Genomic DNA, 47,783 nt, shown 5'->3' with positions numbered 1-47,783 from the left:
CAATAAAGTCAGCTTTTACATTTTCAGGTAGAAAGCTCGCTTTAAAGCTATTCGCAGCCAGCGTTCTCACCGTGTGTTCATCCAAATTCAGTGACTGATGTAACGCATTAAAATTATCGTTAAGGAAGCCCCCAAAATAAGTCGGGTCGTCCGAGTTCACCGTTACCAGCAACCCCGCATCTAATAGCTCGATGATATTGTGCTCTTTCATATCATCTATCACACAAAGCTTTAGATTACTTAGCGGACAAACAGTAAGCGGTATCTGTTTTTCTTTTAAATGTGCCATCAATGCATCGTCTTCTTGACAACGAACACCATGATCAATGCGGTCAACATCTAGTAGTTCAATGGCTTCCCAGATGTATGATGCAGGTCCTTCCTCACCAGCGTGAGCAACAATTTTAAAACCAAGAGATTTCGCGTGTTTAAACACACGCTCAAATTTTGAAGGTGGGTGACCAAGTTCAGAGCTATCAAGCCCCACGGCTGTTATATGCTCGTAGTATGGTTTTGCCTCTTCCAATGTTTTAAAAGCGTCGTCCTCTGATAGATGGCGCAAGAAAGACATTATAAGATAACTGCTGATACCGTACTCTTCTTTGGCCTTGGTCATTGCGCGCAGAAACCCTGCCATAAACACATCAAAGCTTATTCCCCTCTCCGTGTGGGTTTGCGGGTCAAACATGATTTCAGTATGAACAATATTGTCGTCGAAACACCGTGATAAGTATTCCCACATTAAGGTGAAGAAGTCTTCTTCGTCCCTTAACACTCCTGCTCCTGCGTAATATAAATCTAGAAAACTCTGTAAATCTTCAAAGTTATACGCTGCTTCTATCTCTTCCACGTTAGCATAGGGTAGTGTTACACTATGTTTCTTAGCTAGGCGCCACATGAGTTCAGGCGTTAAGCTTCCCTCTATATGCAGATGCAATTCGGCCTTTGGAATGTTGTTAATTATTGATGACAGCGACATGGCCCCTCACTTAATTGCACTATAACGATGCAATCGCATTAGTTTAGTGCGTATTAGTTTATCTTTAATGCTATCTGTAAACGAGTTCTATTGCTCATTTAGGTTTTGTTTGCGGTTTTTTTAACGTTGTTTTTATTGTTTCTAAACCGCATGGCTGCTCGTAGGCTGCCTGGCTAGTGACGTTGAGTCACACAGTGATTGTTACTTGATCACTGTACTACATTGTAAGTTAGCACAAAACGCACCAACAAGTTGACTAACTGGTCAGTTTATTGCTTTCCATGCACAAAATACTTAGTGAAACACATACAGAGAACTCTTGATGTCTAACAACGTTATTGAGCGGCTTTTTAAGCTGCAGGAACACGGAACCACGGTAAGAACAGAGATTATTGCAGGACTTACCACGTTCGCAGCCATGTCATACATACTTGTTGTAAACCCTGGCATTTTAGGGCTTAGCGGCATGCCCGTTGAGGGGTTAATTACGGTTACAGCACTGGCAGCTTGTATCGGCACGCTGATGATGGCGCTTATGACAAACTACCCTATCGCTCTAGCACCAGGTATGGGGTTAAATGCGTTTTTCGCGTTTACTATTTGCCTTGGTAGAGAGGTTCCTTGGGAAGCCGCGCTGGGCATTGTGTTTTGGAACGGTATTCTTTTTCTACTTCTTTCGCTTACGGGTGTTCGAACTAAAATCGCCGAATCAATTCCGCCATCGTTAAAAATAGGGGTTCAATGCGGAATAGGCTTGTTCATCGCTTTTATCGGTCTTAAAAATGCGGGTCTGATCGTTGATAACCCAGCGACCTTTGTTCAGCTTGGCGACCTTTCAGAACCCGCTGTAATGCTTGCTTTGGTTGGTATTATATTTACCATTGTTTTGATGGTTAAGCGCGTAACTGGCGCTATTTTAATTTCAATTGTAACGCTCACGCTTATTGGCGCCTTTATACCAACAGAAAACGGCACATTAACGGCAACTCCCACAGCCGTTGTGGGCATGCCAGAATCTATTTCAAATACCTTTATGGCAATGGATTTTTGGTATCCTATCGATCATTTAGCAGAGACCTGGGACCTTATTTTCGCACTTATGTTTGTCAATATGTTCGATACTATCGGAACGTTAATTGGTGTTTCTCGCAAAGCGAACCTTTTAACTCCTGAAGGTAAACTGCCTAAAATTGGTGCTGCCATGACAGCCGATGCCTCGGCAAGCGTTGCTGGCGCATTTGTAGGCACATCCCCTGTCACCAGCTACGTTGAATCTGCTACCGGCGTTTCTGCTGGCGGCAGAACAGGTCTGACAGCAGTGGTGGTTTCAGTGTGCTTTTTATTATCACTTTTTTTGACGCCATTGATGAAAGTCATTCCGCTTATGGCTACCACGCCAGCGCTGCTTATGGTTGGGATTTTGATGATGGAGTCTATTCGGCAAGTCGATTTTGATGACTTGGGCGCCTTGGCTACCGCATCAGTGGCACTTATTGCGATGCCGCTCACATTCAGTATCAGCGAAGGTATCGCCCTTGGTTTTATAACGTACGTGGGAATTAAGGTTGGCACAGGAAAATTTAAAGAAGTTACGCCGCTCACCTACGCACTAGCTATTGTTTTCTTACTTAGATATCTACTCGACTTGAAATAAGTCACCTTCGTTTGAAGGGTATAGCGCGCAACACTACCGTCGGATACAAAAAAGGTGGCTTCTAAGCCACCTTTTTTAAGATTGCTATAACGCAGGCTACACGCCTACTTAAGTCCATCGTACGTGAAGGTAACCGCTTTATCGCCCATGAATACAATCTTCACATGCTTGCTGTCTTCGTTACCCCAAGTACATGCCATAGTGCCCATTGTTTTGCCACAGTTGTCGGCAGACCCTAAAATGGCTTCAACTTCGTCTTGAGTCATCCCCATTTCTAACTTATCGTAATTTTCTTTCGTCAGCTTCGAGCACGCTGTCAGGGCTAGTGCACTTAAAGCAATAATGGCTAGTTTTGTTTTCATGTTTTTGTCCTTTGTAAAGCGAATCCGCAAGCGACTTATCAAACTCGCGAACATTTGTTCAATATACTTTGAAGATATCAGCGTACTTTAAACGCTAAATATGCGGCTTGTCATTACCCTCTTTAGGATGATTAGCTAACCAGTGACGTGCAATTTGCTCCCGCGTAGCTATCCACACCTTATCATGAGATTTGATGTATTCGATAAAGCGTTTAAGCGCGGCCATACGCGCAGGTCGACCTACAATGCGATTATGCAAACCGATGGACAACATTTTTGGCGCTTCATTACCCTCTTCATACAAGATGTCAAAGGCATCTTTTAAGTAGGTAAAGAATTGCTCCCCACTATTAAACCCTTGAGGTGTTGCAAACCGCATATCATTTGTATCTAACGTGTACGGTACCATCAACAGTGGCTTACTATAATGACAGTCGTAATAGGGCAAATCATCAGCGTAAGAATCAGCGCAGTATAAAATATCGTCTCTTTCTGCGATTAGTTTAAGCGTATTCGGGCTCGTTCTTCCTGTGTACCAGCCTACAGGCTTCGCACCTGTTAACTGCTCGTGAAGCATAATCGCATCGTCTATTTGTTTACGCTCTTGCTCCTCACTCATGTCTTGGTAATGTATCCAGCGCATGGCATGACTCGCAATTTCCCATCCTGAATCCATCATGGCTTTTACGGCATCTGGGTGACGCTGCATAGCCATGGTTACCCCAAAGACAGTAACAGGAATTTGGTAATTATTGAGCAAGCGATGCAAGCGCCAAAATCCAGCGCGGCTACCATACTCATAAATTGATTCCATACTTAAATGGCGATCTTTGTAAGCTTGTGCGCCAATAATTTCTGACAAGAAAATCTCTGATGCCTCGTCGCCATGAAGTACGCAGTTTTCACCGCCTTCTTCATAGTTTAATACGAACTGAACGGCTATTTTTGCTCCGTCAGGCCAATTTGCATGGGGGACATGTTGGCCATAGCCAACGAGATCACGAGGATATATAGACTCTGTCATACTACACCTCGAAACTTTCAGGCACAGACAACCCACAACCGCCGAGCACTAGCTTTACAACCTGCTTTGTGGCGTCTTCAAAATCCGCTTTTGTCATTTTTTTACCGCGAAGACGAGTGATTTGCGCAGAAAAGTCAGCATAGTGCTGGGTACTTGCCCAGATGGTGTAGAGTAAATATTCACCTTCAATGGGAGGAAGCTTACCCGCGTTAACCCACGCATCAATAACGGCGAGTCGTCCTTTCATCCAAAGTGCGTGCTCTTCGTCAAAGTATCCACTTAGATTTTGCGCACCATTTATTATTTCCATCGCGAAAATTTTTGAAGCCATAGGATGGGTTCGCGATACTTCTATTTTCTCAGCAATGTAATTTGCCAATACCTCTGCCGGATCGTCTTCTACCGTGGCTTTATCAAAACGCGAGTTCCAGAGCGACAGGGTTTCTTCTAGAACTGCAACATAAAGTTCTTGCTTGGTTTTGAAGTAATATAAAACATTGGTTTTTGGCAGCCCTGCTTCGTCGGCAATCTTTTGAACGGCAGTTCCTTTAAAACCAAATTGCGCAAAGCACTTCTCGGCGGCTTGGAGTATCTTTCTTCTATTCATAGCGCCAACGCCAGCGTCGACACTTTTTACCTTCATCATTATTCTTTTAATTCCTTTGCAAATTACCTTGCAAGCACACAGGCCCAACAAATGCTGCATGTATTTCGATAGGTTAGCATTTATTGATAACGCGATGCTACAGAGTATACACCCCACTCAACTAAGGTGTTTATTATACCAAAGCTCGACTTATGCATTTTTTTAAAACCTTGCACGAATCTTGCCTTGTCTTTACTAACTATGCAAAAGTGAGGGTTGCCGAAGCGTTTATTTACCCTCCACTTATTTGTGCAAAATCTTGGCCTTTTATAACCCGGCCTTTTTTTATAAGCAAAAAATTGACCATATGGTCTACTTTTATTGAAAAAATACAGCTATATTAATGGATACAAGAATGAACATAGAAAGAAGGTGTGAGTATGATTCGCTTTCTAATAAATAACGATATCGTTGAGATTAATGAAGCGCGAGCCGACCTCACCCTTCTGCAATTTATACGCGAACATCGCAAACAAACAGGCACTAAAGAAGGCTGTGCGGCAGGTGATTGCGGCGCATGTACTGTCGTACTTACTGAGCCTGTAACTACGAATAGTGGAACCAAGCTTCACTATCGAATGGTGAATAGCTGTATTACGCTAATGAGTGCAGTACACGGTAAACAACTAATATTTGTTGAACATTTAAGCGATGGTAAACACTTGCACCCAGTTCAACAGGCTTTAGTTGAACATCATGGCTCCCAGTGTGGTTTTTGTACCCCTGGTTTCATCATGTCTATGTTTGCGCTGTATCATAGTGATAGTAAGCCCGATAGAGATGATGTACTACATGCATTATCTGGCAACTTGTGTCGATGCACCGGCTATCGCCCTATTATCGATGCCACAATGGCGGTATGTGAAAGCGCGCCAAACGATAAATTTACCGCAGCCCAAGATCAAACCTTGGCTACATTAAAGTCGCTTGAGCGTACTGCCCCAACGGGTACAGGCAACATTCATACACCGTCCTCTCGCGAAGAATTAAAAGCGCTGATTACCGCCTTTCCAGATGCGCAGTTAGTAGCAGGAAGCACTGACCTAAGTTTGCAGTTCACGCAGCAGCTTAAAAAAGTCGATACCTTAATTAGCCTGACACATATTGATGCACTTAAACAGCGCACCAAAAATGAGCATTCTATCGCTTTTGGTGCAGCGCTTCCGCTAAGTGATGTCGCGCCTGACTTGTTAGCAGCGTTTCCACAAGTGGCAGAACTCGTCACTCGCTTTGCATCCTTACCTATTCGTAATCAGGCTACCATTGGTGGAAACGTAGCGAATGCTTCACCTATTGGGGATATGCCGCCGCTTTTACTCGCCCTCAACGCAACGCTGCATTTGGACAATGGCAATGAAATGCGCACCGTTCCTATTAGCGCGTTCTTTACTGGTTATCGCGAAACACAATTAGCGCACGGCGAGTGGATCAGCGCCATAGAAATTCCCTTAAAACAATCTAATCACGTGTTAGCCGCTTATAAAATTTCCAAGCGATTTGAAGATGATATTTCGGCGGTATGTGCCGTGTTTAATGTCACCATTGAGGATGGCAAAATAGAAGCGATTAGCAGTGGTTTTGGTGGCGTAGCGGCAACACCGATAACCTGCAGTGCGCTTGAAAGCGCACTTATTGGTAAACAATTTTCTAGCAAAGAGTGCTTGAACTTAGGTAAGCAAATACTGTTTGATGCCTTCTCGCCCATAGACGATGTGCGCGCCACCGCCGAGTACCGCAAAACAGTTTTAGCCAACTTGTGGCATCGTTTCTGGTTAGAGCATCAGTCGGTAAGCAAAATAGAAACACGAGTGGTGCAACATGCGTAAGTTAATTAACACCCCTTTCTCAGAAGACGAAAACAAAAATCAAAGCGTCGTTCACACGTCAAAAAGACATGAAAGTGCTGAGCGCCAAGTTCAAGGCAGTGCTAACTACGTTGATGATATCGTTGAACCTCAAGGTACGCTCTACGCCGCGGTTGGCTTAAGCCAATGTGCTAAAGGCACAATCAACAGCATAAACCTTAACGCTGTGCGTGAAAGTGAAGGCGTGGTTGACGTGGTAACTATTGAAGATGTTCCCGGGCATAAAGACATCGGCCCCGTTTTTGAAGGCGATCCCTTACTTGCTAATGGCGAAGTTAAGTTTTTCGGCCAGCCGGTATTTGCCGTACTGGCTACGTCAGTCGCGTTAGCGCGCCAAGCAGCATTAAAGGGCGAGATTAATGTCACTGAGGTCGCGCCAGTACTTAGTGCAGATGAAGCACATAGGCAGCAGACGTTTGTGCGCCCATTACATAGATTCGGCCAACACTCTGAGCGTGTTGATGACGCCTTCGCTAACGCTACGCATCAAGCATCAGGTACACTTAGCATTGGCGGCCAAGAACATATGTACTTAGAAGGTCAAGTAAGCCTCGCGATCCCTGATGAAGAAGATCGCATGAAAATCTACACCTCCAGCCAACACCCAAGCGAAGTTCAAAAGCTAGTTGCCGAGGTACTAGACGTAAAGTTGCACCGCGTAATGGTAGACATGCGAAGAATGGGCGGTGGTTTTGGTGGAAAAGAAACGCAGGCGGCACAATGGGCTTGTATTGCAGCGTTGCTAGCGCGCCGCAATAATTGTGCAGTAAAGCTTCGTCTTCCTCGCTTTACCGATATGCATGTAACGGGTAAACGCCACCCCTTTGAAAATTCTTTTGATATAGCGTTCGATAGTACAGGTAAAATTAACGCCACCCGCATGACAATAAATGGGATATGTGGGCACTCTCCTGACTTATCTGATGCGATTGTAGATAGAGCCATGTTCCATGCAGATAACGGCTACTTCCTTGGTGATAGCGACATAACGGGTCACAGGCTGCAAACTAACATGGTGTCACATACCGCTTATCGCGGCTTCGGTGGCCCTCAGGGAATGATCATGGCGGAAGCTATGATGGATAAAATTGCTCGTGCCATCGGTAGCGATCCTCTTTCAGTTAGAAAGCGCAATTTGTATGGACCTACAACGGGTACTACCACGCCCTATGGAATGGAAATTGAGCACAACCTTTTGCCAGAAATGATTAGCGAATTAGAAGAGAGCGCCCATTACTGGCAGCGTCGAGAAGCGATTAGTGCATTTAACAGAGAAAGCCCTGTAATTAAGAAAGGGCTTGCATTAACGCCGGTTAAATTTGGCATTTCCTTTACCGCCAAACACCTTAACCAAGCTGGAGCGCTCGTTCATATCTACACTGACGGAAGCATTCAGGTAAACCATGGCGGCACCGAAATGGGTCAAGGTTTGCACACAAAAATAGGCCAAATCGCGGCGAACGAGTTCGGCGTAGAATTGGACATGATTGAAGTGACCGCTACGCGAACCGACAAAGTACCCAACACATCCCCAACGGCAGCATCGAGCGGAACAGACTTAAACGGTAAAGCCGTCCAAAACGCGTGTATTACGCTTAAAGCACGCTTGGCCGAATGCTTTGCGAAAAGCCTCGATCAAGAAGCGAAGGCGGAATACGTTCAATTCAGCAATGGTTACGTGGTTTTAGGTGAACACCGAATACGTTTTCCAGAGCTTATACAACAGGCGTATTTTGCACGCGTCTCTTTGTCTTCAAGCGGCTTTTACAAGACACCTAAACTTCAGTACAACCGCGATACCGGTGAAGGCCGACCGTTTTTCTACTTTGCTTATGGCGTGTCGATGAGCGAGGTTTCTATCGATACACTCACCGGCGAATACACGGTTGATAAAGTGAACGTGATACACGATGTGGGCAACAGTCTTAACCCTGCCATTGATATTGGTCAAATAGAGGGCGCATTTATTCAAGGAATGGGCTGGCTTACCACAGAAGACTTAAAGTGGAACGAAAACGGCAAATTAATTAGCGAAAACATGGCCACATATAAAATTCCAGCCATTGGCGATACGCCAAAGGAATTTAACGTGAAGCTATTTGGTAGAAAAAATGCTGAAGACAGTATCTATCACTCAAAGGCCGTGGGTGAACCACCATTCATGCTAGCGATATCGGTTTGGTGTGCGCTAAAGGACGCGATTTCAAGCTTGTCAGGCTACACCATCGATCCGCAGCTAGATACTCCAGCTACACCTGAACGCGTTTTAAACGCCGTGGCTGCAATTCAGCAGGCTGATAGCCGAGGCGGTGGTGCATGACGAGAGCGGCTACCTCTTTTCGCGCTAGACACTGGCACGAGGCAATTGCCGAATGCCAAGATCGCAACGAAGGCTACGTATTGGTTACCGTTGTAAATACGGCTGGCTCGACACCCCGTGAACCGGGAAGCAAAATGGTGGTTACCGCTTCAACCAGCATTGACACTATAGGCGGCGGGCATCTTGAATTTGATGCAATTGCAAGAGCACGGGAATTTCTGGCCAAAGGCGAGCCATGCACGGAACTGCACAGCTATCCACTAAGCAGTGCGTTAGGTCAGTGCTGCGGGGGTGCAGTAAAAGTACTGTTTGACGTTTGCAATGTGCATCAGCAGCATATCGCCATTTTTGGCGCTGGCCATGTAGCAAAAGCTCTAGTGCCTATTTTGGCACAACTTCCTGTGCGCCTATCTTGGATAGACAGTCGTGATGATTTGTTCCCCCCGTTGCTACCCGCTAATGTTCAAAAAGTGGTAGAGGAAATACCAGAAAGCGAAGTGAGGCACCTTGATGAAAACAGCTGGCTTGTCATATTAACCCATGATCACCAGCTTGATTATCGCATTACGGAACAGGCATTGAAGCTTCCGTCTTTGCCATTTGTAGGTTTAATAGGCTCAGACACGAAAGCTAAACGCTTTATCACAAAGCTTATCCAGCGAGGGTTTGACGAACGTGCACTATCGCGATTTGTCACGCCTATTGGTAATCGCGACATTCCGGGCAAACAACCTATTGAAGTTGCCGTTTCTATTGCAGCCCAATTAATTGCAAGGCTTCACGATGATAAGTCGGTAGCAGTGGATGACTCAAAAGACGCTGATAGCGCGCCATCCGACGTCAGGGCCACGTCTGCAAACGCTAACGAAGCAGGTCAAAGAAAAGAACAAGCCTTAAGCAATAGCAAAAAGAGGAGCACAATCAGTGACGTTAAATGATGTAAACGAACTAAACGCTGACGACGCGTCTTCATGGTTTGAACAGTGCTGCGCGTCAAAAGTGTGGATTTACCACATGGTTAACGCCCGCCCTTATCAAAATGTTGAGGCGCTGACTGAGCAGGCAAAAAAAGCATGGGCAAAATGCAGTTACGATGATTATCTTGAAGCGTTTACCGCACACCCTATGATTGGTGATGTAGATTCTCTTCGCAAAAAATTTGCTAACACTAAAGAAATCGCAGCTGGTGAGCAGTCAGGGGCAGCCAGTGCGTCAGAGTCTGTATTGTATCAACTAAAAGAAGCCAACCACGCTTATCTGGAAAAGCACGGATTTATTTTTATTATTTGCGCAACCGGTCTTTCTGCGCTCACCATGCTAGAAGCATTGCAGGCGCGCCTTCCTAACTCAACTCAAGAAGAGATGAGTAACGCCGCAGCAGAGCAAATTAAAATAACCTTGCTTCGAATTAACAAAGCGCTGGATGAATAGTGATCATCTAAACTCTTTTAGCTATGCGACGAGATTTATAATGCACGCTAGCTAGACGCGCAGAAGAATAGGATTAAGGAATTACGTATGAATACCCTTTCAAGTCACGTACTAGACACAACATTAGGTAAACCGGCGAAAGGCATTGCACTAACATTAACACTGCCTGATGGCAGCACGCTGTCAGGTGAGACGGATAATGATGGCCGTTTTAAAAACTGGGCGCTAGTCGATGATGGCGGCTTCCCTGCAGGCATTTACAACCTGAGATTTCACTGCAAGCCGTATTTAATCGAAACCCACGGCAGCAGTTTTTACCCACATATTGATATCACGTTTGAACTTACTGAGAATGGCGGCCACTATCACGTGCCATTGCTTATTTCTCCCTTTGGGTTCAGCAGCTACAGAGGCAGCTAGTATATATGCAGCTTTTTCGTGCAAGCATTGCGCACTTTCCAAAACAAACTACTCAGTTCGACAATGACATCGCTATTTTCAAAGACGGTGGTTTGTTAGTTAATGACAGCGAAATACAAGACATTGGCGAATTTCACGTAATAGCTGAGCGCTATCCAGCCGCCACTGTGACCGACTTTTCGGGCAAATGGATATTACCGGGTTTAATAGACAGTCACCTGCATTATCCTCAAACCCAGAGCATTGCTCACTATGGAGAACAGCTGTTGAGCTGGCTCGAAAACTACACGTTTCCCACAGAGATACAGTTTGCAGATAGTGCACACGCCACAACAATAGCCAAAGTTTTCTTAAACCAGTTATTGAGAAATGGCACCACCACTGGTTTTGTTTTTACCACCGTACATAAGGAAAGCTGCCATGCACTATTTAGCGCAGCGAGTGAGATTGATATGGCGATTGTGGCAGGCAAAGTGTGTATGGACAGAAACTGCCCTAGCGAGCTTCGCGACAACGCTGAAACTGCCCAAGCAGATAGTGCACAGCTCATAGAAACTTGGCACAACAAAGGCCGTAGCCGTTATGCACTAACCCCTCGTTTCGCCCCCACCAGCACAGAAGCCCAACTTGCTGCGCTAGGTGAACTTGCCGAGCAGTATTCCGACGTTTTTATTCAAACGCATTTATCTGAAAATTTAGATGAAATTGCGTGGGTAAAAAGCTTGTTCCCTCAAGCTGATGGTTATTTAGATGTCTATGACAAATATAACTTAGTGCGGGAGCGTTCCGTTTTCGGACACGGTATTCACCTTACGCCAACTGAATGGGCGCGATTAGGTGAAAGTGGTGCAACTATTGCCTTTTGCCCAACATCGAACTTATTTTTAGGCAGCGGCCTTTTTGATATGACCGCGGCACGGGCCAATAATGTTCATGTTGCTATGGCTACCGATGTAGGCGCGGGTACTACATTTAATATGTTTAAAACCTATGGCGACGCCTATAAGGTTAGTCAATTACGTAATGAGCCCATCAGCCCGTTAGAAGGATTTTACCTGATGACTCAAGGTGCCGCCGTGGCTCATGCCCTTGATCATGAAATAGGCAATTTAAACCCTGGGTCTACGGCCGATTTTATTGTTGTTGAGCCGAGGTTCGATGAATTGACGCGCTTAAGAATAAAAGAAGACGCTGAGTTTGATGACGTGTTTTTTGCGTTGAGTATTTTAGGTGACGACCGTGCTATCGACCAAACGTGGTTAAACGGTACCTGCCGCTATAAAAAAGAAGATTAAAGTAACAGGCTACAGTAGGGCTTTATACCCTAAATAAGGAGAATAATAATGCCGTGGCTAGATTGGATTAGTTTATTTGTACGTTGGTTTCACGTCATCGCAGGTGTGGCGTGGATTGGCGCGTCGTTTTACTTTATTTGGCTAGACAATAACTTACGTACGCCACCAAAGTGGAAGCAAGACAAGGGGATTAAAGGCGATTTATGGGCTATTCATGGCGGAGGATTTTACGAAGTTGCTAAATACGCTTATGGCCCAGAGAAAATGCCCGAGACCCTGCATTGGTTTAAATGGGAAGCCTATACGACTTGGCTATCGGGCTTCGCCCTTCTCATTATCGTTTACTACTTTGGAGCCAGCGCCTATCTTATCGACCCATCGGTCAACGCCATGTCGCCAGCCACGGCAATATCTTTGGGGTTAGGGTTAATCTTTGGTGGTCTAGCCTTGTACGAGCTTGCCTGTCGTAGTCCATTGGCAAAATATCCACTCGCCTTCGGCATTGGATTAGTTGCGCTTATTTGCGTTGTTAGCTACCTGTCTACTCAGTGGTTTAGCGGTCGCGGCGCCTATATCCACGTGGGTGCACTTATCGGCACTATTATGGCTGGTAACGTGTTTTTTAATATTATGCCGAACCAGCGCAAGATGGTGGCAGCGGTAGCAGATAAAAAAGACATTGACCCAAGCTGGGGAGCAAGCGCTAAATTGCGCTCGGTGCATAATAACTATTTCACCTTACCCCTGCTTTTTATCATGATTTCCAATCACTATCCCATGACTTACCAGCACCCACAAAATTGGCTGGTACTTATTGCCATCATGGCGACAGCTGCGTGGATAAGACATTTCTTTAATTTGCGTCACGTGGGCACCACTAAACCAAGTATTTTAGTTTCTGGTGCAGCAGCGATGCTCGCGATAGCACTGTGGGTGTCTTGGCCGCAATCATCTTTAGAGACAACGTTTAGTCATGAAACTGCCCATTCGCCGAATAGTGCTGAGGTCGATGCAATGCATACCTCATCTAATCGAGATGGAATGAGCAATGAAAGCGGTGACTCACACACTAGTATGGTGATTAGTGATGAGAGGGTGGCAAGTTTGGTAGCAACGCATTGTGTGAGCTGCCATTCACGAACGCCAACGGATGATATCTTCAAAGTTGCACCATTGGGCGTGGTGCTAGATACATGGGAAGACATTGAGCGGTTTGCACCGCAGCTGGTTCGCAGAACCACAGTGACCAAGGATATGCCGTTTTTAAACAAAACCCAGATGACTGATGCCGAGCGTCAGGACATCGCTACATGGTTTGCACAGAAACGATAGGCTCACCGAAAAGCGGTATAGGCACGCTCTACTTACCTATACCGCTTTATCAATTATTGCTTCGGCTTGCCGACAGTGCTTTTTTCCATACATTTCCTCGTCAGCTCGGTCCAACCACTCCTGAACCGAAGTTATATCTTCGTGCCACTCGACCCAACCCACGCTATATTCGATAGGGACAACTTCGCTTTCGCTTACCTTTATTTGAAACTTGCACTGTGCAGCTCGTTCAAAAAATGCTTCTGCTTCCTTCCCACTTGTTCCATAGAGCAAAATAACGAACTCATCGCCACCAATACGGCCAAACCGATCACTATCCCTCAGTAGCTGGCTCATTGACTCTGAGAATGTGACTAAGGCCTTATCTCCAAGTTTGTGACCGTACTTATCGTTTATTTCTTTAAATTTATTAAGGTCTATATACACAAGGGTGGAGGTTTGTTGACCTCTATCCATTCGCGCTATCTCATCACTTAACTGACTAAAAATTTCTCGTCTGTTGGCCAGCCCTGTGAGGGAGTCAGTTTTTGAAAGGTGCTCTAGCTTGGTTACAGCACTCATTAGCGCTTGCTGTTGAACTTTTTCTCTCGTTATATCATCTGCCGTACCCAGAATACGGGATTCTCTTTCTCTATCATCGAATAAAAGACTTCCTCTATCATGAAGGTATTTTATTTCACCTTTCGAGTCATAGATCCGGTATTGAATATCCCAATTTTGAAGTGGTCGACGGTTGAATACGTTTAACACCCTGGCTTTGTCATCTTCGTGAACATAATCGAGAAACCGCATTGGATTACAGTATAGTTCGTACTCATTGCGACCAAAAATGTTCTCATAGCCATCATTGACGTACTGCATTTTGCCAAGGTCGGGCGTGGCCACCCATATGAAGGTTCTATCTGAAAAGGCGCTGACTATTTTGCTAAATAATGCATCGATTTGAAAAAGCTCTGACTGGATACGCTTTTTATCGTCGATATCTTCAACCACTGAAATGAAATAATCGGGGTTGTTGCTTTTATCTCTGACAAGAGAAACTGTCAGTTGCGCCCACACATACTCGCCGTCTCGCCTTATGTAACGTTTTTCTAGCGAATATTTGTCAATTTTACCTTTCAACAAATTTTCAAGGTAATCGAGATCTTCATCTAAATATTCTGGTGCGGTTAACTTTTGAAAAGTAAGTTGTGTAAGCTCTTTTTCAGCGTACCCCAAGAAATCACAAAGTTTCTTGTTAACACGTATAAAGCTTCCGTCAATACTTACGTGGGCTAACCCCACAGGACAGGAGTGAAAAGTCTTTTCAAACATGGGGCTTAGCCCCCTTACGTGACTGCATTCCATCGCCTCTTAAGTGAGTAATCACACAATATGATCACAGCTTATACTTTCGTATAACTAATTATAGATTAGTTTTATTTTTCCGCTAAAAAATGTCCCTAAGAAAAAGGATTAGATACGTTCTGTAGAATCTGACCTTTCAAGCACGCCGAAGAGAAGCGGTGCATCACGAACGCACCGCATAGGCACTCGTTTTAATTATCTGAGTGACTTTCAGACCACACGCGAAGCTGTTCGAGTATGTCTAACGCAGAGCGACCAAATTCAGTAAGACTATAAGTGACAGCAATGGGTCGGGTATCAATAACGCTGCGCAAAACCATCCCATTGTTTTCAAGTTCTTTTAGGCGCTGATCGATCATTTTACGGCTTGCGCCACCAAGCATTCTGCACAAGTCGTTAAAGCGAACCGGTTCATCTTTAAGATGATAGATGATTGAGCCTGTCCACTTTCCACCTATTAACCGCATTCCACGCTCAATAGCACAGGGTTCAGTACACGTATTTAGTACCGTTTTTTTACCCTTGGCATCTGTTTTAATCTCAGTTTTCATTCATGTCCTTTAAAAGAGCGACCAGTAACCAAAAGTATACTAATTGCTAAATTAAACAAGGTTACTAAACTATACCATGCTTAGAAGCTAACCCAAAGGCTAGCTCCTTTCGCATTTTAGCCTTGTGTTTTTTAAAAGGTTCATGCCTGACGCGCAACTTAAAACCCTATTACACATATTTTTTTTGAGCTTTGAAACCCTCGCAAGCATCGAAAAATAGATCTTTTCAGAAGCTTTGCGAGTAAGGGTTTCCAATACACCAACTTAATGTTGAAGCTTAGCTTTGCCCTAAAACGGCGTTGTTTGTGAATAAACACAGGTAAAGACGAAAAATTTAGCATTAAGCACTATAGTAATTCGGTATGCCAAGCGGGCTAATCAAACCTTTCTTGGTGAGACTGTCTGTAACTCTAACTACTCGGTAATAACGACCATGATTGAATTTATATTGAATGGAAATAAAGTGCAGACGGATGCTGCCGCAGATACCCCACTTGTATGGGTAATACGAGACGAATTTGGGCTTAAAGGAACGAAGTTTGGGTGTGGTGTTGCCATGTGCGGAGTTTGCACTGTTCATATTGATGGTAACGCAATTCGTTCATGCTCATATCCGGTTTCCGCGGCCAATGGCAAAGAAGTCAGTACCATAGAAAGCTTGAATGGCGAGCACCCACTTCAGTCTGCTTGGGTCGAAGAGCAGGTTCCCCAATGTGGCTACTGTCAATCTGGTCAAATTATGCAGGCTGCAACCCTTCTTAAAAGCAACCCTAACCCGACAGACGAAGAAATTGTCAACCATATGAATTCAAATTACTGTCGCTGCATGGCCTATACGCGGATTAAAAAAGCAATTAAACGCGCCGCAACCTCTTCTGTAGAATATTTTGACCCAAACGCATCGAAAAAAGGTGAAAACGAATGAGCATAAAAGATATTTCTAAAGAAAAGAAAGACATGGTTAGCCTTTCTCGCCGCTCTTTTATGGTAGGGTCGGTGAAAACTTCATTACTCATGGCTTTTGGTGCTTCAGCCCTCCCTTCCTTGTTATCTGCAAAAGAAGCGCTAGCATCAAAAACCTTTGCGCCTAATATATGGTTTGAAATGGACACCACCGGCAAGGTAATAGTGAACATTGCTAAAGCAGAAATGGGTCAGCATGTTGGCACAGCCATCGCTCGAATCTTAGCTGACGAACTGGAATGCGACTGGAATAAAGTTGCTATTGTTCACGTTGATACAGATCCGAAGTGGGGCTATATGGTCACAGGCGGCTCTTGGTCAGTTTTTCAAACCTATAAACCCATGTCTCAAGCTGGCGCTGCCGGCCGGCAAGTGTTAGTTCGCGCGGGTGCTGAACTGCTTGGAGTTTCAGAGTCTAGCTGTGAAGCAAAGTCAGGGTTTATCGTATCTGGGAGCAAGAAGATAAGCTACGGCGATATTGTTGCCAAAGGAAATATTGACAAGACATTTTCAGCGGATGAGTTGTCGGCGTTACCAATCAAGCCTGGCAATAAGAAGCACCTTATTGGCATAGGTAACGATTATAAAGCGCTGGATATCCCACCTAAAACCGATGGAACTGCAGTGTATGGTATTGATGTTGAAGTCGACAATATGCTTTACGCTCGCCCTATCCTTCCGCCTACGCGATATGGAAGCACGGTAACGAATGTAGACGACAGCCAAGCTAAATCACTGCCTGGCTACAAAGGCTATAAAGTGTTGTCTGACCCATCGAATACTGTTGAGGGGTGGGTAGCTATTCTCGCCAGCGATTACCCTACTGCTATCAAAGCCGTGGACATGGTTAAGGTGACATACAACGCCGGTAAAACGGTTAATGTAAATGAAGCTGATATTCAAAAAGAAGGCGAGCGAATTTGTAGAGACCGTAATGAAGGTACACTTTTCGTCGATGAGGGTAATATTGTAGAAGCGCAACAAAAAGCGGCGAATACTATCGAGGCTATGTACACCACCTCTACTGCTAGTCACTTTCAACTTGAACCCGTAAACGCCGTTGCCGAGTTTAAAGACGGAAAGTGGCATATTCACACGGGAAATCAGTGGCAGGGCCTTACGCTACCGGCCGTTGCCAAGGCGGCAGGTGTCTCTGATTCTGAGGTTGTGATTCATCAATATTACTTGGGGGGTGGCTTTGGTCGCCGTCTTTTTGGCGACTGGATTATTCCTACAGTACTTACAGCGAAAGCGGTAGGTCAACCTGTGAAAATGTTGTTTATGCGGCCTGACGACGCAATGTTCGACCAACCGAGGTCTGCGTCTACATCGCTCTTTAACGCTGCTTTTGATGAATCTGGCAAGTTTTTAGGAATGGAGCATGCGCTAGCCGCTGGCTGGCCGACTCTCGCTATGGCACCGAGCTTCATGCCCGACGGTGTGGATGGAAAAGGTAAAGTAGACCCGTTTTCAGCTTCCGGCGCAGACCACTGGTATACCATGGAGCATCACAGAGCACGGGTTATTAATAACAAAGTAGCGCAAGACACCTTTACTCCCGGCTGGCTGCGTTCAGTGGGCCAAGGGTGGATAGTGTGGGGACTGGAAAGCTTTATCGATGAGGTTGCTCACGAAGCTAAGCAAAACCCTGTCGATTTCAGACTTGCCATGCTTGATGGTAAAGGCAAACAAGCGGGCAAAGCGCCTGAAAGTGTTGGCGGAGCTAAACGGTTAGCCAACACCCTTGAAATCCTTAAGAGCAAGACCGCAAATGTAAAGCTAGCTGAGAACGAAGGCATTGGCTATAGCGTCACCGCAGGGCAAGAGCGCACTATGCCTGCTTGGTTAGCTACCGCTGCCCACGTCCATGTTGATAAGGCGTCAGGCAAAATCACACTTAAAAAACTTTGGGTTGTGGCTGATGCTGGTATCGTGGTTCATCCAGATGGTGCTATGGCACAAATGGAAGGCTCTTTACTATGGGGCACTAGCCTAGCACTGTTCGAGCATAACGAAATAAAGAACGGTTATGTTGCGAAGAAAAACCTTACCACCTATCAACCGCTGCGAATGAAAGATGTACCTGAAATGGATATCGAATTCGTTGAAAGCGACGAATTCCCGGTGGGCTTAGGTGAGCCTGGTGTTATCGGTGTCGCACCTGCTGTGGGTAACGCGGTTTATCAGGCTGCGGGGGTGCGTTTGCGTCACCTTCCTATGTTATCTTCCCATGTTACTGAGGCGCTTAGTGCCTGAGATAGAATGTAAATCAAACAACCCGCGAAATCGCGGGTTGTTTTTTTGTTAGCTACGCAAAGCGAGAAGATCAGTTTAGAAATGATAGTGCGCGCTTAAAACGAAAGATTCAGAACCTGGGTTTCTATCCCCTAAGCCACCGTTTGAAATATGCCCAATCTCAGCTTCAAATGACAATAATTCAGAAACGTTATACAGCCCGGCAATTGAAGAATAAAACTCGACGGTATCACCTAAGTTTTCAGCTTCATCAACGATACCTGCGTGAAACGCAGCGCGTATTGAAAACCCCTTGTATCGGTAAATATCTTTGGCAATGCCCGCTGCAAAATAGTGCTGACCTTGATCTGCATTAATTAAAAGTACCGTCGGTCTTAAATCATAAAATTGCGCTATGGGCTTATGAATATAAGCGACATGCATGGCATAGCGGTCGGCATCGTCGAATAGGTTCCAAACTGCCGCACCGGCTTTTAACTCGCTTCCTTGCGGTAAAGCGTAACTTTTAGGCGCGAAAAGTGAAAGAATTGCAGATGAAAAGATTAAAGGTAATGTAAGTGTGAGTGTTTTACGTGTCATTTTCATGGTTATACTGTTCTCAGAGATTGTTTCGTTTTAATGTTTAAGAAAAACTAACAGTCCTCATAAAGGTGAAAAAATACCGTTCTGTCGAAGACGTCAATGTATCGCTAACAGAATAATGGATACTAGGTTACTTTTTTCAACCTGATTACTTTTAGTAATCTTATAACTTTGTAGAAAAAGACATTCACTATTGCTCTAAATATTTTGTTGCATGTGGATAATAGTATTAAGACACCAAAAGGTTTCGTTCTTTGGCGTACGTACAAGGCCGGTAAACCAGGCCATTTAAGTTGGATAATATCGAGTGCAGTGTATGAGTGACAAAAGTACTATTGAAGAGACAAAGCGCAGTAAAAAGGTCCTCGTGCTTTTTGCCCACCCTGCACAGACTGAATCTGAGGTGAATGTTCCCCTTTTTCACGAGGCCAATTTAAACAGGCACGTCACTGCCGTCGATTTATATGCAGAATATCCCGACTTTAATATTGATATTGAGCGAGAACAGCAGCGCTTAATCGATCACGATGTGATCGTATTTCTTTTTCCCCTTTACTGGTACTCAACGCCATCCATTTTGAAAGAGTGGCAGGATTTGGTGTTAGAATATGGTTTTGCCTACGGCCATGAAGGCACTGCACTTAAAGACAAAATCTTTCTCTGCGCGCTTAGCGCTGGCGGAAAAGAAGAAGCCTATCAAACCGATGGTTTTAATCACTACACGATTAGGCAATTGCTTCAACCCCTCGAACAAATGGCTCAGATCACGCAAATGACTTATGTTGCTCCGTTTGCCCTTTTCGGTTCTAGAACCGCTCAAGAAGAGGCGCGAGTTTATGAGCATAGGGGCAAGTGGACCACCCTATTGAATAAACTGACAACCAATAGCCTTGATATAGAAAAAGCACAGCATATCGAAAATCTTGCTGACCTTTGTACTTCGCAGGGAGAATAACGTGACGGGCTATTTTTTATACGCATTTATCTATCTGGTTGCCGCTGTAATAGCCGTACCCATTGCGAAACGCCTTGGATTAGGTTCTGTATTAGGTTATCTCATTGCAGGGCTGGTTATAGGCCCAATATTCGGCCTTGTTGGCGATGAAACGGTTGCCATTCAACACTTTGCTGAATTTGGTGTTGTGATGATGCTTTTTCTAGTGGGTCTTGAGCTTGAACCGCGCTCTCTCTGGGCGATGAAGTCTAAGTTGGTTGGCTTAGGTGGCCTGCAATTAGGTTTAACAACGGCCCTCATCACAGCAACAGCCATGTGGCTAAGCCAGCCATTCGGTATTTCGCTCACCATTGGCCTTATCTTTGCCCTTTCTTCAACCGCTATTGTCTTACAAACACTTCAAGAAAAAGGTCTTCAAAAGACTGAAGGGGGTAAAAGCGCCTTCTCCGTCTTATTGTTTCAAGATATTGCGGTTATTCCCATGCTCGCGTTTATTCCGCTCCTTGCCATTCCCGAACTGATAAACGCAGGCACTGAACATGGAGGTAACTCAAGCTCCCACGACAGTTTTAATCTGGTTGAAGGGCTTGCCCCGTGGGCCTCGGGGCTTGTTATTATCGGGTCTGTCGCATTTCTAACTATTGGCGCTCATTACTTAAGCCGCCCACTTTTCAAGTATGTTGCGGCTTCGGGCTTACGGGAAATATTTACGGCCACGGCGCTTATGCTCATTATCGGCATTGCCGCGTTAATGGGGCTTGTTGGCTTATCACCTGCCCTTGGGGCTTTTTTAGCGGGTGTGGTACTCGCTAACAGTGAGTTCCGACATGAACTGGAAGCCAATATAGAGCCATTCAAAGGATTATTACTGGGGCTTTTCTTCATAACCGTTGGAGCCGGCATTAATTTTTCTGTGCTTTCTGAAAACCCCATGTTGATAGCGGGGCTAACAATAGCGGTAATGTTATCTAAAGCCATTGTACTTTTTGTCGTTGCTCTAATCTTTAAGATTAAAGGCACCAACAAATGGCTGTTTACGCTGAGTCTTGCTCAAGCCGGGGAATTTGGCTTTGTTTTACTCAGTTTTGCTTCTCAAAATTACGTGCTGCCCAGTGATATCATTTCGATCCTCTCGTTGGTTGTCGCCATCTCTATGTTCTTAACGCCCGGGCTCTTCATTTTATTTGATAAGGCGATTATTCCCCGCTATAAAAATGCGAAGTCAACGCGCTCTGACGACGAGATTGATGAAAAAGGTACCGTTGTTATTGCTGGGATAGGACGCTTCGGTCAAATAATCAACCGTTTGCTCGTTGCAAACGATGTCAAAACCGTTGTACTCGATATTCGTTCTGAGCAAATAGACCTTATTCGTCGTATTGGTACCAAAGCCTTTTTTGGCGATGCATCTAAACCCGATATCTTACATACCGCAGGGGCGCACGAGTCCGCTTTATTAGTTATCGCTATTGATGACCGGGAAACGGCAGCAGAGATGGTCAAATACGCAAAACATGCTTACCCAAATATAAAAGTCCTTGCCCGCGCTTTCGACCGTGGTCACGGTTATCGGCTGCGTCAACTCGGTGCAGACTATGTGGTATCAGAAACCTATCATAGTGCGCTTGAAATGGGCGCTGAAGCTTTGCGTTCTCTCAACATTCATCCTTTTCATGTTGAGCGTCAAAAAATGGCTTATAAAAATATCGAGTCTCAGCAAAATGACGTGCTTTATCATGCCTGGGCAGACGATGCCAGTGGTGAACGAGTTGATAACAATTACCTTAAGCTCTTTATTGAACTTGAGTCGCTAATTGAAAATGCCCTAAAAGCAGATTTACACGACAAACATTCTAGAATGCGTGGCTGGACACCGCCACCCAAAGGCTATGCTGAAAAGCTTGCACCAGATGAAAAGCCGGATGAAACTGAAGGGCATTAAGAGAGAATCGTTCGAACGTTAGGGCAAATTGAAAATAACGAAAATATCGCAGCTGTGAATAAAAGTTAACTTTCACCTGATCGAATTGGGAAAATAACGCTATAACCTTTATGTACACATAGCGCAGCGTGTATTGCCTTTTACTCGCTTGCGTAGATTGAACAGGGATCGATTGTTCGATACATATAAATATCCCTCCGAGATATGTAGCTGAAGCAAACGTAATTTATTTGAATGGAGAGTACCATGTTGTCTGAAAAAAGCCGTTATCGCAGCCTAGCCACACCCGCTGTGATTGCTTTCATAGCACTTGTCGGGTTAAGCGCCTGTCAGGAAGCGCCAACCCCGCCCAAAGCGGCTTCCTCAACACCGGTAACCCTTTATAATGTTCAACACTCAGACGAAACCATCGCTAAATTTCCCGGACAAGTAGAAGCAGCGGAGTATTCAAATCTTTCATTTCGCATCGGCGGCAAGCTTCAAGAGCTAAACGTAAAAGCGGGCGAAGAAGTAAAAGAAAATCAGCTTATAGCGCGACTTGATGACAGAGATGCAAAAGCCCAGCTTGCTACGGCCCAATCTCAATTTGATGTGTCTTCTGCTATGTTCGAACGCATGGAGGCATCGGTAGAAAAAGGGGCGGTAAGCCGCTCTACGTTTGACGAAGCCAGGGCAAACTTTTTGGCGGCTAAAGCAAGTCTAACTAACGCAAAAGACCAATTGAGCTACACAGAACTTCGCGCTCCATTCGCCGGTCTCATTGCGTCTGTACCGGTTGAAAACTATCAAGTGATCGTGCCTCAGCAAACCATTGCTGAACTTCATTTGCCCGGCGCTATCGACGTGACATTCCAATTGCCAGAGCAAAAAATGCGTATGATTGACCGCTCGCGAGCAAGAGAAAATAGTTCATCTGAAATGGCTTGGGTTACCTTCTCTGGCATGCCAGAAAAGCGCTACCCCGCCATGTATAAGGACCACGAGAGCACCACGCGACAAGGGGAACTTAGCTACGAGGTCACCATTACCCTACCTGAGCCTGACGACATCAACGTGTTATCGGGTATGAGTGCAACCGTATTATTAGACATGTCTAAGCTTATTGAGTCTGATACAAAACTATGGCTGGTACCTTTTGGCGCAGTTGTTACAGATAACGCCGAGCCTGACAAGGCAATAGTGTGGCGTTTTAAACCCGACAACGGTAACGGCAAAAAGGGAACGGTAGAAGCCGTTCAAGTTATGATAACTCGCGGCATTTCTAACGGCTTATTGGTAGAAGGCCCATTAAACGATGACGATAGAATCGTCGCTGCTGGTGCCCACCTTGTCAAAGAGGGCCAAGCTGTTACGGAGTGGACGAAAGAAGGAGGCCTGTAGATCATGGTCGAGTATTTTTTTCGTCAAAAGGTTATTAGCTGGATGGTCGCCATCATTTTGGGTGTGGGCGGCGTAGTTACTTTTTTAGGCTTAGGTCAGCTTGAATTTCCCGAGTTCACCATTCGAAATGCCCTTGTTATTACACAATATCCGGGCGCGACACCAGAACAGGTTGAAGAGGAAGTCACTCTGCAACTTGAAAAGGCTATTCAGCGAATACCCAATGTTAAGCGCATTAGCTCGGTCAACATGGTAGGCCTTTCACAGATCACCGTTGAGCTTAAAAGCGGTGTTCAGGCAAAAGATTTAGAACAGTATTGGGACAATTTGCGCCGCAAAGTAGGAGACGCTCAAGCGTCACTGCCCCCTGGAACAAGTACCTCCATCGTGAACGACGACTTTGGCGATGTATTTGGCTTATTACTTACTTTAAAAAGTGAAGATTATTCGCTTAAGCAAATGGAAGACTTTGCCGACTTGATGCAGCGGGAAATACAGCTGGTTGAAGGGGTTAAAAAGGTTTCTATTGCGGGCACGGTCCGTGAGCAAATCATCGTGTCGTTAGATCACGATAAAATGAAAGCCCTTAACGTTTCGGCTGAGTCGATTGCTGGCCTGTTAACTGCGCAAAATGTTGTGGGCAACGCAGGCTCGATCAAAGTGCAAGGTAAACGCCTGTCCATTCAGCCAACTGGCGAGTTTGACAACTTAGAAGCCCTCGGCCAGGTAGTGATTGGCTCACCTGCAAGTGGCCTTATTCGCCTAACGGATATCGCGACTATTGAGCGAAAACTTAACGACACGCCGTCTATTCTTTATCACAGTTCTGGCACACCTGCCCTTTCCATTGGTGTATCGTTCGCTTCAGCAGTGAATGTGGTGGATGTGGGCAAGCGATTAGATACTAAAATTTCCGAATTAGAACAGCGCATGCCATTAGGGATGACGCTTAACACCGTTTACAACCAGCCAATCGTGGTAGATGATTCTGTTACCGGTTTCCTGATTAATCTTGTTGAAGCGGTAGCCATCGTCATCTTTGTGCTTCTTCTTTTTATGGGCTGGCGCAGTGGCGTATTGATGGGGCTCATTCTTGTACTGACTATTCTTGGCACCTTTATTTTGATGTCGGTAAAAGGCATTGAGTTACAAAAAATCTCTTTGGGCGCCCTTATCATTGCCCTTGGCATGTTGGTCGACAACGCCATTGTGGTAACTGAAGGTATGTTAATTGGTGTTAGAAAAGGGCAGACCAAGCTTCAGGCGGCGAAAGACGTGGTGTCTCAAAACGGTTTACCGCTTCTTGGCGCTACCGTTATCGCCATCACTGCTTTTGCGCCTATTGGTCTATCACCCGATGCCACAGGTGAATTCGTCGGCTCACTTTTCTGGGTGCTTTGCTTCTCGCTTTTCTTAAGCTGGATAACAGCCCTTACTATTACGCCTTTCTTTTTCGACCTGCTGTTTAAAACTGAAAAAGAACGTGGCGCTAATGATGAAGATGACGACCCATACAAGGGCATTATTTTCACGGTATATAAACGCGTGCTTACTGCTGCGATTAATCATCGTTACGCGACAATAGTACTGGTACTCGTTGCACTAGTCGGCAGCATGGCGTCAGGTAAATTTGTGAAAAACGCATTCTTCCCAGATTCGTCTACTCCCCTTTTCTTTGTCGATTTGTGGCTGCCCGAAGGCAGCGATATTTTAACCACCGAGCAGTCGATACGACGCCTAGAGTCCAAGGTGTTGGACATGAAGGACATAGCTAATATTACTAGCGTTATAGGCGGTGGTGCACAGCGGCTTACTCTGACCTATGCGCCAGAAGATAGATATGCCAGTTATGGACAGCTCATTGTTGAGACCAATACGGTTGAGTCGCGCGACGCGCGTATGCGAGAAATCATTGAGTTGGTGCGAGAAGACTTCCCTAATGTGCAATACAAAGTAAAAGCACTTCAAGTAGGCCCTTCTGCAAAAGCGGCAATTGAAGCGAGAATTTACGGGCCAGAGCCTGAAATTTTGCGTGAGATCAGCAGCGATATTGAAGCCATATTTCAAGCAGAGAAAACTATGGACAGCGTTCGCCTGTCGTGGAGCAATAAAGTTCCTTTTGTCGAACCTGTATTTTTGGAAGAACAAGCCCGACGTATCGGCGTAACACGAGATGCCGTTCACACTGCGTTTCTACTTAACAACGAAGGTGAAACAGTTGGGCTTTATCGCGAAGGTAGCGATTTAATCCCCATTATCATGCGCAATGATCCAAACCAACGCTATGATATCGACAACCTTGCCTCTCTTAACGTATGGAGCAAAGAACAAGGTAAGTACATCAGCATGGCCGACGTGATCAGTAACGTTGATGTATCGCTTGATAACCCTATCATCAAACGCCGTAATCGGGTGCGTATGCTGGCAGTTTATGCTGAACCCATGCCTTTATCCGGAGAAACGGCAGCTAGCGTGCAAGCGAAAGTTCGCCCTCTTGTAGAAGAACTTAAACTGCCTGATGGCTATCGCATTGAATGGGGCGGCGAATATGAAACCTCTCGCGATGCGCAGAGCGCCCTCTTCGCGAGTATGCCGATTGGTATTTTGGGTATGTTTATCATTACCGTGCTCCTTTTTGGCAGACTTCGCCAAGCGTTAGCGATATGGGGCGTAATACCGCTTACCACCATCGGCATTATTGGCGGCTTAGTATTAGTGGGTGCACCGTTTACTTTTATGGCACTGCTTGGCAGCTTGAGCCTTATTGGTATGGTGCTTAAAAACGGCATTGTGTTGATGGAAGAGATTAACGTGCAAGCCAAGGGCGATAGCGGCGCATTTGAAGCGGTTGTTACCGCGTCAGTGTCTCGTGTTCGCCCTGTTTCTATGGCGGCTATTACTACTATATTGGGTATGATCCCACTGTTTTCTGACGCGTTCTTCGCATCAATGGCGGTCGTCATTGTATTTGGTCTGACCGTCGCCACCGTGCTAACACTGCTTATTTTACCAGTGCTGCACTGCACGTTCCACGGTATTAAGTCTGAATGACCATTTGCTTATAAGCTTTAACGCGCGTTTAAGGTGGATGCGAAAGCAAAAAACGCAAACTGAAAGCCAGCGTATTGAGTTTACTTAATTACGCTGGCTTTTTTATTACACTACCATCAACACCGCTATTTTAACATCAACCTAAAGCGTAATTTAGATTAGGTAGCTTGAGTCTACAGAGTCATTATCACTCGCTTAACATTTTGTTTTGCTATACATTTGTGGTTACATTGTGTAAATAGCACTCACACATTCTATAAGCTACAATTAGGGCACATGACGTTAATTAAAAAAAGATGTCGCGCCATTTTGCTTTGGTATTAAATAGCTATTCAGGGGTTGTACGTCAGTGCATGCAATCGTTCAAGCAAACGTGAAGTTCTCAGTTAAAGGAGATGACTGCTAATAATGAAGCTATCTAGTCGAATTAATTGGGGCATTATTGCCCTAATGTTTATTGCGTTTATTGCGTTGTCTGTCGCTGAATTACGGCTGCTTCAGTCAAACACGTCAACGTTGATTAGCAATGTAACTGAGAAAGCGCTGGCTAGCTACACGAAAGCCACGAATGCGACGCCCGCTTCTTCGCAAACAAAGTCAATGATGTTAAGTGCTGTGGCGGAAACGTTGGCAGCGAGACCATCCATCGCATCTGCGAATGTTACAGACGAAGAAGGCAATGTGAGCGTTAGTCATGAGAGTGCATCTACAGGCCCTATTCCATCTTGGTTTTCGTTAATCGACCCAGCGCCCGCGTTTAAAAAACGTATTGCATTGCCGAATAACGACAGTTATCTGGTTGTCACATCAGATAAGCACGATACATACAGCAAATTTACTGCGATTGTTATTAAAAATGCCACTATTTTTATGTCGCTTTCTTTTATCGTTTATCTACTCGTTACGGTTTTGACTAAATCGGCGTTACGCCCTATTAATGATGTTATTAGAAAGCTGAGTGACATGGGCGGTCATAACTTCACATCACCTGACGCTAACACGTCAGCTAAAGATTTCGAATCGCTGAGCATCACCGTTAATAACCTGGCAGCCACCCTCGCCTCGAAATTTGATGATTTAACACGCCAAGCTGAGCTCTTTAAAAAAGAAGCGAGTAAAGACGCATTAACCGGGCTTTCAAATAGAGGGGCTTTTGAACGCCATATGCGAGCGCTGCTAAATGAAAACGCAACGTCGCAAGAGAAAGAACTCATTGTTGTTCGGTTAGCACAACTTGCCAACATAAATACCAAGCTAGGTATGGTGCCCGGTGACAACTATGTTAAAGCCATAACCAATATATTGATGGAAGAGACAAAGAATAACAGCAGCATTCGTTTCGTTTTTCGCTTGTCAGGCGGCGATTTTGCGCTAATTAGCGAGCCAATGGAAAAGCCAACAAGAGACTTGGTTCTCACGAACATTTCTACACAATGCGCAAGCGTTACTCCACTTAGAGACGGAACTAAGGCTACGTGGATTGGCGTTACGCGATTTACCGGCTCGATGACTATGCAACAAGTTATGGAAAGCGTAGATAGCGCGCTGCTCGCTTCGATGAAGACCAAAAACGGCTGGCAACTGGCATCTGATATTGCACATGTGCACAGTAACTCACAGTGGCGTGAGCGCCTTAATCACATCGTTTCGCAACAGTATGCTGATATCATGATACAGCCCGTCATGGATATCGAAAAAAACATGCCCGCTTATTACGAAACATCTGGGCGATTTAAAGACAAAAAGACAAACGAAGTTATTCCTATGTCTCAGCTCATTCCTGCGTCTGAGCGATTAGACCTAATACCGGAAGTTGATAAGTTAGTAACAAATATCGTTTTTAAAAAGATGGAAGTAACTTCTCAACAAGTTGCGATAAACCTAAGCATTACGTCCATTGCCAATCGTGAGTTTAGAGAGTGGTTGGTTAAAGAACTAACGCAGCGGGAAAACCTCTGCTCGAAGTTATTCTTTGAGATTGAAGATGCAGCTTTGATACAGCAAAGAGAGTATACAGAACTGCTTTGCCGCCACCTGATGGGACTTGGTTGCAGAATTACCATAGAGCATTTTGGCGATAACTTCGCGTCGCTTTCTGGGTTAAGGGTAATTCAACCTCAATTCGTTAAACTTTCTGGAAGGCTTACGCAGGGCATTCACACTAACAAAGATAATCAGCTCTTTGTTTCTAGCCTTATCAGCATAGCGAAGAACCTCAATATTAAAGTCATTGCGGAGATGGTAGAGACTGAAGCTGAATCGATAGCGCTCACAAAGCTTGGGGTTGAACATCAGCAGGGCTATTACTTTGCTAAACCAGCGCTTTGGAATGTTTATTAGCCTTTAAAACCACCTTCAGGTAGCGAAGATGCCTTGGCACTTTTCATTATCATTGCGACATATGGTGTAGCGAAGAATGTGAGAAGTGCTAGCACTGCCGAAGCGCTAGCACACTAACCTTGCTTTTTAAGTAGCGCCTCCATCGCGTCAGCACTTATGGGTTTTGAATATAAATAGCCTTGAACAAATTCTACATTCAGCGATTTGCAATAGTCGGACTGTTGTTCTGTTTCAACCCCCTCAACAACGATGAACAAATCCAGCTTATGACCAACGTTCACTATTGCTTCCATTAATGCACTATCAAAGGCTTTTTCCGGCGCGCCTTTTAAAAAGGATCGGTCGATTTTTAAATGGCTAACGGGAAAGTGCTTTAAGTAACTAAGCGATGAATAACCTGTACCAAAATCGTCTAGAGAAATCTCAACGCCTAAGTCTCGTTGATGTCGAAGGTTTTCTAGTATTGCATTGTCTGACTTTATAAGGATATTTTCAGTGAGCTCTAAACCAATATCCTTGGGCAATAAATGATATTGATTTCGGCAATCCGCAAGGCGCTCAAAGTACGCCGTTTTTTCTAGTTCTTTACCAGAGACATTTACATCTATACGAACCTCAATCCCCTTTTCTTTCCATAATCTCGCCTGCTGACAAGCGTTTTCTAGCACCCAATTACCAATTTGCACTATTAAATCACTGCGTTCAGCTATAGGAATAAAGACATTCGGTGGAACTGCGAGGCTTTCATTTTGAGGCCGCCATCTAAGTAGCGCTTCGCACGATGCCACCTTTCCTGTTTTCAAATCATACTGAGGCTGGTAAAGCAATTCGAACTCGTTGTTACTTAGCGATGTACGTAGGTTTGCCGCAATATCCCTATGCTGTCGCAACTGCTGACTCAATGCATGGGTGAAGAGGTGATAGCGATTACGCCCTTCAGCCTTGGCTTGGTACATGGCAACATCTGCATTTTTAAGCAGATCATCAATTTCTTGGCCATGTTTAGGATACAAGCTTATGCCGATGCTAGAGGTAATGTGAATATTTTCAGCGCTTAGCTGAAAGCTTTGTTTAAAACAACAGGAAAGGTTTTTTGCGATATCTTCACAATCACTCTCATCACTTATGTTGGTAGCTACATAAACAAATTCATCTCCACCAAAACGAGTAAGCAAGCCATCACTGTCTATACAGTCAGATAAACGCTCAGCAACAGCACGAAGAAGCTCATCGCCCCATGTATGCCCAAGGGTGTCATTGATTTCTTTAAACATGTCTAAATCAATGAAAAATAGCGCAAAGCTTAAGTTATTTGTCGATGCTTCACTTATTGCATTTGCAAGGAATTGCTTGAGTAATCGACGGTTTGGTAATTCTGTCAGCAAATCTGTCGATGCCATGCGCTCTAGCTCTTGACGCACAGCATGCTGCTCACTTAAATCGATATCGACGCAATACATTTCCGGGGAGTCGGTATCTTCTTTTAACATCACGTGAGACGAAAAAACGTGTACAGGCTCCCCTCCCTTTTTTTTCAACACCAACTCTTCAGACGGTATCGCTTCACCGAATTCAATCCAGCGTTGATGCAACTTAATCACATCTGCTTTCATAAAGTCTGGAATAATTAAGTCTTCTAGTTTACGGCCAATGGCTTCACACTCGCTGTAGCCATAAATATCTTCACTTGATTTATTCCAGTAAATAACGTTTCGCGCTTTGTCATAACCTTGAACTGATACTTTAGGAAGGGCACTGATAAGCTGCAAGAACCGCCTTTCGGCTGAATCATGTTCTAAAAATGAAGCGGGTTCTCTGTATTCCGTTAAGCTCATCTAACTCCCTCGCGTGCTAAACTACATAAAAGCATCTTAAGCAAAAATAACTGCCACTGCTAAAGTGTAGTCTAAAATAACTGACTAGCAGAAACTGGTTTTTAAAATGAAAGCCAGGATTCGAGAAATCAGCGCTGCGAAAGTGTTACAAAATATGTGTTAAGGAGGATTAATGTGTTTCGATAGAGGGATTAGATGGTGCGTCTACCCTGATTCGAACAGGGGACCTCTACCATGTCAAGGTAGCGCTCTAACCAACTGAGCTATAGACGCATTACATGTTGCTAAACCAGAAAGGTCTGCGAATGCCTAACAACGCCGCGTATAATACTTAGCGCAGGCACCACCTGCAAGGAAAACTTCACAAAACAACGTTCAAGTGACTAATTTGACAGCAATTCGATTGTTTTTTAGTGGTTTGGGGGGGTTATTTATCTCATCTTAAAAGGTAATGGTTTAATTGAGTCAACCAGCGTGCCGTCATTTACTGCGCGCATAAAGTACTCCCCTAACCTGTCAGTTTCTTGAAGCACTGTTTGCCAGTACTTAATTCGGGTGTCTGCATCAAGAACTTCAAAATCCTTCCGGTCAGGTATTTTACTGTAGGGTAAATTAGCAACAAACGAGGCTGACGGAACTAGCATAACCACGTTGTCGTAGCTAGATTGATGAGGCACTCTGCCTTTTAATCCCTTATCAAACCAACCAGGGATGGGCTTATCGTAAAAGTGAGGATATAAAACTAAGCCTTCATCGGGCCCAAATGACAGATCAAAATGGTAATCGACTATCCCACCATCTCTATACATCCCAGGTGGGGCCCCCTCAATATTTTGAACCCCCTCAATAACAACTGGAATAGAGCCAGATGCCAATAAAGCACTGTGGATATTTCCGTGCGTTAAATCGTGGTACTTCGTGGGCAGCGCGTAAGGGTCTTTTATGGCAAAATTTGTATCGGGTGTAGAGAAAACGTATCGCGTATATAAGCGAGAAAGGTTCTTCCTATTTACCGTATTAGCCGCAGCACTCATTGCAAGCCCTGAAAGCTGTCTGAATTTGCTTTCAAAGCGAGTGGCACCTAGGCACCTTGCTACAATAAGATGAGCTTTGAAGCGAGGATTAGACAAGACCTCTTGCTTACCTTTCTCATCTACCATTTCCTTCAACAGATCTTCTGCTTTAGCAGTAATTTCTCTTGGCGTTGGTTTTTCACTGTACGTGGTGGTTGAATAAGATGATGCAAGGCGGTTAATTGCAGCAAGAGGATCGTTTTGCACCGCGCATATTGCGCGAAACGCGCCAGCAGATGAACCTATAACGTGAATCTGATGTTCGATGTTGGCAAACCACTCAGGAAACAGTACACGGTCTAAACCTGCAAGAGAAAACCATTTTGGTCCACCAGAAGCGCCTAAAAAGTAATTAAATAATTCCGGACGAAAGCCGTTTTTCATAATTACTTCACGTGCTTTTTTGCCTGCATATATGTCTAACGGTGCCACTTAAATTCCTTGCTGCTAACAGGTGAAAACCCGCTGTTTTGTCTATTCCGATGGAATTTAACAGCAAAAAGGGTAAAAGTAACTGTCAAAGCCTTTTCTTATGTGCTGTTCAGACCACACTAGTAACGGCCTATGCTTGATAAACTAAGGGGTAAGCGCTTCTATCACTTTTAGAAATACGCGATACTCATCATCAGTGATATTTTCGAGTCGCTTGTTTTGCCATTCCACTACGCGAGGAATTATCTGCTCATACATTGCTTTTCCCTCTTTTGATAGCGCGATTAGGCTAGACCTTTTGTCCTTTTTACTCAGCCTTTTTTTCACCACGCCATTCTTATTTAACCGTTCTATTGCACGAGAAACCTGCACTTTATCCAAGCGGGTAGCATGGGCTATCTCTTTCGCCGTTTTATACTTACTTTGAGAGCCCTCTAGGCATGCACCGAGCGTTGCCATAACACGCCACTCAGGCATTGTAAGTTGATAGGCCTCATATTCTCTCGCAAGAGAGCCGCTTAGATCGCTAGCCAACATTGCGACTTTGTAGGCAAGCATGTCATTTAACTGCACCTCGTTACTCCTGATTTTTATAAAACGACTAATATTTGCGTATGTTTCGTACACAATAATTAAGCTCTAAAGCCCTACCACTAAAAGGTTAACAGTGTTGCAGTTTTAAAGCGCTTCTATGCCTTTGTTTTTAGCAATGTATTTATTACTAGCGCGCTTATGATTGATACCTTTGTAAACCTTGCTTACCAAAACGTTAAATATACGAAAAAACTGCGCTACCACCTTTATTGATTTACATTTCATTTACCTCTAGCCTAGTTCATATAGTTTCATTTGTAACTAATTTCAGCGCATAGCTGCCTTCGAGACCTAATAGTGGAAAGCTTTATGGAAAACTTATCGTATTTAACCGGGTTTAATAACGAACATGAAACCGAAGCCTTGCCTGGGGCGCTGCCTAAAGGGCAATTCAGCCCACAGAAGGTAAACTATAAGCTTTACGCTGAGCAGTTCAGCAGCACTGCTTTCACTGCACCCAGAGCCGAAAACCGCCGAAGCTGGACATACCGACTTCGACCTTCTATCGCCATGGGAGACTTTACAAAAATAGACAACGGCTTAGTGCGCACAGCACCCGAGACTGACATTCCCTGTCCTCCTAATGTGCTTAGATGGGACCCTATTCCGCTTCCACAGCAAGATACTGATTTCGTTGATTCTCTCGTTACCATTGCCACCAATGGCGATGCCAAAACTCAAGTAGGAATAGGCATTCACTGCTACAGTGCCAACGCCAATATGCAAAATCGCGTGTTTTATTCATCGGACGGTGAAATGCTTTTCGTCCCCCAGCTCGGCAAAATGGAAATTACGACAGAATTTGGAAAGCTACACCTATCGGTAGGTGAAATTGCGGTTATTCCCCGTGGCGTGCGCTTTGCTATCAATCCGCTAGATGGTCCCATACGAGGTTATATTTGTGAAAACTACGGGCACCCTTTTGTTTTACCCGAACGCGGCCCTGTTGGCGCAAATGGCTACGCTAACCAAAGAGATTTTTGCTATCCCACCGCATGGTTTGAGGACAACGATACGCCGCATATTATGATAAATAAATTCTGTGGCAATCTGTTTGAAGCACAGCTCGACCATTCACCTTTCGACGTCGTGGCATGGGTAGGAAATTCTGCGCCTTATAAGTACGATCTTTCGCGGTTTAACGTAGTGAACACCGTAAGTTTTGATCACCCCGACCCCTCTATATTTACCGTACTTACGTCACCTTCAGAACTTGAGGGCACGGCAAACGTAGATTTTGTAATATTTCCGCCTAGGTGGATGGTTGCAGAACATACATTCCGCCCGCCTTACTATCATAGAAATATAATGAGCGAGTTTATGGGGTTAATTGAGGGAATGTATGACGCCAAAGAACACGGTTTTGTACCAGGGGGCATGAGCCTGCACAACTGCATGACTCCTCACGGTCCAGAGGCAGAAGTCTTCGAAAAAGCGTCCAATGCTTCTCTTTCACCTCAGCGTTATGAAAATACATTGGCGTTTATGTTCGAGTCTCGATACGCCATAGCGCCAACCGAGTTCGCCATGAACAGTGATTTACGACAGCGTGATTATCTTGCTTGTTGGAAAGGTCTTAAAAAATACTATAACGGAGAGAAGTAGCGCTTCTCCTTCAATGTATTGTTTTATGGACACATAAGATTGCAAACCAATCTTCATTTTTTTGTTTTTTAACAGTGGCATAGATTGAAAAAAGAGTGGATTATTGCGCTTTAAAGCAGCAACTGAAAACAAAACGTTACAGTCGAGCTTTCCAGCGCACAAACCCGTTGTCATGTCTGCTATTGCTTGCTTTTTCACTGGGCACTTACAATCAGCTAACAATTATAAAATGTGTTTTACGTTGAGGATGTAACGCTATGGCTGATTTATTTGAAAACCCCATTGGTTTAGACGGGTTTGAATTTTTGGAATTCACAGCGCCTAAGAAGGGAATGTTAGAACCAATTTTCGAGGCAATGGGATTTACCCGCGTTGCTCGCCACAAGTCAAAAGACGTAGAGCTATGGCGTCAGGGTGATATCAACTTATTAAGTAACTACGAAAAAAATTGTCATGCAGGGTATTACGCGGAAGAACACGGCCCGTCTGCGTGTGGTATGGCATTTCGCGTAAAAGATTCTCAGCACGCCTATAAAGAAGTCCTTTCACGTGGTGCACAGCCTATGGACACACACACTGGCCCGATGGAGTTAAAACTTCCGGCCATTAAGGGCATTGGCGGCGCTATGCTGTATCTAATCGACAGGTACCAAGGCGAAAATACCATTTATGATATCGATTTTAACTGGATTGAGGGCGTTAACCGTCATCCTGAAGGCTGTGGTTTTCATACGCTAGATCACCTTACTCACAACGTTTATCGCGGGCGCATGGACTTTTGGGCTGGATTCTATGAAAAGTTATTTAACTTCAGAGAAATTCGTTATTTTGATATCAAAGGCGAATATACAGGGCTATTGTCTAAAGCGATGACAGCGCCTGATGGCAAAATCCGCATCCCCTTAAACGAAGAAGCCGTTGGTGGAGGCGGTCAAATCGAAGAGTTTTTGATGAAATACAACGGCGAAGGGATCCAGCACATTGCATTCGCCTGTGACGACCTAGTGGCCTGCTTAGATAAGCTCAGAGCGAAGGGCATGAAATTTATGACGCCCCCGCCAAATACTTACTACGACATGCTTGAAGAGCGCCTTCCAGGACACGGTGAAAATGTCGATGAGTTGCAAAAACGAGGCATCTTATTAGACGGCACTACAGAAAATGGCGAGCCAAGACTATTACTTCAGATTTTTTCTGAGACAGTGTTCGGCCCTGTGTTTTTTGAGTTTATCCAGCGAAAACAAGATGAAGGCTTTGGAGAAGGTAACTTCAAAGCGTTATTTGAATCAATTGAGCGCGACCAGGTAAATCGCGGCGTGTTAAACAAGTAACCTTCATCACAAAGAAAAAGTATTGAAGGCAGGGCACGTCGTTTTTGACTGCGTTGTTCTGCCCTCATCCCTATCCTTTCTCATAAAGCGCGCAAGCCGCCCCGCTGGGATCTGTAATTACACAAAAACTGTCGCTCCCATGATGCCGAATTTTACCCATTTGGGCCCCGCCGTTTTCCACCGCTGCCGCTAAAGCAACCTCTAAACTGTCAACGGTAAAATAATTTATCCACCCGCTAGGATAGTCGGCATTTACGCCCCGCTTATGACAGATGCCCCCTACTGGCGTGCCATCGGGTTTCATTACCACATAATCACTGTAGCCCCCCATATCTATTGCTTCTTTTTTCCAGCCCATAACGGCTTCATAAAAGCGCACAAGTTGGTCTGCATCTTCTGTGGTAATATCGCACCATGCTGAATCGGCCATAATTTCCCTTCCTCACATGAAAGTTGGGTTTCAAACTATAAATATAGCGTAAACGGCAGCAGACGTTTTTGAATTAGTGCTTAACGAGTAGTTGAACCTTTCTTGATGAGAAAGTGCATATGCCAATAAATATTCACTGCATAGTCACTGTTAATCGATCGCACGTCGATATTTTTACTATTGACGGTGGTCCGGAAGTCGATTTGTAGATAGATCAATCAAGCATTCACTCAATTCCCGACGCGGGATTTTTTGAAAAAACCGACTATTGTCAAGGGAAGAAATTGCAAAAAGGCTAAACATTTTCTATTTTAATGGTAGACACAGCCTGTGGAAAATGCTTGTTAAATCGAGAATGTTATCCACTGCACATTGTTTGTACAGTTTAATTAATATATATATTTCAAATACTTAGAATAAGACCCCAAACTACTCAACAAACTTATCCACAGATTAAGTGGATAACACGTAGAAGTTAGCCACAGTTAGTGGTTTAATGTGAACATCTTCGAAGTTTTCATTTTCTTGGTTTCTCATGCCCAAACAAACGCTTTTAGTCAGAGAATCATTATTCACTATTCACAGCTTAGATCCCCAGAGTAATATTCCAGCTTCTGTTCTCAATAGCCCCCTTTTTTTCTTGGGTAAAACAGAGGATGAGCTATCAATTGTGGTTCCCGACTCCGTCGAAGTTGATTCACTTGATAGTGACGAGGGGTGGCGAGCGTTAGAGCTTTTGGGTCCGTTACATCTATCGATGGTAGGCATAATGGCGCAAATTGGTGAGGTACTTGCCTCGGCGAAAGTGGCAATCTTTGTTGTATCAACATTCGAAACTGACTTCTTTCTTGTTAAAGATAAAAAGTTAAGAGTCGCGATAAGAGCTTTAAAAGAAGCGGGCTACTCGGTAAATGAGGACCATTAGACCTGTGAACGCCAAACAACTTCAGAACGCACCAGATAAATTCACTAAAGAATTTACTACGCTAAGCCCATTTTCAGGTCAGGTTATCCCTATTTCACAAGTAGATGAGCCCTTTTTCAAAAAAGGTTACATGGGACCTGGCGCTGCGGTAACGTCTACTTCTAATACCGTAGTATCACCATTTGATGGAAAAGTGCTGAGCGTGGCTCCCCTAGACTATGCTGTTGATATACAGTCAAAAGCGGGTCTTAAATGTAGAGTGAAATACGGGGGTGACACAAGTCATCTTCACGGCGCACAGTTTGGGGGCTCGCTAACACCTGGAGACGCTATATCCACTAAACAGCCCCTATTTACCGTAAATTCTGCGTGGCTTAAACAGCGAGGGGTCAGCAATATCTGTGTGCTAACCGTGCTTAATTCGCAGGCACTTCTTGGCGTGTTGCCTACTCATCAACGATTTCTAGAAGCCGGAACCGACGTCCTTTTCACCCTCTACCTATAGTGCGTGTTGATATTTTCAGTCCATTAAGCCCAAAATTCGTAACGCAAAGTTCAACATGTCTTAATGCCTCTGCGTTAAAAATACATGGTAAGTAAGTTTATCAACGTACTAACAGCTTGTATGATGTAGCAAAAGGTCAACGAATTTTCGGTGCGCTGCTTTAGATGGAGCTTTGTTATCTCTATACAGTATCAGTCATCTTAAGATTAGCGCCCAATATAGGCACTGTTGAAAATAGTGCCTTCTTTGTAAATACAACTAAGTAGTACGGAAGAATTCATCATGAGCACTATCCTTTACGGGATCCCAAACTGCGATACCATAAAAAAAGCTAAAAAATGGTTAACTGACAATGGCATTTCGTTTTCATTTCACGATTATCGCAAAGACGGTATCGATAACGATTTTCTCGTTCGAGCAGAAGCGGAATTAGGCTGGGAAGCTATGGTAAACAAACGCGGCACAACATATCGTCAATTAGACGAACAAGAAAAGGCGTTTTTGGATAAAGATAAAGCCCTGGCGTTGCTTGAACTTCACCCTGCAATGGTGAAGCGCCCTATTCTTTTGCACAACAATACTTTTCACATTGGCTTTAAACCAGCTCAGTATGAGGAAATATTTTGTTAAACGACTCTGTAATTGATATTGCTAAGCAATTAATTAATCGCCGCTCTGTAACACCTGAAGATGCCGGTTGCCAAGACGCTATGCGTGAATTCTTAGGCGCACTGGGTTTTAACAATGAAACTATGGTTTTTGAAGACACCACCAATTTGTGGTCTCGTCGAGGAAAAGAAGGCCCAGTTTTTTGTTTTGCCGGCCATACCGATGTCGTGCCGAGTGGACCTGAAGATTCGTGGAAAACGCCGCCTTTTACCGCAACGGAAATAGATGGTTATTTGCACGGGCGCGGAGCGGCCGATATGAAAGGTAGCCTTGCGGCAATGCTTGTTGCTACACGGGAGTTTGTGAATAAACATCCCGACCACCAAGGTAGTATCGCTTATTTAATTACCAGTGACGAGGAAGGGCCTTTCATTAACGGTACAACCCGCGTTATCGATACCCTTGAAGCTCGCAATGAGAAAATTGACTGGTGTATCGTTGGCGAACCGTCATCTACCAATGAAGTGGGTGATATCGTTAAGAACGGTCGTCGAGGCTCGTTAACCGGAGATCTGGTTGTCAAAGGCATTCAAGGTCACGTCGCCTACCCTCATTTGGCAAAAAACCCAGTGCACAGCGCAATGGCAGCGCTTGATGAGTTGGCTAAATCTCACTGGGATAACGGCAACGATTTTTTCCCACCAACAAGTTTCCAAATTTCTAATATTCACGCAGGGACAGGTGCGGGTAATGTTATACCTGGTGAGCTGCACGTATGTTTTAATTTCCGCTTTTCAACCGAGGTGACTGACCAAATCCTTATTGAACGGGTTACAGCGATTTTAGACGCTCACGAACTAGAATATGAAATTAAATGGACGTTTAACGGCCAACCGTTTTTAACCGATACTGGTGCATTGCTTGAAGCGGCGCAAGGTGCAATTAAAGCCGTGAAAGGGTCTCCGACGGTTCTTTCCACTGCTGGCGGCACTTCAGACGGACGCTTTATTGCTCCAACAGGCGCGCAAGTGATAGAGCTAGGGCCGGTAAATGCCACTATTCACAAGATAGACGAATGCGTGAAAATGTCTGATTTAGAGCAGCTAGCTGATATGTACTTCGGTATCTTAGAACGCTTGCTGGCGAAATAGCCTCTATTGGTAGATATGAACCCGATATCAGAACAATCATGGTTAGGCCAGCAAAACGATGCCCTCGTTGATGCTGGCAATGGCCATCGGCTGCATCGCGACGTAATATCGCCGTTTCTTGCGATGCAGGATGCTGCGCAAAAAGACGGCATAGACTTACAATTAGTCAGTAGTTTTCGCGATTTCGACAGGCAAACTGCCATATTTAACCGCAAATGGACTGGCCAAGCTCAGCTTCTCGATATCAAAGGCGACGAACTGTCTTACGAAGCGCTCAGTGATAACGAAAAGCTACACGCAATTTTGACATGGTCTGCGCTACCGGGCGGCAGTCGCCACCATTGGGGCACTGATATTGACGTGTACGACAGAGCCGCCGTGCGTAACTGGGGCGGTAAGTTTAATCTTGTCGAAAGCGAATATATAAAGGGAGGCCCTTGCCATACGCTTTCCTGTTGGCTCACTGACAATATGGAAACATTTGGCTTTTATCGCCCGTTTTCAGTTAATACTGGCGGTGTGGCGGTGGAGCCTTGGCATTTAAGCTTCGAAAACACCGCACGTGTTTTTGAAAATGCCAGAAACTTAGATGGCTTCACAAAGGCCATTGAGCAAAGCGATATAGAAGGCAAAACTTGTATTTTGCCGCAGTTGCCTACCCTGTATAATCGCTATGTCTTGAACAAAGGGCACGAGCCTACGGAATTTATATGAGTACGACCTGGGTTATTATCATTATTGTTTTGGTATTGGGCGTTGTGATTGGGAATATCACTTTGCTTAAATATAGTGCTAAATTTAAATTTCCCACGCCTTCTAAACCTTTTGATGACGATGAAGACGACAATCAGCCCAAGAGTAATGGCGGCTCGCATGCATCGAGTAATACGCAAAATGAAAATTCAGCATTAGCTCAATCGCAGACTTCTCAGCGGCTTAGCCCAAGTAAAGAAGAGCGAACTTCTCATGGCGAGAATGCCGAAAGTAGTGAAACCAGCCAGAAATCTGGGAAGTAACATCTTTCACGTATAACCACATTAGCGATAGTAGCACTTGACGCTTACGCTTAATTTATTCTCCACCGAAAGAATAAAGCGCATTAAGCAATCATGTATATGAACATTTGCACTGAAGAAAAAGCCTTCGAATTAAACCGTTCACTATCTTCCTATCATCTGTAAACACACTCTAAGAGGTTCTAGACGTGTCTAAAAAGCAATCCTTACTGGGCAACATTGGCGTACAAGTCGTCATTGCCATGATTATTGGTACCGCCGCTGGCGCCTTCATGGGTGAAAGCGCTGAAATGTTCGCACCACTGGGCGCCATTTTTATTAACCTGATAAAAATGCTGGTTATCCCGCTCGTGGCAGTGGCACTTATATCGGGAGCTGCAGGGCTTGGTAACAGCACCAACGCGGGAAAAGTTGGGCTATCTACCCTTGCCTATTTCGCTTTAACTTCAGCTCTAGCCGTGGCGCTCGCACTAATAATGGGTGAAGTTTTTAAGCCAGGTGTGGGTATTGACGTTTCATCTGTACAAGGGATGTTCTCCGGTGAATATGCATCTAAGGGCGAACTACCTTCATTTTGGGCCACCGTTACGGGCATGATACCAACCAACGTCTTTGCATCGTTAACTAATGCCAACATTCTGCAAATTTTGGTGTTCTGCTTATTCTTCGGTATTGCCCTTTCTAAGCAGCCCCAAAAGAACCGTGAGCCTATCTTGAATGGGATAAACACCATTGTCGATGCCATGGTATGGATGATTAACTGTGTGATGAAAATAGCGCCTATCGGCGTATTTGGTTTGATGGCCGAAGCGGTAGGTACGTTTGGCTTTTCGGCACTTATGGTGGTATTCAAACTATTCTTAGTGTTTACAGCAGCTATTTTCGTATTTGGCTTTGTGGTTTATCCGCTGCTTGTTCAAATATTCACAAAGACATCCGCTAAGTCTTTTCTTGTGGCAATGAAAAAGCCCCAAGCGGTAGCGTTATCAACCGCATCATCAATGGCTACACTACCAGTTACCATGAACACAGTAGAAAACGAATTGGGTGTAAGAAATGCCACGGCATCCTTTGTACTTCCGTTAGGCGCCACCATCAACATGAGCGGCAACGCCATCTATTATGGTTTGGTCGCCGTATTTTTCGCGCAGCTTTTTAATATTGAGTTATCTATGGGTGCGTATATTGCCATTATCCTAACCTCCACGCTTGGAGCAGTTGGTCAAGCCGGCGTGCCAGGGCCGTCATTTTTGGTGGTTGCTGTGTTGCTTGCTGCAGGCATTCCTATTGAAGGCTTACCGCTACTATTTGCTTTAGATAGGATTTTCGACATGATTAGAACTGCCCTCAATATCACAGGCGATGCAGCCTGCGCCGTGATCATCGACACTATTGCCATTGATGCGGCTGCAATTGAAGATACAGACATCAACGAGATGCGAGATTGATGAATGGCCAGTGAGCACTGGACGCGCTATGTAAGATTTATTATTACTGTAAAAAAGGTGGCCATAGCCACCTTTTTTAATGTTTCAGCGATAGATATCGCTAAATTATTGCGCGTCTTTGGTGCCTTTGTTTTTCACATACTTTTCAAGCCACTGATCTTGCTCCCAAAGGGTATGTAACACACTTTCTTTTGCGCGATATCCATGGCTTTCTTTTGGCAACATAACTAATCGCGTCACCGCACCTAAGCCTTTGAGCGCGTTAAAATAACGCTCACTTTGCATAGGGTACGTACCTGAGTTATTGTCCGCTTCACCATGAATGAGCAGAAGAGGCGTCTTCATTTTTTCAGCATGCATAAACGGTGACATGGAATAATAAACTTCAGGAGCATCCCAGTAATGGCGCTCTTCCGACTGAAAGCCGAAGGGAGTAAGCGTACGATTGTAGGCGCCAGAACGTGCTATACCTGCCGCAAATAAATCTGAGTGAGACAACAGGTTTGCTACCATAAATGCGCCGTAGCTATGACCGCCAACCGCAACCCGCTCTGGGTCAATCAGCCCTTTTTTGTTCAACGCATCAATTGCTGCTTTTGCATTGGCAACAAGCTGCGTTCTAAAGGTATCGTTTGGCTCTTCATCACCTTCCCCTACAATAGGAAATGATGCATCGTCTAGAACAACGTAACCTTTTGTTACCCAATAAATTGGCGAACCATACCATGGGTAAATAAAACGGTTAGGGTTTTGTGTGTTTTGGCCCGCGCTTGATTTGTCTTTAAATTCTTCAGGATAGGCCCACAGGATCATCGGGTAGCGTTTGCCTTCCTCATAATCTGTTGGCAAATACAGCGTGCCCGTTAGGTCTAAGCCATCATTACGCTGATAAGTAATCACTTCTTTCTTAACGGTTTGAATGCTTTCAAACGGGTTTGAAAAATGTGTTAGTTGAGTCAGCGCGTTGTCTTTTAAGCTTCGGAAATAGTAATTAGGGTAATCTTGTTTCGACTCGATCCTTACCAGCAAGCGATCGTTATTTATGTTGAAATCGCGCAATTCTTCGAATTTGTCCGTGTACTCACTTAGATAAACCCGAGATGTTTCAAGCGTTTCTAAATTAAATTTATCCAAGAACGGAAACTGTCCTTCAGGTGTAAACCCCTCTCCCAATAAAAACGCACTTTCTCCGTCTACAGCAAGAACATCTTTGAAGTATTCATTTTTGCGAGTAACAAAACTACCAGGATCACTGTAACTATCTTGATAGCTTCTGTTTGAGATAATCTGTGCGGTTTTACTTTGGTCAGGGCTAAACAAATACGTTTTAATATTGCGCGTATTCCACCAATAATCCATAGCGACGGCTGTGCTGTCGTCGCTCCAAATAAAGCGATAAAACCTGTCTTCTGTTTTGAGGATTTGCTCGGCGTCGCCATCAAATGGAGGCGCTAACTGCATAAGCCTGTCTCGATGGGTGACCTCTGTTTCCGGGTCGCCACCGTCTAGCGCTTCAGCATACACAATGGTATTGGGCTTATCGTTGCGCCACTGAATATCACGAGGCCCAGTGCGAACCGCCATGAAGCCTTGAGGTAAATCTTCAATAAGCGGAACGTCGACAAGTGCTTTAGCTAGCTTACCTTTTTCATCATAAAGGCTAATGCTGTGAGGAAAACGTCTGTAAGTCACTAAGTAGGAAAAAGGAAGCTTGTATTCCTCTACCATCACATAATCGCCGGCAGGAGAAACACTAACATCTCCATACATTCCGGATGTAAGCCAAAGCGAAGGCTGACCATTAAGAGGAACCTTATAAATTTCAGAACGTGCTAATTGCTCGAAATTAAATTCGTCATTTTTGTTTTTCAGCAAATCTTGATACGTGCGGTTTTGTGCTTTTTTACCGTCGCTTACTGATATTGTTGGCCCGCTTGGAACGGCGATACTTGTGTCGATTAACGCTTTTCTATCTTTTGGCACAACTTTTACAAGAAGAGAAAGGCTATCGGCGTTCCAGTTCAGGGGTTCGCCCATATTCGCATTAATGGGTTTATCAAAAAGCTTTCTCGCTGACGCCGCTTCGATATCAAGCACCCACAGCTCAACACCATTATTTGCGGTGTGGGTAAACGCCATAAACCGTTGATTTGGAGACCAAGTGAAATTAGTTAATCGCGGTGTTTCAGGCATACCTTTGATAGTAAGGCTTTCCTTGCTACCTACTCGCTGAACCTCTAGTTTATTATAGTAAGTTACGCGGCTGCCAATATTAGTGGCTGGGTCAATTCTAAGTCCGGCTAGGCGGAGCTCTTCTTTAGATAAGTCTTCTATCGACTTGTAGTTGTCACGAAATAACAGCACCATATTCTTTTGTGCATCATCGACTAGGGTAGCCGGTGCTAGCGTAACATCTACCAGATCAAGAATTTCTTTAGATGGCTTTTGATATTGCAGTGCATCCTGTGCAAATAGCTGAGAAGAGCATGCGGCAAATAGGACAAACATCCATTTTCTTAGCATTCTATTTCCTTAATGTAGTTATTGAGAATATCTAAAAAAAACGAGGTATCGCCTCTGTAAACAAACAGCTGGCTTAATACCTCGCTCTGATATATTTGATAAGCGCATACTTTAACGTTTACGAGCTTTGACGCTTACGAGCTTTGACGTTTAAAGAGGGCTTGTTTTCACCGCAGTGCCGCTAATGCTTACCATAAGCATGCTGCCTTTATCGCCGATGACTTGATAGTCTAAATCGATACCAACTACCGCATTGGCCCCCATGCTTCTGGCTTCATGCTCTAGCTCTGTAAACGCTAACTTACGTGCAGTAGTAAGTTCTTCTTCATAGGAACCTGAGCGGCCGCCAACGATATCCCGAATAGAGGCAAAAAGATCTTTGAATACGTTTGCGCCCATTACGGCCTCGCCTACAACAATACCGTAATACGCTTCAATCTTGTGCCCTTCTAGTGTTGGGGTAGTTGAAACAATCATGTGTAACTCCTTTTAATATGCACCATATTTTTAGCTTTAAAGGCTTTTGCCGTTTAGCTGTTGTCTTTAAACCATTGCTGAATCGACTCAACAAGCGCCTGCGCTTTACTGCTGTCATATGCCACGGTAGGCTGATTTCCCCAAACAGGTTTTGGCCACGCACAATCAGTATCAAACCGCGCAACATGGTGCACATGAAGCTGTCGCACCACGTTACCTAGTGCAGCCACATTTAACTTAAGCGGTGAAAACAGGGCCTGCAAGGCTTTAGACGCTAGGGCCGACTCTCGCAATAAGGTAACTTGTTCTTCTTCTGACAAGTCGATAATTTCCGCAATATCATTTTTCATAGGCACTAAAATTAGCCACGGAAACTGACTGTCGTTCATTAACAGTACACGACATAGCGAGAGATCACAGACAAAAAATGTATCATTGTGTAAACGGCTATCTAACTTAAACATCAAGATTATCCAATGTAGTAGGCACAACGGTAAGCAGAGCGCGTTGACCTATCGCTACCTTTGCATTAGGAAACACAATAGCCTCACCATCTTGCTCTGCAAGATATTGTTTACCCGGCTCAGAGGCTAATACCGTGCCCTTGGGATAGTCAGTGAAATTTGGCATATCATCATCAAAATGAAGTTCAAACTGCTCTTCATTGCGATTTATAACCTGGTTCACGCGATAGATATCAAGGTCGTTGATATCAACCGTGGGCGCATAATCATCTTGAGTAATAAGCTGCGTTATGGCGTTTTTCGCATCTTCAAAACGTCGCATATCGTTTTGCCCGAATGGACGAACTTTACCAAGCTCGACGGTGAATGCATGGGCATTGTATTGGTATGATGAAAAATAGCTAAAGGTGGTTGTGGGGCTCTCTGATAGCAAAATAGTTTTAACACCGCATGCTGCTAAAAATGCAAGCTGACCTTTGCTATGAACCCTGTCATGTAAGTAAGGATAAACAGCAAATTTTTCGTTTTTGGATGCGCGAATTGCGGTATGCAAATCGTAGTGATAACGAATGCCTTCTTCCGCTTCAAAGAACGATGCTACAGCGTCTTCAAGCTGTTTAGCACGCACACGCTCTGCGTTGACCATGCCCTCGCCCTTTGAATGGGCGCCACTAAATAAACGGTTCATGTTTTCTTCAACAAAGCGCTCTGCAATATCCATCGCCGGCAAATTACCGAACAAGAACAACACATCGTGGGACAGGGTAATTGCGCCTGTAAGAATACCTTTAACCAAATCATCACAAATTTCGATGGGCGCGGTCTCGTTGCCATGTACACCACAGGATAAAACGATGCGCTTTTTTTGATGGGCGGGAGACTTTACAGAAAAGCTAATAATACCCGGTGCGGTGATATCGACCCGCGTCCCGTTTGAAAGCATAAAATGGCTAGGTTGTTCGAATAGTGCGGAGTCGCGGCGAGATAAAGCTAAAAAGTTGCCGCTGTCAATAAGTTCTTGCATGATTTTCTGCTTAACTACTCTGTCTGATCTAAATTGTTATCAGTGTACCGAGTGAGGCCTGTAAAATCACGTAGTCTCAATGTTTTATTGTTGCAACATGTAAGCGGGTGATGACGCCCATATAGTTAATGTAGCGAAGAAATATTGAACGTGATCATTTTGACGCAAATGCTAGCGCCACGGCAACGTTGATGAAAAGAGTAAGGGCGGGATTAACACACTGAAAGAGGGAGAGTATGCACTGTTTTTATGCACATTCTATTTAGGCGTAACCGCTACGCCTTTAACCGAGTGGGCGAATTGCCAATGATTATTTCTTGCTGAGCCAACGTAACAAAGTCATTAAATGGGATGGCCCTTGAAAACAAGTATCCTTGGCCTTGCGATACATTCACTTCTCTTAATATGTGAAGCTGTTCTATTGTCTCAATGCCCTCTGCCACAACACTGCACCCTTTCGCGTGACCGATAATTTTAGCCGCTTCGATAATGGCGCGATTGACTGGATCACCCTCTAGTTCCATTACAAATGACTTGTCAATTTTCAATGCGTCTAGGGTTAAGTCTCTTATGTAGGCAAGATTAGAATACCCCTTACCAAAGTCATCAACGGATATGGATACGCCTAAACTGCGTAGCTCATCTAACTGTTTTTTCACCATAAGTGAGTTTGATAAAGCAACATCCTCAGTCAGCTCCAACTCGATTGATGACAAAGGCATGGAGTAAGTATCACTTAACATAGTTAAAGTGGGCACTAACTGATTGTCATAAAGCTGGGTTGGAGAAATGTTTACCGACAAAACAATGGGCATTTTCAGTTCGTTTAGCTGAACCAAAGCTCGGAATGCTTGTTCAAGTGTCCAATAACCGAGTTCATTCATCATATTATATGATTCAGCCGCTTCAATAAGCGGGCCCGGAAATAACACGCCATCTAATGGGTGATTCCAACGCAACAGACACTCGGCTCCTATTACGCTAAGCGTTTTTAAATCCACTTTAGGTTGGTAGTACAACTCAAGTTCATTTTGAGCAAGCGCGCGTTTAAGGTCCGCTTTAAGCGCCAAGCTTCTTCCTGTGTCAGTTTTATCCGATTTGGTCAGCGCATAATAATTTTCGTACTTGTTCTCTTTCGCCTGCTTTAGGGCGGTTTCTGCACGAGAAACAAAGTGTGTTATATCAAAATCGCACTGTCCGCTGCACACCACGCCAACGTTGAAGTCTGCAATAAAGGCCGTTCCTTCATAGTGCATGGGTGTTTTAAAATGCTCGACTAGCCGTTCAAACATTTGACGCATGAATTGTTCGTTGTTCGTGTTAGGAAAAACGATGCCAAATACATCGCCGCTGATCCTACCTACAAAAGCGGTTTGACCAAAAAGAAGCTGAATACGATTTGCTATCTCGAGTAGAAAGCGGTCGCCAACATGGATACCTAAGCTAGTGGTCACGTCGGAGAAACGCACCACATCCACCAGCATCAAAGAAATAGAAGCACTACTAGATGCTTTTTTTGAAATGCTATCGATAAACGAGAATCGATTAGGAATAGTTGCCAGTGATGTATGTTGGCTCATGATGTTTTCCTTGAGCTTTACGCTTCTAGGTACTAAAAACAACTACTTATACCAGTCCGCATAGAT

Annotated in this window: 40 protein-coding genes and 1 tRNA gene; 24 read left to right on the top strand and 17 right to left on the bottom strand. The window is 44.5% G+C overall.

All coding sequences use genetic code 11. The features are described 5' to 3' along the window. Positions 1–979: adenosine deaminase (locus tag GVO62_RS00365; protein WP_159117258.1), on the bottom strand; the 979-nt coding region annotated here is incomplete at its 3' end. A 322-nt stretch (positions 980–1,301) separates the two neighbouring features. On the opposite strand from GVO62_RS00365, the gene GVO62_RS00360 reads away from it, so the two are divergent. After that, a complete protein-coding gene (locus GVO62_RS00360) occupies positions 1,302–2,633 on the top strand; it encodes an NCS2 family permease (RefSeq protein WP_159117257.1) in 1,332 nt (443 codons plus the stop codon). 104 nt (positions 2,634–2,737) lie between these two features. Here the strand turns inward: GVO62_RS00360 and bamE are convergent, their stop codons facing one another. The 3 genes from bamE to GVO62_RS00345 form a co-directional block, all read right to left on the bottom strand. Further along, positions 2,738–2,995 (bottom strand): outer membrane protein assembly factor BamE domain-containing protein, encoded by a 258-nt coding sequence (gene bamE / locus GVO62_RS00355; protein ID WP_105930933.1) that lies wholly within the window; start codon positions 2,993–2,995, stop codon positions 2,738–2,740. Positions 2,996–3,089: 94 nt separating this feature from the next. After that, a complete protein-coding gene (puuE, locus tag GVO62_RS00350) occupies positions 3,090–4,019 on the bottom strand; it encodes an allantoinase PuuE (RefSeq protein ID WP_159117256.1) in 930 nt (309 codons plus the stop codon). A 1-nt stretch (position 4,020) separates the two neighbouring features. Then, positions 4,021–4,665, bottom strand: coding sequence for a TetR family transcriptional regulator C-terminal domain-containing protein (locus GVO62_RS00345; RefSeq protein WP_159117255.1), 645 nt, complete (start codon positions 4,663–4,665; stop codon positions 4,021–4,023). A 380-nt stretch (positions 4,666–5,045) separates the two neighbouring features. On the opposite strand from GVO62_RS00345, the gene xdhA reads away from it, so the two are divergent. The 7 genes from xdhA (at position 5,046) to GVO62_RS00310 (ending at position 13,328) form a co-directional block, all read left to right on the top strand. Then, positions 5,046–6,491, top strand: a complete 1,446-nt coding sequence (gene xdhA / locus GVO62_RS00340; protein ID WP_159117254.1) for a xanthine dehydrogenase small subunit — start codon at positions 5,046–5,048, stop codon at positions 6,489–6,491. Then, on the top strand, positions 6,484–8,850 hold the full coding sequence (xdhB, locus tag GVO62_RS00335; RefSeq protein WP_159117253.1) for a xanthine dehydrogenase molybdopterin binding subunit: 2,367 nt from the start codon (positions 6,484–6,486) through the stop codon (positions 8,848–8,850). The genes xdhA and xdhB overlap by 8 nt, the downstream gene beginning before the upstream one ends. Next, positions 8,847–9,788, top strand: coding sequence for a xanthine dehydrogenase accessory protein XdhC (xdhC, locus tag GVO62_RS00330; protein ID WP_159117252.1), 942 nt, complete (start codon positions 8,847–8,849; stop codon positions 9,786–9,788). The genes xdhB and xdhC overlap by 4 nt, the downstream gene beginning before the upstream one ends. Next, positions 9,775–10,281, top strand: coding sequence for a 2-oxo-4-hydroxy-4-carboxy-5-ureidoimidazoline decarboxylase (uraD, locus tag GVO62_RS00325; protein ID WP_159117251.1), 507 nt, complete (start codon positions 9,775–9,777; stop codon positions 10,279–10,281). Before xdhC ends, uraD begins: the two co-directional genes overlap by 14 nt. An 87-nt stretch (positions 10,282–10,368) precedes the next feature. Further along, positions 10,369–10,701: a hydroxyisourate hydrolase gene (gene uraH / locus GVO62_RS00320; protein ID WP_159117250.1), complete on the top strand. Its 333-nt coding sequence runs from the start codon at positions 10,369–10,371 to the stop codon at positions 10,699–10,701. A gap of 5 nt (positions 10,702–10,706) precedes the next feature. After that, entirely contained in the window at positions 10,707–11,996 is a 1,290-nt protein-coding gene (gene guaD, locus GVO62_RS00315) for a guanine deaminase (protein WP_159117249.1), read from the top strand. A 48-nt stretch (positions 11,997–12,044) separates the two neighbouring features. Then, positions 12,045–13,328 (top strand): urate hydroxylase PuuD, encoded by a 1,284-nt coding sequence (locus GVO62_RS00310; RefSeq protein WP_159117248.1) that lies wholly within the window; start codon positions 12,045–12,047, stop codon positions 13,326–13,328. Between the two features lie 36 nt (positions 13,329–13,364). Here the strand turns inward: GVO62_RS00310 and GVO62_RS00305 are convergent, their stop codons facing one another. Beyond that, positions 13,365–14,642, bottom strand: coding sequence for a diguanylate cyclase (locus GVO62_RS00305; protein WP_159117247.1), 1,278 nt, complete (start codon positions 14,640–14,642; stop codon positions 13,365–13,367). A 224-nt stretch (positions 14,643–14,866) separates the two neighbouring features. Beyond that, positions 14,867–15,226, bottom strand: coding sequence for a winged helix-turn-helix transcriptional regulator (locus GVO62_RS00300; RefSeq protein WP_105930922.1), 360 nt, complete (start codon positions 15,224–15,226; stop codon positions 14,867–14,869). A 433-nt stretch (positions 15,227–15,659) separates the two neighbouring features. On the opposite strand from GVO62_RS00300, the gene GVO62_RS00295 reads away from it, so the two are divergent. Continuing rightward, on the top strand, positions 15,660–16,151 hold the full coding sequence (locus GVO62_RS00295; protein WP_159117246.1) for a (2Fe-2S)-binding protein: 492 nt from the start codon (positions 15,660–15,662) through the stop codon (positions 16,149–16,151). Continuing rightward, the gene (locus GVO62_RS00290; protein ID WP_159117245.1) at positions 16,148–18,445 is read left to right on the top strand and encodes a xanthine dehydrogenase family protein molybdopterin-binding subunit; all 2,298 of its coding nucleotides are present in this window, start codon (positions 16,148–16,150) and stop codon (positions 18,443–18,445) included. The genes GVO62_RS00295 and GVO62_RS00290 overlap by 4 nt, the downstream gene beginning before the upstream one ends. Positions 18,446–18,520: 75 nt before the next feature. Here the strand turns inward: GVO62_RS00290 and GVO62_RS00285 are convergent, their stop codons facing one another. Beyond that, positions 18,521–19,030, bottom strand: coding sequence for an acyloxyacyl hydrolase (locus tag GVO62_RS00285; RefSeq protein WP_159117244.1), 510 nt, complete (start codon positions 19,028–19,030; stop codon positions 18,521–18,523). A gap of 313 nt (positions 19,031–19,343) precedes the next feature. Here GVO62_RS00285 and GVO62_RS00280 point away from each other — a divergent pair, with 313 nt between their 5' ends. The 5 genes from GVO62_RS00280 (at position 19,344) to GVO62_RS00260 (ending at position 28,695) form a co-directional block, all read left to right on the top strand. Next, on the top strand, positions 19,344–19,982 hold the full coding sequence (locus GVO62_RS00280; protein WP_159117243.1) for an NAD(P)H-dependent oxidoreductase: 639 nt from the start codon (positions 19,344–19,346) through the stop codon (positions 19,980–19,982). A gap of 1 nt (position 19,983) precedes the next feature. Then, positions 19,984–21,924: a monovalent cation:proton antiporter-2 (CPA2) family protein gene (locus GVO62_RS00275; RefSeq protein ID WP_159117242.1), complete on the top strand. Its 1,941-nt coding sequence runs from the start codon at positions 19,984–19,986 to the stop codon at positions 21,922–21,924. A 246-nt stretch (positions 21,925–22,170) separates the two neighbouring features. Next, positions 22,171–23,304 (top strand): efflux RND transporter periplasmic adaptor subunit, encoded by a 1,134-nt coding sequence (locus GVO62_RS00270; RefSeq protein WP_159117241.1) that lies wholly within the window; start codon positions 22,171–22,173, stop codon positions 23,302–23,304. 3 nt (positions 23,305–23,307) lie between these two features. After that, positions 23,308–26,355, top strand: coding sequence for an efflux RND transporter permease subunit (locus GVO62_RS00265; protein ID WP_159117240.1), 3,048 nt, complete (start codon positions 23,308–23,310; stop codon positions 26,353–26,355). 408 nt (positions 26,356–26,763) lie between these two features. Continuing rightward, on the top strand, positions 26,764–28,695 hold the full coding sequence (locus GVO62_RS00260; protein ID WP_159117239.1) for an EAL domain-containing protein: 1,932 nt from the start codon (positions 26,764–26,766) through the stop codon (positions 28,693–28,695). A 113-nt stretch (positions 28,696–28,808) separates the two neighbouring features. Here the strand turns inward: GVO62_RS00260 and GVO62_RS00255 are convergent, their stop codons facing one another. The 4 genes from GVO62_RS00255 to GVO62_RS00240 form a co-directional block, all read right to left on the bottom strand. Next, a complete protein-coding gene (locus tag GVO62_RS00255; protein WP_159117238.1) occupies positions 28,809–30,530 on the bottom strand; it encodes a sensor domain-containing protein in 1,722 nt (573 codons plus the stop codon). Positions 30,531–30,726: 196 nt separating this feature from the next. Then, positions 30,727–30,803: transfer RNA gene (locus tag GVO62_RS00250), tRNA-Val, on the bottom strand. 158 nt (positions 30,804–30,961) lie between these two features. Then, on the bottom strand, positions 30,962–32,035 hold the full coding sequence (locus tag GVO62_RS00245) for a patatin-like phospholipase family protein (RefSeq protein WP_159117237.1): 1,074 nt from the start codon (positions 32,033–32,035) through the stop codon (positions 30,962–30,964). 144 nt (positions 32,036–32,179) lie between these two features. After that, the gene (locus GVO62_RS00240) at positions 32,180–32,608 is read right to left on the bottom strand and encodes a MarR family winged helix-turn-helix transcriptional regulator (RefSeq protein ID WP_159117236.1); all 429 of its coding nucleotides are present in this window, start codon (positions 32,606–32,608) and stop codon (positions 32,180–32,182) included. A gap of 330 nt (positions 32,609–32,938) precedes the next feature. On the opposite strand from GVO62_RS00240, the gene hmgA reads away from it, so the two are divergent. Further along, positions 32,939–34,234 (top strand): homogentisate 1,2-dioxygenase, encoded by a 1,296-nt coding sequence (gene hmgA, locus GVO62_RS00235; protein ID WP_159117235.1) that lies wholly within the window; start codon positions 32,939–32,941, stop codon positions 34,232–34,234. Positions 34,235–34,491: 257 nt separating this feature from the next. Further along, positions 34,492–35,565: a 4-hydroxyphenylpyruvate dioxygenase gene (gene hppD / locus GVO62_RS00230; protein WP_159117234.1), complete on the top strand. Its 1,074-nt coding sequence runs from the start codon at positions 34,492–34,494 to the stop codon at positions 35,563–35,565. A gap of 70 nt (positions 35,566–35,635) precedes the next feature. Here hppD and GVO62_RS00225 read toward each other — a convergent pair whose 3' ends face one another. Beyond that, positions 35,636–35,995, bottom strand: a complete 360-nt coding sequence (locus tag GVO62_RS00225; protein ID WP_159117233.1) for a VOC family protein — start codon at positions 35,993–35,995, stop codon at positions 35,636–35,638. Between the two features lie 535 nt (positions 35,996–36,530). Here GVO62_RS00225 and GVO62_RS00220 point away from each other — a divergent pair. The 7 genes from GVO62_RS00220 (at position 36,531) to GVO62_RS00190 (ending at position 41,649) form a co-directional block, all read left to right on the top strand. After that, entirely contained in the window at positions 36,531–36,920 is a 390-nt protein-coding gene (locus tag GVO62_RS00220) for an ACT domain-containing protein (protein ID WP_159117232.1), read from the top strand. Between the two features lie 4 nt (positions 36,921–36,924). After that, positions 36,925–37,425, top strand: a complete 501-nt coding sequence (locus GVO62_RS00215) for a PTS sugar transporter subunit IIA (protein ID WP_159117231.1) — start codon at positions 36,925–36,927, stop codon at positions 37,423–37,425. Positions 37,426–37,707: 282 nt separating this feature from the next. Next, a complete protein-coding gene (locus tag GVO62_RS00210) occupies positions 37,708–38,055 on the top strand; it encodes an ArsC family reductase (RefSeq protein WP_159117230.1) in 348 nt (115 codons plus the stop codon). Continuing rightward, entirely contained in the window at positions 38,049–39,185 is a 1,137-nt protein-coding gene (dapE, locus tag GVO62_RS00205; RefSeq protein ID WP_159117229.1) for a succinyl-diaminopimelate desuccinylase, read from the top strand. The genes GVO62_RS00210 and dapE overlap by 7 nt, the downstream gene beginning before the upstream one ends. Positions 39,186–39,200: 15 nt before the next feature. Further along, positions 39,201–39,899 (top strand): M15 family metallopeptidase, encoded by a 699-nt coding sequence (locus GVO62_RS00200; protein WP_159117228.1) that lies wholly within the window; start codon positions 39,201–39,203, stop codon positions 39,897–39,899. Continuing rightward, the gene (locus tag GVO62_RS00195) at positions 39,896–40,201 is read left to right on the top strand and encodes a DUF2897 family protein (protein WP_159117227.1); all 306 of its coding nucleotides are present in this window, start codon (positions 39,896–39,898) and stop codon (positions 40,199–40,201) included. Before GVO62_RS00200 ends, GVO62_RS00195 begins: the two co-directional genes overlap by 4 nt. A 188-nt stretch (positions 40,202–40,389) precedes the next feature. Further along, positions 40,390–41,649, top strand: coding sequence for a dicarboxylate/amino acid:cation symporter (locus tag GVO62_RS00190; protein ID WP_159117226.1), 1,260 nt, complete (start codon positions 40,390–40,392; stop codon positions 41,647–41,649). A 105-nt stretch (positions 41,650–41,754) separates the two neighbouring features. Here the strand turns inward: GVO62_RS00190 and GVO62_RS00185 are convergent, their stop codons facing one another. The 5 genes from GVO62_RS00185 to GVO62_RS00165 form a co-directional block, all read right to left on the bottom strand. Continuing rightward, positions 41,755–44,172: an alpha/beta hydrolase family protein gene (locus GVO62_RS00185; RefSeq protein ID WP_159117225.1), complete on the bottom strand. Its 2,418-nt coding sequence runs from the start codon at positions 44,170–44,172 to the stop codon at positions 41,755–41,757. 150 nt (positions 44,173–44,322) lie between these two features. Beyond that, positions 44,323–44,649, bottom strand: a complete 327-nt coding sequence (locus tag GVO62_RS00180; RefSeq protein ID WP_105930899.1) for a heavy metal-binding domain-containing protein — start codon at positions 44,647–44,649, stop codon at positions 44,323–44,325. A 53-nt stretch (positions 44,650–44,702) separates the two neighbouring features. Continuing rightward, on the bottom strand, positions 44,703–45,113 hold the full coding sequence (locus GVO62_RS00175) for an HIT domain-containing protein (protein ID WP_159117224.1): 411 nt from the start codon (positions 45,111–45,113) through the stop codon (positions 44,703–44,705). Then, positions 45,106–46,137, bottom strand: coding sequence for a succinylglutamate desuccinylase (gene astE, locus GVO62_RS00170; RefSeq protein WP_159117223.1), 1,032 nt, complete (start codon positions 46,135–46,137; stop codon positions 45,106–45,108). Before astE ends, GVO62_RS00175 begins: the two co-directional genes overlap by 8 nt. A gap of 275 nt (positions 46,138–46,412) precedes the next feature. Continuing rightward, positions 46,413–47,717, bottom strand: coding sequence for a putative bifunctional diguanylate cyclase/phosphodiesterase (locus GVO62_RS00165; RefSeq protein WP_159117222.1), 1,305 nt, complete (start codon positions 47,715–47,717; stop codon positions 46,413–46,415). Positions 47,718–47,783 lie beyond the last annotated feature (66 nt).

Origin of the sequence: Alteromonas sp. KUL150 (assembly GCF_009811475.1) — a bacterium.
Lineage (GTDB): Bacteria > Pseudomonadota > Gammaproteobacteria > Enterobacterales > Alteromonadaceae > Alteromonas > Alteromonas gracilis.
This window is presented reverse-complemented; position numbering and strand designations above follow the sequence as displayed.

Bases quoted from the DNA above. Each gene is read 5' to 3' on its own strand.
- GVO62_RS00360 (WP_159117257.1), top strand. From the start codon at position 1,302: ATGTCTAACAACGTTATTGAGCGGCTTTTTAAGCTGCAGGAACACGGA.
- GVO62_RS00265 (WP_159117240.1), top strand. From the start codon at position 23,308: ATGGTCGAGTATTTTTTTCGTCAAAAGGTTATTAGCTGGATGGTCGCC.
- GVO62_RS00195 (WP_159117227.1), top strand. From the start codon at position 39,896: ATGAGTACGACCTGGGTTATTATCATTATTGTTTTGGTATTGGGCGTT.
- GVO62_RS00280 (WP_159117243.1), top strand. From the start codon at position 19,344: ATGAGTGACAAAAGTACTATTGAAGAGACAAAGCGCAGTAAAAAGGTC.
- GVO62_RS00285 (WP_159117244.1), bottom strand. From the start codon at position 19,030: ATGAAAATGACACGTAAAACACTCACACTTACATTACCTTTAATCTTT.
- GVO62_RS00255 (WP_159117238.1), bottom strand. From the start codon at position 30,530: ATGAGCTTAACGGAATACAGAGAACCCGCTTCATTTTTAGAACATGAT.
- GVO62_RS00220 (WP_159117232.1), top strand. From the start codon at position 36,531: ATGCCCAAACAAACGCTTTTAGTCAGAGAATCATTATTCACTATTCAC.
- hmgA (WP_159117235.1), top strand. From the start codon at position 32,939: ATGGAAAACTTATCGTATTTAACCGGGTTTAATAACGAACATGAAACC.
- GVO62_RS00295 (WP_159117246.1), top strand. From the start codon at position 15,660: ATGATTGAATTTATATTGAATGGAAATAAAGTGCAGACGGATGCTGCC.
- puuE (WP_159117256.1), bottom strand. From the start codon at position 4,019: ATGACAGAGTCTATATATCCTCGTGATCTCGTTGGCTATGGCCAACAT.
- xdhA (WP_159117254.1), top strand. From the start codon at position 5,046: ATGATTCGCTTTCTAATAAATAACGATATCGTTGAGATTAATGAAGCG.
- GVO62_RS00305 (WP_159117247.1), bottom strand. From the start codon at position 14,642: ATGTTTGAAAAGACTTTTCACTCCTGTCCTGTGGGGTTAGCCCACGTA.
- GVO62_RS00175 (WP_159117224.1), bottom strand. From the start codon at position 45,113: ATGTTTAAGTTAGATAGCCGTTTACACAATGATACATTTTTTGTCTGT.
- GVO62_RS00180 (WP_105930899.1), bottom strand. From the start codon at position 44,649: ATGATTGTTTCAACTACCCCAACACTAGAAGGGCACAAGATTGAAGCG.
- xdhB (WP_159117253.1), top strand. From the start codon at position 6,484: ATGCGTAAGTTAATTAACACCCCTTTCTCAGAAGACGAAAACAAAAAT.
- uraH (WP_159117250.1), top strand. From the start codon at position 10,369: ATGAATACCCTTTCAAGTCACGTACTAGACACAACATTAGGTAAACCG.
- GVO62_RS00300 (WP_105930922.1), bottom strand. From the start codon at position 15,226: ATGAAAACTGAGATTAAAACAGATGCCAAGGGTAAAAAAACGGTACTA.
- astE (WP_159117223.1), bottom strand. From the start codon at position 46,137: ATGCAAGAACTTATTGACAGCGGCAACTTTTTAGCTTTATCTCGCCGC.
- hppD (WP_159117234.1), top strand. From the start codon at position 34,492: ATGGCTGATTTATTTGAAAACCCCATTGGTTTAGACGGGTTTGAATTT.
- GVO62_RS00270 (WP_159117241.1), top strand. From the start codon at position 22,171: ATGTTGTCTGAAAAAAGCCGTTATCGCAGCCTAGCCACACCCGCTGTG.
- xdhC (WP_159117252.1), top strand. From the start codon at position 8,847: ATGACGAGAGCGGCTACCTCTTTTCGCGCTAGACACTGGCACGAGGCA.
- bamE (WP_105930933.1), bottom strand. From the start codon at position 2,995: ATGAAAACAAAACTAGCCATTATTGCTTTAAGTGCACTAGCCCTGACA.
- GVO62_RS00200 (WP_159117228.1), top strand. From the start codon at position 39,201: ATGAACCCGATATCAGAACAATCATGGTTAGGCCAGCAAAACGATGCC.
- GVO62_RS00210 (WP_159117230.1), top strand. From the start codon at position 37,708: ATGAGCACTATCCTTTACGGGATCCCAAACTGCGATACCATAAAAAAA.
- guaD (WP_159117249.1), top strand. From the start codon at position 10,707: ATGCAGCTTTTTCGTGCAAGCATTGCGCACTTTCCAAAACAAACTACT.
- GVO62_RS00310 (WP_159117248.1), top strand. From the start codon at position 12,045: ATGCCGTGGCTAGATTGGATTAGTTTATTTGTACGTTGGTTTCACGTC.
- GVO62_RS00225 (WP_159117233.1), bottom strand. From the start codon at position 35,995: ATGGCCGATTCAGCATGGTGCGATATTACCACAGAAGATGCAGACCAA.
- GVO62_RS00345 (WP_159117255.1), bottom strand. From the start codon at position 4,665: ATGATGAAGGTAAAAAGTGTCGACGCTGGCGTTGGCGCTATGAATAGA.
- GVO62_RS00260 (WP_159117239.1), top strand. From the start codon at position 26,764: ATGAAGCTATCTAGTCGAATTAATTGGGGCATTATTGCCCTAATGTTT.
- GVO62_RS00185 (WP_159117225.1), bottom strand. From the start codon at position 44,172: ATGCTAAGAAAATGGATGTTTGTCCTATTTGCCGCATGCTCTTCTCAG.
- GVO62_RS00165 (WP_159117222.1), bottom strand. From the start codon at position 47,717: ATGAGCCAACATACATCACTGGCAACTATTCCTAATCGATTCTCGTTT.
- GVO62_RS00290 (WP_159117245.1), top strand. From the start codon at position 16,148: ATGAGCATAAAAGATATTTCTAAAGAAAAGAAAGACATGGTTAGCCTT.